This window comes from Pseudomonas sp. MS19 (assembly GCF_013277615.1).
Lineage (GTDB): Bacteria > Pseudomonadota > Gammaproteobacteria > Pseudomonadales > Pseudomonadaceae > Aquipseudomonas > Aquipseudomonas marincola.
Window position 1 is genome coordinate 115,343 of the sequence record NZ_VBTO01000018.1, and the last position, 57,671, is coordinate 173,013.

The window sequence follows — 57,671 nt, forward strand, 5'->3', positions numbered from 1 at the left end:
AGAAGCCGCAGTTCGACTGGGCCAGCTACCAGCCAACCGTGCCGACCTTCACCGGGGTGAAGGTACTTGAAGACATCGACCTGTCGGTGTTGGCTGAATTCATCGACTGGACGCCGTTCTTCATCTCGTGGGATCTGGCCGGAAAATACCCGCGCATCCTCACCGATGAAGTGGTGGGCGAAGCAGCGACTACGCTGTTTGCCGATGCCCAGGAAATGCTCAAGAAATTGATCGACGAGAAACTCATCAGCGCCCGCGCTGTGCTTGGCTTCTGGCCAGCCAATCAGGTGGCCGATGACGACCTCGAGTTGTATGGCGATGACGGCCAGCCGTTAGCCAAACTGCATCACCTGCGCCAGCAGACCATCAAGCCCGACGGCAAGCCAAACATGTCACTGGCCGACTTTGTCGCGCCAAAAGAATCTGGCGTTAACGACTACATTGGCGGGTTCATTACCACCGCCGGTATCGGCGCCGAAGAAGTGGCCAAGGCTTATCAGGAAGCAGGCGACGACTACAACTCGATCATGGTCAAGGCACTCGCAGACCGCCTCGCCGAGGCCTGCGCCGAGTGGCTGCACCAGCAAGTGCGCACGAACTACTGGGGCTATGACCCGGAAGAGCAGTTGAGCAACGAAGACCTGATCAAAGAAGCCTATAAAGGCATCCGCCCTGCTCCTGGCTATCCGGCGTGCCCGGATCACACCGAGAAAGGCACCCTGTTCGACCTGCTCAACGATAACCAGCAAAGCGGCGTGTTCCTCACCGAACACTATGCGATGTTCCCGGCCGCTTCGGTCAGTGGCTGGTACTTCGCCCACCCACAGGCGCAGTACTTTGCTGTCGGCAAAATCGACAAAGACCAAGTCGACAGCTACACCGCACGCAAGCAGCAGGATCTGGCCGTAACCGAGCGCTGGTTAGCGCCGAACCTTGGTTATGACAACTAAGACCCGCTGAGAAGTGATGCGCTGTCAGCCCGCAATATGGCCGACAGCGCAGGCTACGGCCGCTGTTCTGCAGCGGCCGTTTATCAACTTCAGATTGCAGTGATGCGCCGGGCCTGATATCTGTATATGCAAACAGTACCTGGCAATCTCATGCGCCCCACGCTCGACCCCGAATTCTATTACCTGTCGAACTTCCACCAAGCCCTGAACTGGCTGCAGACGCGCTACGCTGATCTGCTGCACACGGCTGAAAGCGAGTTCATAGACGACTTCTTTGATCAGCCACTGGCCGCACAAGCGCTGCTGGTGCGGATGATCATGCGCAAGGGCGAGCACTTTCGCGCCAGTAAACTTAACTACAACGAAATCGGCGACACGCTCACCGCCGCCCGCCCATTGCTGGCCAAAGGCTGGATCACTGATGCAGCCGAGATGGACATCGACACGCTGAGCAATCTGCTGCGCAAAGATGAAATCTTCCAACACCTCGATACCGGCCCCTGCCGCAAAACAGCCGCAAAAACCGAACTGCTCGAATATCTGCAGGCCAATTACTCGGATTCCAGCCCGTTCAAAAACTGGTGCCCGACACTTGCCGATGCCGTTTTCAGCCTGACCATAAGTGAGATGTGCGACCGCTTCCGGCTGATGTTCTTCGGCAATCTGCATCAGGACTGGACCGAGTTCGTGCTCGCCGATCTGGGCATTTTCCGCTACGAGCCCGTTGAGCTGACCCCTGACTCACGAGCGTTCCGTCAGCGCAGCGATGTCGATGCGTATCTGCACCTGAGCCATTGCCGCAAGCAGTTAGATGCCGGCCTGCCTGTGGCTGAAGTACTGGCGTTGATTGACCAGCATCCGTACGACAATGCCTTTTTGCTGGCCCGCCGCGACAAGCTCAGTTACCGGCTGGCGCAGCAACTGGAACGCGAAAGCGACTGGGCTGGCGCACTGGCTGTGTATCGCCAGTGCCACTACCCGGGTGCGCGGTTGCGCCATATCCGCGTACTTGAGCGCCTGGAACAAAGAGCGGCGGCGCATGAGCTAGCCCTGCTCGCCAGCGCCGCCCCGGAGTCCGCCGCCGAGGCGCAGAACGTCGAGCGCATTCTCACCCGCCTCAACCGCCAACTCGGCCTGCCCAAAGCCTGCAAGCCCACGACTGCGCCGGTCAACCGGATCGACCTGATACTGCCCAAACCTGACTCGGGCAGTGTCGAAACCGCTGTGCTTGAACACTTCAGCAGCGCGGATGCGCCAGTTTTCTATGTGGAGAACGGGCTCATCAGCAGCCTGTTCGGGCTGCTCTGCTGGGAAGCGGTGTTTGCGCCAGTCAGCGGCGCATTCTTTCATCCATTCCACAGCGCACCGGTTGATCTGCACAGCCCGGACTTCTATACACGGCGCCAGGCGCTGTTTGATGAGTCCATTGGCCTGCTGGACTCCGATGCTTACATCGAGAAAATTCAGCGCACCTTCGCCGATAAGCTCAACACCCAGTCGCCTTTCGTGTTCTGGGGGCTTCTCGATCAAGCACTGCTCACAAACGCTCTGCTGTGCCTGCCGACCGAACACCTTCGCGCGTGGTTCAGGCGCATGCTGCAAGACATTAAAGCCAATCGCGCCGGCATGCCTGATCTCATTCAGTTCTGGCCCAAGGAACGCCGTTACCGAATGATCGAAGTCAAAGGGCCGGGTGATCGCTTGCAGGACAACCAAATCCGCTGGCTGAGCTTTTGCAGTGAGCATGGCATGCCGGTGGATGTCTGTTATGTGCAATGGGCCGCTGCGTGACGTATCAGGTCGCCGTGCGCGCGCTGTGCGAGTTCACCGCCAAAGAAGGTGATCTAGACCTGCGTTTCACGCCCTCGCCCACCGCGCAGGAAGGCATGACCGGCCACGCCATCGTCGTTGCCCGCCGTGGGGCTTATTATCAGGCGGAATTGCCGCTGAGCGGCGAGTATCCCGGCCTGCGCGTGCGCGGCCGCGCTGATGGCTATGACCCGGAAGAACATCGCCTCGAAGAGATCAAGACGCACCGCGGCGACATCAGTCGCATACCGGAAAATCATCGCCTGCTGCACTGGGCGCAAGCCAAGGTTTATGCCTGGCTGTTGTGTCAGGAGCGCGGCTTCGAGTCGATCAATATCGCGGTGGTGTATTACAACGTGCTCACCCAGCACGAAACCGCGTTTCACCTGCATTGCAGCCGTGAGGAACTGCGCGACTTCTTTCAGTTGCAGTGCCGGCGCTTTATTGTCTGGGCCGAATACGAGGCGGCGCACCGCATTGAGCGCGACAAGGCCTTGCAGGAGCTGAAATTCCCGCATGCACAATTTCGCGCAGGCCAGCGCCAGCTTGCCGAGTCCGTGTATCGCGCCGCACGCGACGGCCACGCGCTCATGGCGCAAGCCACCACCGGCATCGGTAAAACCCTGGGCACGCTGTTCCCGCAGCTCAAGGCATTCGCCGAGAAAAATATCGACCGGCTGTTCTTTCTCACTGCGAAAACTCCGGGCCGCCGCCTGGCCCTTGATGCGCTGGAAACATTGCGCAGCCAACAGACCGACATGCCCTTGCGTGTGCTTGAGCATGTCGCCCGCGACAAGGCCTGCGAACATCCGGATAAATCCTGCCACGGTGAGTCCTGCCCGCTGGCCAAAGGCTTTTACGATCGCCTGCCTGCTGCGCGCAAGGCCGCTCTGGATGGGCAATGGCTCAATCAGCAGCGCGTGCGGGATGTGGCGCGAGCGCACCAGATATGCCCCTATTTCCTGAGCCAGGAGTTATGCCGCTGGGCGGACGTGGTGGTCGGAGACTACAACTATTACTTCGACATGGGCGGCCTGCTGCATCACCTGACGCTGCTCAATGAATGGCGGGTAACGCTGCTGATTGACGAGGCGCACAACCTGATTGAGCGCGCACGCGGCATGTACACCGCCGAGCTGGATCAGGGCCACTTCAACCTGCTGCGCCGTTCAGCGCCGCCGTCCTTAAAAGGCCCGTTGGCGCGGGTGGCGCGGCACTGGCAGCAACTGCATGATGATCAGGAGCAGGCCTATCAGGTGTATCCGCTGGCACCTGACTTATTCTTGATGGCTCTGCAAAAAGCCGTCAGTTCACTCACCGATCACCTCACCGCCAACCCCACCGGCAACGACGGCCAACTGCTCGAGTTCTACCTTGATGCGATGTTGTTCTGCCGCCTGGCCGAAGCATTCGGGCCGCACTCGCTGTTCGACATCAGCCGCGACGAAAGCAAGGGCGTATCGACCCTGTGCATTCGCAACATCGTCCCGGCGCCTTTCCTGGCGCCACGTTTTTCAGCCGCGCACAGCAGCACCCTGTTCTCGGCCACACTCAGCCCGGCCAATTACTATGCAGACCTGCTTGGTTTGCCCGCTGAAACACCTTGGATAGACGTTGAATCGCCGTTTCTTGCCGAGCAATTGCAGGTTCAGGCCATCAGTAACCTCAGCACCCGCTTCGCACACCGCCCCAGTTCATTGGCACCGATTGCCCAGCTGATCGCGACCCAGTTCAATCAGCGCCCCGGCAATTACATGGCGTTTTTCAGCAGCTACGACTACCTGCAACATGCCGTGCGCGCACTCAAGGCGGAGCACCCGGACATCCCCGTGTGGCAACAGTCGCGCAAGATGGACGAATTCGAACGACAAGGATTTCTCGACCGCTTCACCCACAGCAGTCAGGGCATTGGCTTTGCCGTATTGGGCGGCGCATTTGGCGAAGGGATTGATTTGCCAGGCGACCGGTTGATCGGGGCATTCATTGCCACACTTGGCCAACCGCAGATCAACCCGATCAATGAGCAGATTCGTGACCGCATGGAAACCATGTTCGGCCGGGGATTTGACTACACCTACCTGTACCCCGGTATGCAAAAGGTCGTGCAGGCCGCTGGCAGGGTGATTCGGACCCAACAAGACACCGGCGTGGTGTACTTGATCGATGACCGTTTCAATCAACCGGCCATTCGCAAACTGTTACCGACCTGGTGGCAGGTGCAACGTCATCGTCTGCCACCCAAGCCTCCCCCGCTGCTGCTGTTGCCTGTTACACCGCTATCTGCGGATGACTAGCACGGGCACTTAGCCCGCAACAGGCTGCAAGTCAGCCAGATACGGTTTGGCCAGCTCCAGGCCGCCAGCACCGTTGTGACGTAAACACGCCAAGACCTTGATCCACGGTACATCGGTAATACGCAACTCAGACGTCGGCATAACCCGCACCGCACCGGCCGAACAACCCGCCGGCCCGCCGTCCGGAATGAACACCGAAGACCAGTATTCGTCAGACTCCAGCACCAGACAAAACTGCCAGCCGTCCCCCTCAACCAGCAGTGCAACCTGCGCCGCGCCCGCATCTTCAATGCCGGCGAAACGCACCAACGTGTCCTGGATCAGCCGGTAGCCAGGGATTTTTTCCAGCAAGTGATCTTCAATCGATTGCAGCCAGTTTTTGGCCATGTCGGTTCTGGCCAGCAACCCTGCCAGAAAACAGATCAATACCAGCACCAAACACGCTGCAAGGGTGAACAGGGTGATACCGGCAACCGCGTGCTGCTCGAATACCGGCAGTAGCTTGTGAATCGGCCCCTGCAATAAATGAATGGCTTTCTCGATCAATAAGCCGATTAACAGCAGCGGCAGAATAAACAGCAAACCACCCAATGCTGTGGTCTTGATGAACTTCAGCATGACTTCCCCTTAGTCGCGTAAACGCTTCATTTGCGGGAAGATTAGACCAATCGCAGACTGCATGTAGGTTGGATTTTCGTAGAAATTGCTTGGGCAAAGGCGAGACTACTTGGGCGCGGCGGCGGACGTATGCAATCACCGGATAAAATTGTTCAGCCCACTCGGCTCAGGCGCTAATCGTGCTTCCAGTAAGTTTTAAACGTACCCTGATTAGCTAGACTACAACGCTATAACCTTGGCTCAGGATATTCAAATGGCAGCTTTTCGCGGTTTACTCGTGCTGATTTTCGTGTCCATTTTCGGCTACGCCGCAGTAGTCACGCAGAAACACGGTTCAGACTTTATGCCGATATTTTTCGGCGACATGGCAGCGCTGACCTGGCCCGGCCAGTTCAACTTCGATTTCATGTGCCTGCTGATCCTTTCCGCCCTTTGGGTGGCCTGGCGCAATAAGTTCTCGCCTGTGGGCCTGATGCTGGGGCTTTGCACATTTTTTGGCGGCGGATTGTTTTTATCCGCTTACCTTCTGACTATCAGTCTGCGCTGTAACGGCGACATGCGCGCCATGCTGCTGGGTAAACATCTGCACGCCAATTGAACCCGTTGCGGATTCAACTCAACCGCGCTTCGCATCGATCCAGCGTATAACTTGCTCGTTGAATTGCGCGGGCAACTTGCGCGATACCCGCCGCGACAGATCAAGCAGGGTTTGCTGGGCCAATGCATCTTCCATGCGCTTCTGCGCAGTGAGCATCACTGCATGGATCGAGCACGTCCCTTCTAACGCCCAGTCTGGCGTGTTGCCATCGAACACCGCGCAACGGCCTCTGACTTCGCGGCATTCAAAGATCGACTTAGCGCCGTCCACCGCCCTCACCACATCCAGCACGGTTATTTCATCTGCTGGTCGAGCCAGGCTGAATCCACCGCGCACCCCTTCTGTCGCCACGACCAGATTGGCTTTAGCGAGTTTGGTGAACACTTTGGCCAATAACTCCTGCGGCACGCCTTGCAGCTCGGCAAGCGTGCGCACGCTGGAGTCATGCGTATCGCCTTTGTCATCCACCAGAAATAACAGGCAATGCAACCCGTACTCAACACCTGCGCTGTATAAAGCCACGTTAATCTCCGACTATTTCAATCGTACTATTATCAATCCACAACCTTATATCTGCAACAAAACCGCATAAAAACTGACGAAATAGCCAGAAAAATCCTCATACCGCTCATCTGCAAAATATTTACATGAAATAACTACGACCGATATAGTCGTAGTTATTGGCAGCACAGCACGCGTTGGCCTATCAGCATTACCACCCATATGCATCGGGTTTATTACTTGGCGACAGCCCAATTTTTTCTGCAAAAGGAACATGACATGCAACAGACAATTCTCGTGGTCGGCACTGGTTTTTCCGGAATGTGGAGCGCGCTGAGCGCCGCTCGACTGCTGGATATTCACGGCAAGACAAACATTGATGTCGTGGTGCTTTCGCCCCAGCCAGAATTGCGAATCCGCCCGCGTTTCTACGAGCCGCAGGTGCACACGATGATGGCGCCGCTGGATGAATTGTTTTCTGCGGTCGGGGTCAAGTTCATCAAAGGCGTGGCGCAACAGATAGACCGCGACGCCAGGCAAGTGAACTATGTCGATGAAGCCGGCGAGGTTAAGTCACAAGCTTATGACCGGCTGATTCTGGCGACCGGCAGCAAGGTCGCGCGCCCCAACTTGCCCGGTATCGAACACGCCTTTGATGTCGACGAAATCGAGCATGCCAGCGCTCTGCAAGCGCACATCAAATCACTGGCCGAGCGCCCCGCTACACCGGCGCGCAATACTGTGGTAATCGCAGGCGGCGGATTCACCGGCATCGAAACGGCGGCCGAATTGCCGGCCATGCTGCGTGAGGCGCTCGGCAACGACACACCAGTGAATGTGGTGGTGGTTGATCGTGGCAACGAGATTGGCGGCGCAATGGGCGATGGGCCACGTCATCTGATCGCCGAAGCTTCTGCCGAGCTTGGTGTTGAGTGGCGCTTGAACAACAGTGTCGCAGCGATTGATGAAGACGGTGTCACCCTCACGGATGGCCAGCGCATAGAAGCCAATACGGTGGTCTGGACTGCCGGCGTTAAAGCCAGCTCGCTCACCGCGCAAATTCCGGCTGAGCAAGACCGTAACGGCCGCCTGCATGTTGAGCGGGACTTGCAAGTGATTGGCCACAACGAAATCTTTGCGACGGGCGATGTGGCGTACGCGCCGGTCGATGAGGCCGGTAATTACGCGCTGATGACCTGCCAACATGCTATTTCGCTGGGCCGTCATGCTGGCAACAATGCCGCAGCAAGCCTGCTCGGCATCGCCTCGGTAACGTATAGCCAGCCCAAGTACGTCACCTGCCTCGACCTTGGCGCGTGGGGCGCGGTTTACACCGAAGGCTGGGAGCGTGAAGTGAAGCTGGTAAAGGATGAGGCAAAAAGCCTGAAGAAAACCATCAACAGCGAGTGGATCTATCCGCCTGTTGCCAACCGTGCTGAAGCGCTGGCTGCCGCCGACCCGCTCATCCCGGTTGTGGCTTAAGCCGCCACCAGGCTAATCAGGGTGATTTCCGCCGGAGCGCCCAAGCGTTTCGGCGGCCCCCAATAACCTGTGCCGCGACTGGTATACACCCATAAATTGCCGAGCTTGTTGAGGCCGGCGGTAAAGGGTTGTTGCAGCGGCACAAACCAGTTCCAAGGTAAGAACTGGCCGCCATGGGTATGACCGGAGAGCTGCAAGTCGAAGCCAGCCTTCTGTGCGGCAACGGCCGAGCGCGGTTGATGGGCCAGCAAGACTTTCGGCAAATGCACAGGCGCACCAATCAGTGCAGCGTGCGGGTCACTGCGATGATGCTCGCCGAAGTGATGCCCTGAATAGTCGCTGACACCCGCCAACAACAGCCGCGAATTGTCGTGTTGGATGACACAGTGCTGATTGTGCAGAACGTTCACACCCAAACGGCGCAGCTCAGCAATCCAGGCATCCGCACCGGAATAATATTCGTGGTTGCCGGTCACAAAATAACTGCCATAGACCGAGCGCAAATCCCTGAGTCCTTCGGTATGTTCGGCCAACTCGGTTACAGAGCCATCGACCAGATCGCCGGTAATCGCCACGACATGCGCATCGAGGGAGTTGACGCGGTCGATGATGCGCTGCAAAAACTCGCGCTTGATGGTTGGGCCAACGTGAATATCACTGATCTGCGCGATGCGAAAACCGACCAACGCGGGCGGCAGATTGCTGATTGGTATCTGCACATGAACCGTGCGCGGTGTGCGCCGCGCATTGTAATAACCCACCAGCGTGAGCAGCAGACTTACCCCAACCACCAACACGGCGGTGGTGTGAAATAGCCATAGGTAAGTATCAACACCCACAAACCACCACAGACTCAGCAACAGCGCATCGCGCAGCAGCGTCAGAATCAGCATGGACGAGAAGCACCCCATCGCCAGCAGCCCGGCCCAGGCCAAAACCGAAGCGGTGCGTTTGGAGAGTTTGCCGGCCAGAAATGGCACCAGCAAAGACAATGGAATCAGCAAGGTTGAGAGCGCAAGCAGCACAATCAGCGCTGCATTGCAGGCAAGGCTCAATTGCAAACCCGGAATCAATCGCCAGCCCATATACGCATGTAGCAGGCCGACAATGCTGAAGACCACAACAACGCTGATAACTGGAGGACGTTTACGCGAAACCGGCGCAGCCTTGGCTGCTCGTGACACTTCGCCGGGTGACTCTGTTGTTGTGGTCATTGATTTACCTTGAAACGACGCAACTCAACATTGGGTCCTGGACTGCGCGATAGCCAAGCACTGTTTACCGGGCGGGAATGATTAGCTCGCGCAGGCCACTGGCATGTTCAACGATTTCACCGGGCAGCTGTAGCCGCCGCGCATCGAGATAGCGATAGTCGCGCAGCGCCTCCAACCGCTGACTCATATCAATATCCACCGTCAGCCGACACTCATCACGCCCCGCTTCGCAGAGCATAGTGCCGAACGGGCTGACGCAGGAACTGCCCCCGGCAAATACCAGCCCGCCAGCGCCCGTGCCAACTCGATTGACCATCACCGCGAATGCCTGGTTCTCCTGCGCGCGGGCCATGATTGCAGTGCGGTGCACCGGCCCATAAGGGTCCATATTGCCATCGCAGACAATCAACAAATCTGCGCCAAGCTGGCCGAGCGCGCGGGCGGACTCGGGAAATTCAATGTCGTAGCAGATCAACAGGCCAATCCTCACGCCCTGCCATTCGCAGGTTGCGAAGCGATCACCCGGACTGAAAACACCCACGTCCGTCGCCCACATATGGGTTTTGCGATAACGCAACGCCACGCCTTCAGGCGTCATCAGCACGACGGTGTTGTAGAAACGCCCGGCGTCGGCCTCAGCCAGGCCAATCACCACGGCGACCCCGCGCTCGCGAACGGCCTGTTGCACGGCGCTCATTGCCGGACCGTCGAGCGGCTCGGAAACGGTCCCGACACTGCTAGCAGAAGGAAAACCCATCAGATAGGTTTCCGGGAAGACGATGAGTTGGGTGTCGGCGCTGCATGTGGCGATCACCTCAAGAGCACGCTGCAGATTGACTGCGGTGTCGCCGTCTCGGCCCGCGAGTTGCGCAAGTTCGACCTTCATTCCATTACCTTCAAAGCCTGTTGATGTGAGTCGTTCCTTGCAGCATGGCGCATCTGCAGGGCAAATCACCAGCCAGCTGTGCAACGAATCGCGCGCAAAATTTCAGGCCTGTGCTGTTGCCCTAGCGTCGACCCTGCTCCCAAGCCGCTGCCAGACCACTCAGACAAATCACCACAATCCCGATCAAGGTGCTGAGGTCTGGCGTGTGTGCAAACACCACGAAACCGAGCAAACCGGCGAAAACGATCTGACAGTAGCCGAACGGCGCCAGCAAAGCCGGTGGCGCGCTGCGAAACGCCTGTGTCAGGAACAGATGCGCCGTCATCCCGCAGGTGCCCAAGGCCAGCATCAACAAGCCGTGGGTCAGGCTGGGAACCTGCCAGAAGAACGGCACGATCGAACTCACCAGCAAGGTATTGAACAGGCCAGCAAAGAAGTTGCTGGTGGTCGGGGAATCGTATTTGCTGAGGATGCGCGTGAGGATCTGGTAGCAACTGAAACACATCGCCGAACAGAACGGCAGCAGGATGGCTGGCTTAAACAGCTCGCCGCCCGGGTGCACGATAATCAGCACCCCGACAAAACCGACCAAAACCGCGATCCACTGCCGCCGACTGACTGACTCACCCAGCAGCGGCACCGACAGTGCAGTCACCAGCAGCGGTGCCAGAAAGTTAACGGCGGTGGCTTCAGCCAGGGGAATAAACAGCAGGCTGCTGGTAAAGAAAAAGCTGGTGCCCAACAAGCAACCCGCACGCAACGCCTGCAAGCCGGGGCGATTACTGCGTAATACACGCAAACCAGACTGGGGCAGGAAGATTCCGGCCATCAACAGGGTGTGCACCACATAGCGCGCCCAAACCACCATCACCACCGGATAAAAGCCGGAAAGATATTTCGATAACGCGTCGTGGCTGGCGAACAAAAATGTGGCCAGCAGGATCAGTAAAATCCCTTTAAACGGTTGGCTTGGATTAGAAAGCGCGGCCCTGCTGGCAGTCATTAACGTCTCGATAAAAGTCGCAGAAGCAAATCTGCTAGGGAGGCAATAAATAGTCTGCTAACTATAGGATAGCCGCCATGCCCGACCAATACCCTCTGGCGAATTTATTGCGCAAAAATGAATAGCCGTACATCAGTCCCGATCAGGCGCGCCCAGTGGGAACAACTGCCTGAACGGTCGCGCCTCATCAACCGCACGGGCAAATGATGGCCGAGCCAGCAGCCGCGAACGATAGGCGCGCAATACGGGGTACTTCGCGGCGGTCGGATAGGTCCAGTCGGCATAAAATAGCGACGGTGCAGCGGCGCAATCGGCCAGGGTAAAGTCATCACCCGCCGCCCACTGCCTGCCTTGCAGTGCCCCTTCCAACCACGCGTAAGCCAGCTCCAGCTTGTCCACCGCAGCCGCCATGCCCTCCTTGCGCTTTTGCGCATCGCCGCTCAGCGCCCCGTCGACCGCCAGTTGCATCTGGCTCATGACATGCAAGTCGAAGAACCGGTCGAGAAAGCGTACATCCAGTGCCGCCAGAGGCTCTTGCGGAATCAACTGCACCGGTCCCGGGTGGGCAATTTGCAGGTATTCGATGATGATGCTGGTCTCGCTGACGCTACGCTGGCCATCAAGCAACACCGGGAATTTGCGCAGCGTCCACAACCGCAGCCATTCGGCAGTGAACTCCGGTTTATCGGGGCCTACACAGCGGAACTCGAACCCAATGTTGTTCTCATACAGCGCGATCAAGGCTTTTTGCGTGTAGGACGAAAAGGGATGACCAAACAGAACCAGTGACATACACCACCGCCCATTATTGAGAAGACTAAATCCAGCAATTAAGGCTTTCACTCGCGTCAAAGACCCAGCGTCGTGATCACCTTTCCCATGAGGCTAATTGAGTCTAGCCTGCGCCGTTTAGCCGACAAGCTCGCCTGATTAACCTCAAGGTTTAACTGCAGGTCGCATTGGCCGATTACTCTGACGCCCGCATGGTGTTTAATAGCGTTACAGGCGCGCAGGCCAATTCAGATCAGCCCGGGCCTCGCCATACAAAGCAATAAAACGAGAACACAAATGAGTATTGAAGTTACCGAAGTGTCCATTGCCGAACTTCGTGCAGCCCTCGAATCCGGTAAAACCACCGCTGTCGAACTGGTACAGGCCTACCTTAATCGCATCGATGCCTACGACACGCCAGACACCGCCACCGCACTGAATGCCGTCGTGGTGCGTAACCCGGATGCGCTGAGCGAGGCGCAAGCCTCCGATGCCCGTCGCGCCCGAGGCGAGACCCTCGGCCCGCTTGACGGAATCCCCTACACCGCCAAAGACAGCTATCTGGTCAAAGGCCTCACTGCTGCTTCCGGCAGCCCGGCGTTTGCTGATCTGGTGGCTCACCGCGATGCATTCACCGTTGAACGCCTGCGCGGCGCGGGTGCGATTTGCCTGGGTAAAACCAACATGCCGCCGATGGCCAATGGCGGTATGCAGCGCGGCGTGTATGGCCGTGCCGAAAGCCCGTACAACGCCGACTACCTGACTGCGCCCTTCGCATCCGGCTCATCCAACGGCGCCGGCACCGCCACGGCGGCAAGCTTCGCTGCGTTTGGCCTGGCAGAAGAGACCTGGTCGAGTGGACGCGGCCCTGCTTCCAACAACGGCTTGTGCGCTTACACCCCGTCACGCGGGGTTATCTCAGTGCGTGGCAACTGGCCGCTAACACCGACCATGGATGTCGTCGTGCCTTACGCACGGACCATGGCCGATTTGCTCGAAGTGCTCGACATCGTCGTAGCCGATGATCCGGATACCCGCGGCGACCTGTGGCGCATGCAGCCGTGGGTGCCGATTCCTAAAGCCAGTGAAGTTCGCCCCGAGTCCTATCTTAAACTTGCAGCGGGCAGCGAAGTCCTTGCCGGCAAGCGCTTTGGCGTGCCGCGCATGTTCATCAACGCCGATCCCGAAGCCGGCACCAGCGAAGCGCCGGGCATTGGCGGCCCTACCGGCCAGCGCATCAACACCCGCGACACGGTTATCGAGCTTTGGCAGCAAGCGCGTAAAGCCCTCGAGGCCGCGGGCGCCGAAGTGATTGAGGTGGACTTTCCGCTCGTATCCAACTGCGAAGGGGATCGACCCGGCGCACCTACCGTGGTCACGCGCGGACTGGTCTCAAAGGAATTTTTGCACCACGAATTATGGGACTTGTCGGGCTGGGCGTTTGATGACTTCCTGCAAGCCAACGGCGACCCAAAACTCAATCGCCTGGCTGACGTCGACGGGCCAAAGATTTTCCCGCACGATCCCGGCACCCTGCCCAACCGTGAAGGCGATCTGGCCGCGGGCATGGATGAATACGTCAACATGGCCAAGCGCGGCCTGACGCCATGGGATCAGATCCCGACTCTGCCCGACGGCTTGCGCGGGCTGGAAGAAATTCGCCGCGTCGATCTCGAGCAGTGGATGGACACCCAAAAGCTCGACGCTGTGTTGTTCCCGACCGTAGCCGATGTTGGCCCGGCCGATGCCGATGTTAATCCGCAGTCCGCTGATATCGCCTGGAGCAATGGTGTATGGGTCGCCAATGGCAACCTCGCCATTCGCCATCAAGGCGTGCCAACGGTCACCGTGCCGATGGGCATCATGCAGGACATCGGCATGCCCGTCGGCCTGACATTCGCCGGCCGCGCATACGACGACTCAGCACTGCTGCGCTTTGCCGCGGCTTTCGAGTCCACCGGCAACAAACGCAAAATCCCGCCCCGCACGCCGCCACTGAAGCAGGCATAAGCGTACGCAAAAGGCCCGGCACCGCATCGGTGTCAGGCCTTTTTTATTAGCTGCTCAGTTACGATAGTGGCGTCAATCCGCGTTGTGTAAACGTCCCGATCAGCGCTGCCTATGGCACGTCATATCAACCGTACACAATCCTTTTGGCTGCCAGATACGCTGACTACAGTGGCATTGCACACTGCCAACTTAACCGTAGGAACAGCGCATGCCATTCGCCTCGATAAATCAGCAGGACATCCACTTCACTGATCATGGTGGCGACGGCCTGCCGATCATTCTCAGTCACGGCTTTTTGATGGACGAGCAGATGTTTGCTCATCAGGTTGCCGCCTTGAGCCCCGAGTTTCGTGTGATCACCTGGGATGAGCGCGGCTTCGGCCAGACCCGCTACGATGGAGAACCTTTCACCTATTGGGACTCTGCCCGCGATTGCCTCGCCCTGCTCGACCATCTTGATATTCAACACGCCGTCTTCGGCGGCATGTCGCAAGGTGGCTTCTTATCCCTGCGTGCCGCGCTGCTGGCACCGGAACGGGTGCTGGGTCTGGTGCTGATTGACACTCAGGCAGGGCCGGAGCCGGCCGAGCTGGTTGAAGGCCACAAACAATTGATGCAGGCATGGATCGAGAATGGCCTGAGTGATGAAGTGGCCGACTATATTGCCAATCTGATCATTGCTGACCCCAGCGAAAACGCCAAGTGGATTGCCAAGTGGCAGGCGATGGATTCGCAGCAACTTGTCGGCCCCAGCACTTGTTTGCTGCAACGCGAAGACATCAGCGACCGACTCGCTGAAATCAGCGCGCCCGCATTGGTCATACATGGCAGTGAAGACAGCGCCATTGCTCCGGAACTGGCCCATGCACTGTGCCGTGGGCTAAAGAACAGCGAACCATTGGTACTGGTCGACGGCGCCGCCCATGCCGCCAACCTGAGCCATCCGGAGGCAGTCAATCCGGCAATGCTGGGCTTTTTGCGCAGGTTAGCGGCACGTCGTGATTAACCCTTGCTGTAGCGCCGCGAAACGGAAAGTGGCGGCCCACACCTGCGAAACCGTGAGGCAAATACCGGCCCGACTTGCAGAGGAATCTGCTCTAATAATCGGGCCGCTTCCTTTCAGCCACCACACGCACAGCAGACACCATGAATCGCCGTAAAAAAATTAAGCAATTACTCGAGGCACACGCCAAAAAGGCCAATGCCAAGAAGGCGCCACGTAAAAAGTCTACCTACATCTGTAAGGCTGACCGGCTAAAAATGGCTGCCGAAGCTGCCCAGGCGTTGGACGCTGCGACTCCCGCGACAGCTACCCCCGAGAGCTGAGTTTCCGGCCGATCTACAGGCGGTTGTCGACTTCCACCAAGGCATCGACCATCGCCTGCGCCGCTGGTGTTAACGGGTAACCCGCCCGGCTGACCACGCCATAATGCACATGCAGCCCGGAATCGTTGGCGTCTATGTCAGCGAAATCCAGCAGGCTGATCACACCTTGTGCCTCAAGCTCGCCCAATGCTTCCATGGTCGCGATACCGATAGCGTTTGAACGTGTAACCACACGGCAAACGGTATCGAACTGAGCGCACTCCACACTAACGGAAAACTCTTCAACCCCCTGCAGGCCGGCAAGCAGTTTGCCGATGCGTGCGGGCATGGGCGTAGCGGCCAGCGGGAAGTCGAGTAAGTCGCTGGGTTTGAGCTTCTTGCGCGAAGCCAGTGGATGCTCCCGACGGCAAAAGAACCAGCCTCTGCGGGGCCTCAACAGTTGCACCTGAAACGTTGGATCACTCATGAAATCGCGCGAATCAGCCACCAGAAACTCGATTTGTTGCTCTTTGAGCAATGTCCCCAGATGCTGCCAGTCTGCCTGCTGCAAGCGCAGGCGAATCGCCGGATAGGCATTGATGAACTGCGCCACTGCTTCGGGTACGAGCAACTGCGCCGGATACGGGCCGCTGCCGAAGTGCAGCTCGCCATGCTTGAGCCCGTTGAACTGCTGCAGCTCGTTATGCAGCGCCTGACTCCCCGCCAGCAGACGCCGCGCGTGCGTCAGCACTAACTGGCCTTGCACAGTCAGGCGAAATTCACGGCTGCTGCGTTCAATCAGCGTGCAGCCGAGGTCGCGTTCCAGCGTCTGGATACTTCGACTCAGTGCTGGCTGGCTGAGATTGACAGCCGCCGCTGCCCGGACAAAGTTGCGGTGATCGCTCAGTGCAATCAAGTGGCCCAGCTGACGTAAATCCAATATGCACCCCTCGCATTGCAACCATACATTTAATGCATTTGATTGATATTACAAGGATTGGCATAACTGCAGGCGTATTCATGCCAACTATTCTGGCCAGCCCTGAAACGGCGAAGCCTAAACGCCATGATTACTCACGCAGGCGCCTACACGCAGGCAGCCATGTGCAAAAAACCGGTGCGACCGGATAAAAAACAATAAGAGTAGGTTCAGGAAATCATCATGCGAGTGCCGTTTGTTTTGCCGCTGTTGTGTGTTTCATTGCTGGCCGCCTGTGATCAGCAAGCCCCACGTACTGCCGATGCCGATTCCGATGCGGCCGGTTTCAGTGCCCCCACTAGCGCGACGCTGGCCGTACAGGCCGAGACTGGCAAAAGCTTGCCTGCGGATGACGGGCTCGACTTTGAGGAATCCGCGCGTGGCCTGATCGCCAGAGAAGACTCACTCAGCATTACCGGAGCCGACGGCCATGTCGTGTTCGATCAGGATGGCTATGGTTTTATTCAGGGCGCTGCGCCCGGCAGCGTCAACCCCAGCCTCTGGCGTCAGGCTCAGCTGAATAACCATCACGGTTTATACAAGGTTACCGACGGCGTGTATCAATTACGCGGCTACGACCTCGCCGTGATGAGCCTGATCGAAAGCAAGAACGGCTGGATCGTGGTCGACCCGCTCACCACCGTCGAAACGGCCAACCGTGCGATGGCCTTTGCCCGCAAGAACCTGGGCGACAAACCCGTGGTAGCGGTGATTTTCACTCACAGCCATGTTGATCACTTCGGCGGCGCACTCGCCGTCGCTGATCCAGATGACGTCGCCAGCGGCAAGATTCGGGTGTATGCACCCAAAGGATTCATGGAGGAAGCCACCAGCGAGAACGTGTTGGCAGGCCCGGCGATGGGCCGGCGCGCCATTTACATGTATGGCCGCGATTTGCCGCGCAGTGAGCGTGGCAAGGTCGACAACGGACTGGGCAAGGAACCGGCTATGGGCACGGTGGGCATTCTCCAGCCAACCGACCTGATCGACAGCGAGACTCAGGACGTGGCAATCGACGGGGTCGACTTCGTTTTTCACTACACGCCAGGCGCTGAAGCACCCGCAGAGATGACATTCTATCTGCCGGCGCAAAAAGCCTTTTGCGGGGCGGAAATTCTCAGTCGCACCCAGCACAATCTGTATACCTTGCGCGGCGCCAAAGTGCGTGATGCCAGACGTTGGGCCGACTATATCGACGCCAGCCTCAGCGACAATCAGCAAGCCGAAGTGATGTTTTTCAGTCACCATTGGCCGGTCTGGGGCAAGGCACGCATTGAGGCGTTAATGCGCGAACAGCGCGACACCTACAGCTATATCCACGACCAAACCCTGCGCTTGGCCAATCAGGGTTATGGCCCGCGTGAAATTGCCGAACAACTGACGCTGCCCAAGTCGTTGCAGAGCCACTACTGGAACCGTGGCTACTACGGCACGCTCAAGCACAACGTCAAAGCGGTGTACCAAATGTACTTTGGCTGGTACGACGCCAACCCGGCTAACCTCGATCCACTGCCACGCATTGAGGGCGCTAAACATTACGTTGAGTACATGGGCGGTAGCGCCGCGATTATGGCCAAGGCGCAGGCTTCATTCGACAACGGCGAATACCGCTGGTTGGCCGAAGTGCTCAACCAGTTGGTGTCTGCCGAACCTGACAACGCCGAAGCTAAAGCCCTGTTGGCGCGCAGCTATGACCAACTGGGCTATCGAGCCGAATCAACGGCCTGGCGCAATGCCTACCTCTCGGCCGCATACGAATTGCGCCACGGCGCACCGGAACACGGAATTGATGTTGCAGCGGCCAGTGACTTGCTTGAGCAAACCAGCGGCGCGCAATTTATGCAGATGTTCCAGGTTGCCCTCAACGGCCCCAAAGCCGACGGCGTCGATCTGCGCGTAAACATTACCTTCAGCGACCTGCAGGAAAACTATGTGCTTAACATCGAAAACGCTGTGCTCCAGGCCCGCAAAGCGCCGGCCGATCCTGACGCCAGCGTGACGCTGACCCTGACCCGTCCGCTGCTGGTGAAAATCATCACCAAACAAGCCGGGATCAAGGAACTGCTGACCTCTGATGACATGCACGTTGATGGCAGCGTACTCGACCTTGCGCGCTTCTTTTCACTGATGGACAAACCGGCACCGGCCTTCCCTATCGTCACCGCCAATCAGTAGCGGCTGGTGGCTGAATCTCAGCGTGCATGTTGCTGTACCTGCATGCACGCCGAGATAGGTTTAGCGCAAGCACCCATCGCACTCAGTCATACCGGCCCATAACGCCTGGCCATATGAAGACAATCACTTAACTGACATTGCTAGCATGCACAGGCTCAGCCTGAAAGACTGAAATCGCCGGAAGCGAGAACGATTGGATGATGTTGAGTTTCTCCAGATCACAATAAGACTGTTCAAACAGGCGCTGAAACAAAGTGCTCGCAGTGGGACGCGAAGTTGCGTACATCACATCTGAGCTACACAGGTGAATCAGGGGCTCAACTCGCCCGCAGCGATCGCTAGAGCGCCGAATTAAAACTGCCAAAGGGAAGCCTGTATGAGTTTTAAACGCAATACGTTGCTGTTGGCGCTAATGGGGGGATTGCTGGTGAATCAAAGTGTAACTGCCGCTCCCGCAGCGGCACCGCTGGATGCAAAAGCCAGTGACCCACACCTGATGGGCTTGATGCAGGGGATTCCGCCTGCTGCAGATAAAGTCGTGAATTTCTCCAACTTTCTGCGCTTTCCGTTCACGCGCTGGTCGTTCTCGCATATCCGTGAAGTGGTGCCCACCGTGCAGGTATCGCGCGGCGATGGCCCGGTAAGCGCACTCCCCCGGGCTGAGCGAGACGATATCGACAGCCTCAGCTTCAAACCCATAGGCAGCGACAGCAGCATGACGTGGGAACAGTCGCTGGCCGCTAATTACACTGATGGCATCGTCGTGCTGCATCGCGGAAAGCTAGTGTACGAACGCTACTTTGGCGCCCTTAAGCCTGAGGGGCAGCACATTGCTTTCTCCGTGACCAAGTCGTTTATCGGCACGCTAGCAGCAATGCTGGCTGCAGAGGGCACGCTCGACGAGAACGCGCTGGTGACACGCTACGTACCGGAACTTAAAGACAGCGCCTACGGCAATGCCACCGTGCGCCAAGTAATGGACATGACCACCAGCATTGAGTACTCCGAAGATTATGCTGATCCCACAGCAGGCGTTTGGGAATATGGCCGCGCCGGGCATCTGATTCCGCGCCCGGCGGGCTACAGCGGTGCTACGTCGCTCTATGCGTACCTGCAAAAACTCAAAGCAGAAGGCGAGCACGGCCAGACCTTTGCCTACAAAACCGTCAATTCCGATGCGCTGGCCTGGGTCGTACAACGGGCGACGGGCAAGACGTTCCCCGAGCTGGTTCAAGAGCGCATCTGGAGCAAGCTCGGTGCCGAGCAGGACGCTTACGTCATGATTGATGAGGTCGGCACTGGCTTTGCCGGTGGCGGTTTCAATGCCGGCTTGCGCGATATGGCCCGGTTCGGCGAGGCCATGCGCCTCAATGGCCGCTTCAATGGCCAGCAGATAATCCCTGAAACGGTGGTGGCTGATATTCGTAAAGGGGGCGATCAGAGCAAGTTTGCCAAAGCCGGCTACAACACCCTGCCTGGCTGGAGTTACCGCAATATGTGGTGGGTGGCCAACAATGATCACCAGGTGTTCACGGCACGCGGCATTCATGGCCAAACCATCTATGTCGACCCAAAAGCCGAGATGGTCATTGCCCGCTTTGCATCCTATCCGGTGGCGTCGAACGCCCAGATCGACCCGACTTCACTGCCCGCCTACACCGCGCTGGCCAACTTGCTGATGACCAAGGAGCAATAAATCCTTCGCCGATAATTGATCAGCGGGCTCAACGCCGCTGATCAATCATCTCGCGCCACAGGGCCGTGATAGTCAGCGCCCCATCGCAGCATTCTCTCGGCGCACACAAGGCAATTACTACGACTCATCCGCTGCATGCGCTGCATGCGCTGCATGCGCTGCAACAGTGTTTAGCGAACTCAGCGTTCAGTAACCAATGCGTCAGCCGCTATCCCCATGATCTTTTCGTATTCGTTATGGAACCAGATCAGCGCTGATTCAAACCGGCCGAAATGCACTTCATCGACCACTCCACTGGCCATGTTGGCTTGGATTGTTTCTCCCAAAGCCCAGTCCTCATTGAGCACCTTGTTAACCAGATTGAAATTGGTCTCATGCGTTCGCAGCTCTTCCTGCGACCATTGTGCAGCGCCCTTTACAGGCGGCTCGACCAGCAGAACCTCGTCGATCCGGGTCTCACCAACGGACAACGGAACCATGCGAATCAACGACAGATTGTCGGGCTGAGCCAGCAGCGTGATTGTTGGGCTCAGCGAATAGATCAGATTGGCCATCGCCCTTATGTCCCAGGCCGACTCTGGCAGTGTGGCAGCCTCGAGCATCGGTTTTTTTGGCAAAACCATACGTAAATTCATGTCTCCCCAGCTTTGCCACGTCGACAGGTTGCCAAGGAAAAATGGTGCTAGCGTGTTCTTGTGCGCAACATTGAAGTGGTAGGCCTCAGTGCCACCCTCGAGCAGAACTTTCCAGTTCGCCTTGATTACATAACTGCGACGCTTGTAGACCTTCTGCCGTTGCAGATTCAAGTAGGCTAAGCCAGAAACCATTTCATCCGCCAGCAGGTTTTCCGGCACATCCTTGTCGCGATCGGGATGAAAGTAGACCATGCCGCCTATTTCCCGGCTGTTGAACTCTACAAGGCCTAATTTGCGCTTATCGAGCCCTTCAAACCCTCGTTCGAAATCCGGTGCGCCGAGCAAGCTGCCCTCGGTCGAATAGCTCCAGGCGTGATAAGGACATACCAAGCGCTTGCGGCAGCCGGTGTCTCCAATCGGTAACAGCCGCGCATTGCGATGACGGCATGCATTGGCAAATACCCGAATGCGATTGTCATCGCCACGGATCAGCAATAAAGGTACGCCATTGACCCAGTCGAGCGTCAGGTAGTCACCGGGCAGAGGCAGTTCGCAGGCCGCCGCGAGTGCTATTGGCCGGTTTTGGAAGATCGCCTGATTTTCACGCTCGAACCAGTCAGCAGAAATGTACCGTTGCGTTGAGTGAGAGTGAGTTGACTCATGGTACTGAGTCTCGCCGCAAGCCTTCAGCGCTAGCGCTTGCTTGATCAATTCGATTTCCGTCTGCCGATCCATCGTCAACTCCTCACTGATTTATCTGCGTTCTGCGCTACTGATCATTGCGTTCGTGCCTGCTACTCTAGCAACAGAAAATCGCCGCAAAACAACTCATAGAGACTAATAATCAACGATTAACGACAAAATAAGCGGCAGAGCCCTGTCGTCTCCACGACCAATCTTCAATATTTGCCGCGTAAACGGGAAACCCATGCTGAGCACTACAAGCACACCCCATCAGCGAGCCGTCAAGGTGGCCTGCCTGATTCCGGATCAGTTCTGGAGTAGCACCATCAGCAGCATGACGGAGGTCTTTCACGGTATGGAGTTGAATTCAAAGCTGTTTCAAAACAGCGTCTTCAAGGGATTCAGCATTAGCTACCTGCGCTGCACCAAGCAGCCCGTGACTGGCTTTTCGGGCTTGCGCTTTGACACCCACTACTTTGCTGAGAATGACGAGCGCTTTGATGTAGTCGTGCTGCCATCGGTCTGGGGGCTGTCGATGGACAACCTGGAACGCGCGCGCCCCGCTCTTCAATGGCTCAGCGAGCAACATGCTCAAGGCAGTATCGTAGTAGGTCTGGTGACTGGGGTGTTTTACCTGGCCGAAGCGGGCCTGTTGAATGGCCGGGAAACCACGATTCACTGGGCATCGGAAAATATTTTTCGTCAGCGCTACCCTGGCATCAGGGTAAATCCGAAAATGCAGATGATCGAAGCAGACAGAATCATCACCACTTCAACCACTCCAGCGACTTTCGACGTTACGCTGCTCTTGATTCAACGATTTTTAGGCGACCGTTCAGCAGAGCTTGCCTCGCATTACTTCACGATCAGAGATAAAGACGCCCCGCTCCCCGTGTTTCTTGAACCCAGTTGCAATGACACGCTGGTCGATGCAGCCAGGGACAGAATACGCCTTGGCTTCACTGAAGAAATCTCACTGGAAAAACTGGCCAAGCAGTTCAATGTCACCCCACGTACATTGTCCCGGCGATTCCTCAGCGCCACCGGCATGACGCCCATGCGCTACCTGACACGCTATCGCTTACTGGTCGCACGCCGCCTGTTGCAATCAACTGACCTGCAGATACAGCGAATCGCCGAACAGGCAGGCTTCGCCTCCTCGACGGTGTTCTGCAGAAACTTCAGTCATGTTTACGCGCAAACGCCAAGGGAATACCGCAAGTCTTTGCCGAGTTCAAAGTGAGGGCAGAGTCGCCATAAAGAGATGTTGTTGAGTGAAGCGGCGAAGCGGAAGATGACCGAGCATTATCAGGCGGGCCGCGATCAGAAGGGAGTGGAATATTTAAGGGTTGGTGCCGACCTGAAACTTTAGGCCGCCACATTCGTTTGCCCAAAATATTCCCAAAGTTTGCCCAAACAAAAAAGGGTGACCCTTTCGGATCACCCTCTATGCCCCGTACTAGACGGGTTCGAATTGGTAGGCACAATTGGATTCGAACCAACGACCCCCACCATGTCAAGGTGGTGCTCTAACCAACTGAGCTATGTGCCTTCGATGGGTGCGCATTCTACTGGCGCGAGAAAATGTGTCAACTGTTTTTTCGCTAACTGTCTGAATAAATGCAATTTTTCCATTTATAGCGGCGTTTAATATTTTGCACAGCCACTAGCCGCCATATTCCAACTCGGGTAGCATTTGCATATTCGTAAAAAATAAAGAACAGAGGTTCCAAAATGGCGCACACGTCATATCCACAATCCTACTACGCCGCATCAGCGAATCCGGTTCCCGATCGCCCAGAGCTTAATGGTGAAGTCGAAACCGATGTGTGCATCGTAGGTGCCGGTTACACCGGTCTCTCTACTGCCCTGTTTCTGTTGGAGAGCGGCTTCAAGGTAAGCATCGTTGAAGCTGCCAAGGTTGGCTTCGGCGCATCGGGCCGTAACGGCGGCCAGATCGTTAACAGCTACAGCCGCGACATCGATGTTATCGAGCGCACTGTTGGCCCCAAGCAGGCTCAATTGCTCGGCCAGATGGCGTTTGAAGGTGGCCGCATCATTCGTGAGCGCGTAGCCAAGTACAACATTCAGTGCGACCTTAAAGACGGTGGCGTGTTTGCGGCTAACACCGACAAGCACATGAAGCACCTTGAGTCGCAGAAGAAACTGTGGGAGCGCTTCGGCCACACCCAACTCGAATTGATGGACGCCAAGCGTATCCGCGAAGTTGTCGGCACTGACAACTATGTGGGCGGCATGCTCGACATGAGCGGCGGCCATATCCACCCGCTGAACCTAGCGCTGGGCGAAGCAGCGGCCGTTGAGTCGCTGGGCGGCATCATTTATGAGCAGTCCCCAGCCATCCGTATCGACCGCGGCGCCAACCCGGTTGTGCACACGCCAAAAGGCCGGATCAAGGCCAAGTTTGTGGTGGTTGCCGGTAATGCGTATCTGGGCGACCTGATTCCTGAGCTGTCTGCCAAGTCGATGCCGTGCGGCACGCAGGTTATTACCACCGAGCCGCTGTCTGCCGAACTGGCGAAAAGCCTGCTGCCGACTGACTATTGCGTTGAAGACTGTAACTACCTGCTCGACTACTACCGCTTGAGCGGCGACAACCGTCTGATCTTCGGTGGCGGCGTGGTGTATGGCGCACGTGATCCGGCTGACATCGAGTCGATCATTCGCCCGAACATGCTCAAAACCTTCCCGCAGCTCAAAGACGTCAAGATCGATTACGCTTGGACCGGTAACTTCTTGCTGACCCTGTCGCGCCTGCCGCAGGTTGGCCGTCTGGGTGACAACATTTACTACTCACAGGGTTGCAGTGGCCACGGCGTCACCTACACCCACCTTGCCGGTAAAGTGCTTGCCGAAGCACTGCGCGGTCAGGCCGAGCGCTTTGACGCATTCGCCGAACTGCCGCACTACCCGTTCCCGGGGGGCCGCCTGTTCCGCGTACCGTTCACCGCAATGGGCGCCTGGTACTACAGCATGCGTGACAAGCTGGGCTTCTGATTTGCCCCCGGCTGAATAAAAAACGGCGCTCGATAGCGCCGTTTTTTATTGCCTCTTTACCAGCAGATTAGTGCGTTGGGCATGCAGGTAACGCCGCGCATTGCGCAGGTTTAGCCGACACCGAAGCCGCTGGTTTGGCCATGAAGCGTTTGTCTGCCGGCGCTAACTGGCGTGCGCATGCCGCCGCTTGCTCAGCGGCTGGCGCACAGTTTTGCTCGGCCAGCACTTGCGAGAGGTTAAACCAACCTTCAGCAAATGCCGGATCATGCTTGATACTGGTGCGCAGCGCCGTTTCAGCGCCATGCTTATCGCCGGCCGCGTAACGGCTGTTGGCCAGAGCAAACCAGGCCAGTGGCTCATCGGGCCAGTGCTGAGTTGCAGTTCGATAGGCCGTTGCAGCGCTTTGCGCACGGTCTGTCTGCTCAAGCTCGTTGGCGGCCTTGATCCACGCATGCGCCTCGGCAGTTGCAGGTACTTTATTCACCGGCATGGTCACAACGGCCCAGCGCTCGGCCTTCGTCCAACTCTGATCAAAACCGGCAAAGTCGGTAATCAGGCGTCGCGTCGTGCCGGAACGCAGAATGATGTGTTTCTCACGCAAATCGAAGCCAACCACCACCGCGAAGTGCCACTGCGGATACCAGTCAAAACCCAGATTTTGCAACACCAGCACCGGATTTCCCGCCGCGACCTCAGTCAGCAGCGTATCCAGTTGCGGCTTAAGCGGGTACACCAGCAAATCATGCGAGCGCGCAGCAGCGACCATCTCGACCTGCAAGCTGCCTTCCCTGCCCGGGATATAGACTTTGTCTTTGAGCAGCCCCGGACTGGTGATCTGACCACGCTGGTTGAGCATGGTGGCCAACGCAGCTGGGCCGCATTGATACGCATTCTGCGCAAAGAATGGCACCGCGGTGAGTTCTACCCGCTCAGGCAACTTTTGAGTGGCTGGTGATAATGTCGGCGAGCTCGCGCAACCGGCGAGCACGACGACAGAGAACACGGCTAGCGCGCGCAGCAGCATTAGCGATTGATACATTTTACGAAGCTGAAGATGTCCGTTGCACAAAGCATGTCCGTGACGATGAAGATCACGAAGAACAGCACAATAATGCCAACCACTCCGGAGCCCGCCGGCGCTTCCTGCAGGCGCTGGTTGAACTGCGCCAGTTCAGCATTGCTCAGGCTGTTGATGCGCGCCGCGACCTGATCTTGCGGGACGCCCAGTGACTGTAATTTTTCCTGCACGCCCTGATCGCTGAGCATGTTCAGCAACTGTTGGCGATCGACCTGTTGCTGCTGGCCGGCAAGCACTTCAGCGGTTCCAATCATGGAGGCATTTGCCATTGGCACCTGCGCGGCAAACAGCACCTGAGATACCGCTAAACAGGCCGCCAGACGACGGAAGGATGTGTACTTCGACATTGCAGCAATCTCCACTTTTATAATTCGAGTTATAGACCGAATTGTAATATATGGGTTCAACCATGGCCGACAAATTTTGCTATGTATTACAGTCCCTTGAGAAAGCATCGCATTAATTGAACAGCGAAGCAGCGGCGCTTCTCAGGCACAAAAAAACCCGCCGAAGCGGGTCTTTTCGATAGCACGACTGATCAGGCAGAAAGCTCGACCAGCAGCTTGTTCAAGCGCTGCACATACGCCGCCGGATCTTTCAGGCTATCGCCCGCTGCCAGCGCAGCTTGATCGAACAGGATGTGCGTGAGATCGCCAAAACGGTCTTCATCTGCTTCAGCATCCAGACGCTCAATCAGCGGATGGCTCGGGTTGAACTCGAAGATCGGCTTCGACTCAGGCACTTTCTGACCGCTGGCCTCGAGAATCTGGCGCATCTGCAAGCCAAGGTCCTGCTCACCAATTGCCAGAATCGCCGGTGAGTCGGTCAGACGGTGAGAAACACGCACCTCTGCTACGTGCTCACCCAGTGCGGTCTTCAAGCGCTCAGTCAGGCCTTCTTTGGCTTTGGCGACTTCTTCCTGAGCTTTCTTGTCTTCTTCCGAATCAAGCTTGCCCAGGTCGAGATCACCACGTGCGACGTCGATGAACGACTTGCCGTCGAACTCGGTCAGGTAGCTCATCAGCCACTCGTCAATGCGGTCGGTGAGCAACAGCACTTCGATGCCTTTCTTGCGGAAGACCTCAAGGTGCGGGCTGTTCTTGACCTGCGCGTACGACTCGCCGGTGAGGTAGTAGATTTTGTCCTGACCGTCTTTCATGCGGCCAATGTAGTCTGCCAACGAGACCACCTGCTCGCCCTCGCCTTCTGCCGTTGAGGCAAAGCGCAGCAAACCGGCGATTTTCTCTTTATTGGCGAAATCCTCTGCCGGGCCTTCCTTGAGTACCTGACCGAAGTTTTTCCAGAACGCCTTGTATTGCTCAGGCTCGTTCTTCGCCAGTTTCTCGATCATGTCGAGCGAACGCTTGGTCAGCGCCGACTTCATGGAGTCGATCACCGGATCCTTCTGCAGGATTTCGCGCGAGACGTTCAGTGACAGGTCATTGGAGTCGACCACGCCTTTGATGAAGCGCAGGTACAGCGGCAGGAACTCGTCTGCCTGATCCATGATGAACACGCGCTGAACATACAACTTGAGACCACGCGGCGCTTCACGCTGATACAGATCGAACGGCGCGCGACCAGGCACGTAAAGCAGTGAGGTGTACTCAAGCTTGCCTTCAACCTTGTTGTGGCTCCAGCTCAGCGGGTTCTCGAAGTCATGGCCTACATGCTTGTAGAACTCCTGGTATTCCTCGTCCTTGATCTCGGTGCGTGGACGTGTCCACAGTGCGCTGGCACGGTTAACGGTTTCCCACTCAAGCTCTGCCGGCGCCTCTTCCTCACCAGTAGCCTCTTTCGGCAACTCGATTGGCAGGGCGATGTGATCGGAATACTTTTTGATGACGTTGCGCAGGCGCCAGCCATCCGCGAACTCTGCTTCACCTTCCTTGAGGTGCAGCACGATGCGCGAACCACGCTCGGCCTTGTCGATGGTGGCGACTTCAAATTCGCCCTCACCGCGTGAAGACCAATGCACGCCTTCTGCCGCTGGCAGACCGGCGCGACGGCTGAACACTTCAACCTTGTCGGCAACGATGAAGGCTGAGTAGAAGCCGACGCCGAACTGGCCGATCAGGTGAGAATCTTTTTTCTGGTCGCCCGTGAGGTTCTTCATGAACTCGGACGTGCCCGACTTGGCGATTGTGCCCAAGTGGGTGATGGCATCTTCGCGGCTCATGCCGATGCCGTTGTCTTCGATGGTCACGGTCTTGGCTTCTTTGTCGAAGCTCACGCGGATCTTCAGGTCCGCACCGCCTTCAAGCAGCTCTGGTTTGGCAAGCGCCTCAAAACGCAGCTTGTCTGTGGCGTCGGACGCGTTGGAAATCAACTCACGAAGGAAGATTTCCTTGTTCGAGTAAAGCGAATGGATCATGAGGTGCAGCAGCTGCTTTACCTCTGTCTGGAAGCCCAGGGTTTCTTTTTGAGTTTCCACACTCATGGTCATTTAACTCCACATTGATGACTAGGCCGCAACGTTGGCGGATGTCATTGAAATGGGGCCATTCACAAGCATTTCAAGTGTTTAGCTTCAACAGCGGGCAAACTTTTACGCAAAAGCGTTCAGCCTGCCCCAATTGCGCCCTCAAGGCTCGAGAAGCACGATCTCGGCGATTTCTGTCGGGCTAAAGGTGAAGGTTGCCTCACCAGCGCCATTCAGACGACGCTTGAGCTGCAAATTACCTTCGCCATCAATGCCGATAAACCTGCCCTTCGCCGTGTTGCCCTGAAGATTGGTCACACGCAGATTGAGGTTGCGATAGCGGTCTGGACTGCGCAAAAGCCCTTTGAGAGAGAAATTCTCGCGACGATCAATACGCGGCGCATCCGCAATGCTTTGCAGCGCAGCGGGTAACGGTTGAGTAGTGGCAGGCTCAGGTGCTGTGGCCTCAGGTTGTGCAAGCGCCGGGTAATGGTCATCACTCACAGCCCAGCCGCGCGTAGGGAATTTACGCAGGGTAACCGGCAACTGCCGCGCTACACCGTTGATAGTCGCCGAGGCGTCGAGCGCCAGAGTGTTTTGGCTAAAGCTCACAACCGGCAAGGGATCAAGCTGAACGTCGGCTGTGGCGAAGCGGCGTCGCAGATAATCGTTAAGCACATAAGCCACGGTGTCGTTTGAGTCGAACTGGCGGTCGACACGGCCGTCCACATAACGCAAGCCATTGCGATAAAGCTCTACATGACCATCGAGCGAGGTCTTGTAGCCCGGCGGCAACACCAGATGCAGCTCGCCCTCAAACTTGTTCGGCGCCAAGGGCTTCAAATCGGCGTGCAATGTGTAGCCATTGCGCAGCAGCCTCGCCTCGGGCAAGTCCTGCTCAGGCAGCAGCCAGTTGAGCTCGATTTCAGGCAATGGGCCTGTATCGGTGGGCAGAACATCTATCCGCGTGGCGTTGCGCATCGATTCCGGCAGGCGAATGATCAATTCGCGGCGCGCATAAAAATCATGGCCTTCACGCAAAGTCAGCACGCCACCGATCAATTCGCCTTGTTGCGGGCTGAATGGCTGACCGTTGAGCGTGCCGTGCAATTTGATCGACAGCTCGGACGGCCCTTGCTGTTCGGATTGCAGCCACTTGAGACTGAGGATTTCATTGATGCGCTGCGGGTCCTGATGCCCGAGCATCGCCAATCCCACGATAAGGGGGATAAACCCCAGCGCGCCCAGGCCGATCGGCTGACGCGCAGCGCGCCATTTAAGGAGTACAAAGAGCAGTGTCAGCGGCGGCAACAGGCTCGCCCAGCCCCACAACAAACTCGTACTGAACGCTCTGATAACCAGCCAGACCAAGCCTGCCAGAATCAGCAGCAAGCCTGCGAGTATTAGCAAAGCATCCATTCATACATCCTTAACCATTGTCTGCATGCACTGCGGAAAAATTTCAGGCTTCATCCACTTTGAAATGCGCCCGCGCCGTTGCAATCGGCTCTGCCCGATTGGTCTGCCAGGCGGTGATCGCCACGTTGGCCACACGCTTGCCCTGACGCCAAACCTGGCACTGCGCGTAGGTGTCACGGTAATGCCCGGCACGCAGATAATCTATCGAGAAGTCGATGATTTTGGGAAAGTGTGTGGTGCCCATTATCATCAGCAAATGCAGCATTGCAGAGTGTTCCATAAATCCCGCAATGACCCCGCCGTGCAGCGCCGGGAGTACCGGATTGCCGATGTTATCTTTGTTCGCAGGCAGGCGGAACACCACCTCATCTCCGAGTGGCAGCCCTTCGATACCCAGCAGTTTGGCGTAGGGAAAAAGACTGATCAACGCGCCATAGTCGTTCGACTCATGTGCTTGTGTAACATTGGCGGCCAAGTCGAAATCACTCATTGCCCTGCCCCTTTTGCCAGCGCGCCAGGACCGCTCTTGACGGCGCCGCTGCCGAGGCGCATGAACGTACCGACGACATGCGCAATGGGGTGCGCAGGATCATCCTGATAGGCGTAGCCGCGGGTGAAAATAATGGTCGGTGTAACGCGGTAGCACTCGGCAAAACCGAATACATCCTTGTGCGGTTCCGCCGGGTGCATGTAGTCCACGCGCAGATCCAGCGTTGGGCAGATCTCGAAGTCCGGCAATACGCAAACAGTCGCGATACCACAGGTTGTGTCCATCAGAGTGGTAATCGCGCCGCCGTGAATCACACCGGTTTGCGGATTGCCGACGATATCCGAGCTGTAAGGCAGGCGCATGGTGAGCCCCTGCGGATCGGCGCTGCAGACTTGCAAGCCGAGTACCTGACAATGGCGCAACGCACTCAGGAAGCGCTGCGCGCGCTCAAATATAAGCGTATCGCTCATCTGGAAAGCCTTGTGGGTGCAAAAAACAGGGCGCCGATAATAACGCCATGACAGGCGCTTGTGCGACATGAGCGCTGATCTCTAGCCATCTTTTGCACGGCAGCGCACGGAACTTCGACAGGCAGATTGCGTTCAAACGGCTAAGCTGAAGCTGTAACCGGCTAACTTGATACTTATAAGGAGTACTAACCGTGCAAAAACCTTTTAGCTATGCCCTGCTGCTCGCCGCAACTCTAGCGATGGCTGCTTGCGAAAAAACTCCCGAAGACAAGATGGAAGATGCCAAGGAGTCTGCCGCTGCAGCTGCCGAGAAAATGTCTGACGCTGCTAAAGAAAGTGGCGAAGCTATTAGCGATGCAGCCAAAGAAACCGGCGATGCGATGAAAGACAAAGCCAATGCCGCCATGGACAGCGCCGATGAAGCCGGTGAAAAAATGGGTGACGCAATGGATGATGCCGCCGACTCAATGAACGAAGCGAGCGAAGAAGCCAAGGACGCGGTCAAGGAATAACGTCCTTAAGTACTAAAAGGCCCGCATTGTGCGGGCCTTTTAGTTTGCGCCGGTTAAAGCGCTGGCGTGAGCATCAACAGCAGGCTGCTGATTAAGCCGACGGCCCAAACCACACTGCGCTGCCAGTGCCAGTCACACCAGTAACAAATCAGATACAGAACCCGGCTGACAACGAAAACAATCGCTAGAGTGTCTACCAGATAACCCTGAGTTTGCGTCACGTGCGCCATGAGTACAGCCACAGCGAAAATCGGGAACGCCTCAAAACTGTTCATGTGAGCAGCCAGCGCCCGTGCACCAAAGCCTGTAAGGCGTGCCTGCTGCGCACGCGGATGATGATTGTCGTAAGTCCCACTCTCGGCTTGCATGGCCTTGGCTACAGGCGCCTTGGCTATATAAATCAACAACGCACTGATAAACACGCACCAAAATGGCAGGCTCATTCGGTTTTTTCCTTGTTGGCAGGTTCGAAAGACGGGGTTTGGGTGTAAACCATGACCTCTAACACATCAGAGTGGAACTCACGGCGATACAAGATCATGACCACACCTGTAGTCACGATCATGAAAAACCAGGGGTTAATAAACCAGGACAAAGTTGCCATGCCGAAGTAATAGGCGCGCAAGCCATAGTTGAACTGGTTGGCGGCCATTGAAATCACCCGGGCAGCACGATCAGCGAAAGCTTTGCGCTCTTGCTCGGTTACATGGCGCTCTCCCAGCATTGGCGCCGAACCAACCAATACCGCCGCAAAGTTGTATTGGCGCATGCACCAACTGAAGGTGAAGAAGGCATAGACAAAGACCACGCCAAGGCAGAGCAACTTGATCTCGGACATCTCACGACTTGCCGCCTCAACAAATGGCAAGTCGGCCAACAGCGACAATGCCCGGTCTGATGAACCGAGCACAGTGAGGATACCGGCGAGAATAATCAGGGTGCTGGAGGCAAAGAACGAGGCGTTGCGCTCAAGGTTGCCAATTACGCTGGCGTCGGCAATCCGGTTATCGCGCAGCAGCATGCGGCGCATCCAGTCTTCCCGATAGAGATGCAACACGCTGGCAAGACATGGTGTGGTAGCGGCCTTTGCGTGCGAATAACGGGTGTAGCCCACCCAGCAGAACACAAACCAGACAACGGCGAGCAAATGAACCCATTCAATACTGCTAATCGGCATGGAAACTCCTTCTAAACCTGCGCCGATTATAGCCAGCCCTGAAAAAACTGTGTCCAACAAAAAGGCCGCTACTAAGAGCGGCCTTGATGCTTGCGACAATTACTTGGCTAATGCGCCAGCGGGTTGCCCGGCAAAGCGGTCATAAGCAACCGCAGCCAGCAGGGTTACCAATACCGGAATCAGCCAACCCAGGCTTTGCTCGGCCAACGGCAAGCGAGTGAACAGCTCTGGCACCAACTGGGTGAAGCCTGCGGCCGCGAAGCCATCAACCAGACCAAACACCAGGGTAACCAACATCACCGGCACGAACACCCGGCGCGAGCTGAGCCAGAGTTTGTCGAGCAGACTCAGGGCAATCAACACGATAGCCAATGGATACAGGCCTACCAGCACCGGCACCGAAACGCTGATCAGTTGCGTGAGGCCCTGATTGGCAACCAGCAAGCTGAACACGCCGAGCAACAGCACTACGTTGCGGTACGAAACCGGCAGCAACTCACTGAAAAATTCGCCACAGGCTGTGATCAAGCCTACTGCGGTGGTCAGACACGCCAGCGTGATAACCACAGCCAGCAACAGGCTGCCGTAAAGACCGAAGGTGTGCTGCACATACGCGGTGAGGATCTGCCCACCATTTTGAGCGTCGGCGGCAATACCTTGGCTGGTAGCGCCGAGATAAAAGAACGCCAGATAAACCAGCGACAAGCCTACAGCAGCAATTAAACCGGCGATGATCGAGTAGCGGGTGATCAACTTGCTGTCAGTCACACCACGATCGCGGATAGCGGTCGCAATCACGATGCCGAACACCAGGGCGCCAAGCGTATCCATGGTCAGGTAACCCTGAAGGAAGCCCTGCACCATCGGCGTCGACTGGTAAGCCGGCGAAACACTGCCGACGCTGCCGGCAGGCACGAACACCGCCGCTGCGCCCAACACCAACAACGCGGCAAGCAGGATCGGGGTGATGAACTTACCGATGCGGTCGACCAACTGGCCGGGGTTTAGCGACAGGAAGATCACTGCGGCAAAGAAGGCCGCGGTGTAGGCAAACAGCGCCATGCTGCTCTCGCCAATGAACGGCGCGAGGCCGATTTCAAACGAGGTCACCGCCGTGCGGGGCGTGGCAAACAATGGGCCGATGGTCAGATAAACCGCCACAGCAAAGGCCAGCCCTGCCGTTTTGCCCAGCGGCGCAGTAAGCAGCGCCATACCGCCACCCACACGTGCCAGCGCGACGATGGTCAGCAAAGGCAAGCCAACACCTGTGAGGAGGAAGCCAAAGGCTGCCAATCCCATGTTGCTACCCGCAGCCATACCGGCGCTGGGTGGGAAGATAATGTTGCCTGCGCCAAGGAACAACGCAAAAGTCATGAAGCCGAGGGCCAGAAGGTCCGAGCCTTTCAAACGAGTCATAGAGGGGAATACCACATGCAGAAAATAATGAGTTCCGAGGGTTTCCCGAGGGATCGGGGAAACGTCGTCGAGCCGAATAGGCAAGACCACTAAAACGCCGAGTCACTCTTGTGAAGGGACTGACGGGTTGATAGTTGCAATACTAACGAAATTAGCGATTTGACGGCAGTTAGACTGGTCGGACTGTCGAATTACTGCAGCCGCTTGTCGCATGGCCGACATTAATCGCGCAAACGCCCACAAAAAAGGCCACCCGAAGGTGGCCTCTTTCTAATCAACAAAGCAATTAAGCTTTTTTGACTTCCCAGCCAGTCAGCTCAGCCAGGGCTTTGCCGATGTCAGCCAGGGAACGCACGGTTTTAACACCGGCGTCTTGCAGAGCAGCAAACTTCTCGTCTGCAGTGCCCTTGCCGCCAGAGATGATTGCACCGGCGTGGCCCATACGCTTGCCCGCAGGAGCGGTAACACCAGCGATGTAGGACACAACAGGCTTGGTCACATTGGCTTTGATGAACGCTGCAGCTTCTTCTTCAGCCGAACCGCCGATCTCACCGATCATTACGATCGCTTCGGTCTTCGGGTCTTCCTGGAACAGCTTCAGGATGTCGATGAAGTTAGAACCTGGGATCGGGTCACCACCGATACCAACGCAAGTCGACTGACCGAAACCAGCATCAGTTGTCTGCTTAACAGCTTCGTAAGTCAGGGTGCCGGAACGCGACACGATGCCTACTTTGCCTGGCAAGTGGATGTGGCCTGGCATGATGCCGATCTTGCACTCGCCCGGAGTGATAACACCTGGGCAGTTAGGACCGATCAGGACAACGCCCAGTTCGTCACACTTAACTTTGGCTTCAAGCATGTCGATGGTTGCAATACCTTCGGTAATGCAAACGATCAGCTTGATACCGCCCATTGCTGCTTCCAGGATCGAGTCCTTGCAGAATGGAGCCGGTACGTAGATAACGCTGGCAGTTGCGCCAGTGGTTTCTACAGCTTCTTTAACAGTGTTGAACACTGGCAGGCCCAGGTGAGTAGTACCACCCTTGCCCGGTGTTACGCCGCCAACCATCTGAGTGCCGTAAGCAATGGCTTGTTCAGAGTGGAAAGTACCCTGCGAGCCGGTGAAGCCCTGGCAGATTACTTTGGTATCTTTATTGATCAGGACGCTCATTATTTGCCCTCCGCAGCTTTGACGACTTGCTGAGCAGCGTCGGTCAAGCTGGTTGCCGCGATGATGTTCAGGCCACTTTCAGCCAGGACTTTAGCGCCCAGCTCAGCGTTGTTACCTTCAAGGCGAACAACAACCGGAATTTTAACGCCGACTTCTTTCACTGCGCCGATGATGCCTTCAGCAATCATGTCGCAACGAACGATACCGCCGAAAATGTTAACCAGTACGGCTTTAACATTGTCATCGGACAGGATGATCTTGAACGCTTCGGTAACGCGCTCTTTGGTAGCACCGCCGCCAACGTCAAGGAAGTTAGCCGGCTGGCCGCCGTGCAGGTTAACGATGTCCATGGTGCCCATGGCCAGACCAGCGCCGTTGACCATGCAGCCGATGTTGCCTTCAAGGGCAACGTAGTTCAGTTCGAACTTGGCAGCGTGAGCTTCGCGCGGATCGTCCTGCGACGGGTCATGCATAGCGCGCAGCTTAGGCTGGCGGTACATGGCGTTGCTGTCGATGTTGATCTTGGCGTCCAGGCAGTGCAGATTGCCGTCAGCCTTGATTACCAGCGGGTTCACTTCCAGCAGAGCCAGGTCGTAGTCCTGGAACAGCTTGGCCAGACCAACGAAGATCTGAGTGAACTGCTTGATCTGGTCGCCTTTCAGGCCCAGCTGGAAAGCCAGCTCGCGGCCCTGGAACGGCTGAGCGCCAACCAGCGGATCGATAGTCGCCTTGAGGATTTTCTCAGGGGTATCGTGAGCCACTTTCTCGATGTCCACGCCGCCTTCAGTCGAGGCCATGAACACGATGCGACGGCTGGAGCGATCTACTACCGCGCCCAGATACAGTTCTTTGTCGATATCAGTGCACGATTCAACCAGAATCTTGCTAACCGGCTGACCGTTGGCGTCTGTCTGATAAGTTACCAGACGCTTGCCCAGCCAGTTGGCTGCGAAAGCCTTGGCGTCTTCTTTGCTCTTGACCAGCTTTACGCCGCCCGCTTTACCGCGACCACCAGCGTGGACCTGGGCTTTAACAACCCACTCAGTGCCGCCGATTTTTTCGCAAGCTGCTGCTGCTTCTTCTGGGGTGTCTACTGCGAAGCCCTTGGATACGGGCAGGCCGTATTCAGCGAACAGCTGCTTACCCTGATATTCGTGGAGATTCATGCTTGTCTACCGTCTTCGTTTGGGTATTGCGCATTCGATGCTGCACTTATGATGCCGCACCACCTGTGGCTGCTTCGAGGAGCAGCCCGACATGCATTCCGCGCCTGACTTGAGCCGACGCGGGCCGATGCCGTGGTTCTTTTTGTTCCAAACTCGCCTTTGTTGCACCGCGCGGACAGATGATGATCTTTACCTGCGCAAGCGAGGCCCGGATTTTACGCATGTTTCTGCATATTTCCGAGCCCGCTTGTACGATCAGCACGCGTGTCCGCGCGATTCGGCGAATTATTTAGCGCTTTTTGCGGTTGGCAATGTGAATGGCGCCGCCATTTACAGCCAACGCCGCTTCATGCAGCGCTTCGGACAATGTTGGGTGCGAGAACACCATCATGCCCAAATCTTCAGCACTGGTGCCGAATTCCATGCCGATTGCACCCTGCTGAACCAGTTCAGCAGCGCTTGGGCCAATAACGTGAACGCCGAGAACGCGGTCAGTCTTGGCATCAGCAATCACTTTAACCATACCGCCGGTGTCGTTGGCAGCCATTGCACGGCCGCTGGCCGCGAACGGGAAGGTACCGACGTTGACAGCAACGCCCTCACCTTTCAGCTGCTGCTCGGTCTTGCCGACCCATGCGATTTCCGGGTGAGTGTAAATAACCGAAGGAATCAGGTCGTAGTTCATCTGAGCTTTGTGGCCGGCAATACGCTCGGCAACCATTACGCCCTCTTCCGACGCTTTGTGAGCCAGCATAGCGCCGCGTACCACGTCACCGATGGCGTAAACGCCCGGAACGCTGGTTTCGCACTGATCGTTAACGAAGATGAAGCCACGCTCATCCATGTCAACGCCGCTGTCTGCAGCCAGCAGATCGGTGGTAACCGGACGACGGCCGACCGCTACGATCAGCTTGTCGAAAGTCATCTGCTGCTCGCCGTCAGCGTCAGTGAAGGTCACAGTGACCTGCTTCTTCTTCACTTCCGAACCGGTCAGGCGTGCGCCCAGACGAATTTTCAGGCCTTGCTTGGTCAGGGTCTTCATGGCTTCTTTGGCGATCTGCTCATCAGCAGCAGGCAGGAACTTGTCCTGTGCTTCGATAACAGTCACTTCCGAACCCAGACGCGACCAGACAGAACCCAGTTCCAGACCGATTACGCCAGCACCGATAACGCCAAGGCTCTTCGGTACGCTCTGGAAGTCCAGGGCGCCGGTCGAGTCGACGATAACGTCCTGATCAACAGGCGCTGGTGGAATGTCGATTGGCTTGGAGCCAGACGCGATGATCACGTTACCGGCTTCAACGATCTGCGTGGTGCCGTCTTGTGCAGTCACTTCTACTTGCTTGCCAGCCAGCAGTTTGCCGTGGCCTTCAAGCAGGGTTACGCCGTTAGCCTTGAACAGAGTGGCAACACCGCCAGTCAGGTTCTTGACGATGGTGTTCTTGCGGCCAACCATCGCCGGCACGTCCATGCTCACGCCTTTGGCAGTGATACCGTGAACAGCAAAGCCTTCCTGCGCTTCATGGTACTTCCACGAGCTGTCGAGCAGTGCTTTAGACGGAATGCAACCGACGTTCAGGCAAGTACCGCCCAAGGCGATCTTGCCGTCTTTGTCTTGGTATTTTTCAATACAAGCAGTCTTCAAACCCAGTTGAGCGGCCTTGATGGCTGCTACGTAACCGCCAGGGCCGGCACCGATGACTACCACGTCGAATTTCTGAGACATAACTTACTTCCTTCTCAAAGAGACCGGACGGCTCCTTGTGAGAGCCGCCGAGGGAGAAACTGGGATTAGATGTCCAGCAGCAGACGCGCTGGGTCTTCCAGCAAGTTTTTGATGGTTACCAGGAAGGTCACGGCTTCCTTACCATCGATCAGGCGATGATCGTAAGACAGCGCCAGGTACATCATTGGGCGGATAACGACCTGGCCATTGATGGCCATAGGACGCTGGATGATGTTGTGCATGCCGAGGATTGCAGCTTGCGGCGGGTTAACGATCGGCGTCGACATCATCGAACCAAAAGTACCACCGTTAGTAATGGTGAAGGTACCACCGGTCATCTCGTCGATAGACAGCTTACCGTCACGCGCCTTCTTTCCGAAAGTGGCAATGCCGTTTTCGATTTCAGCCAGGCTCATCGACTCAGCGTTACGCAGAACCGGAACCACCAGACCGCGGTCGCTGGAAACAGCAACACCGATGTCCGCATAGCCGTGGTAAACGATGTCCGAACCGTCGATCGAGGCGTTAACCGCAGGGAAACGCTTCAGCGCTTCGGTTGCCGCTTTAACGAAGAACGACATGAAGCCCAGACGCACGCCATTGTGCGACTTCTCGAACAGGTCTTTGTACTTCGAACGCAGCGCCATGACTTCAGTCATGTCGACTTCGTTGAACGTGGTCAGCATGGCCATGTTCGACTGAGCTTCAACCAGACGCTTGGCAACGGTGGCGCGAACACGCGTCATCGGTACGCGCTTCTCAACGCGGTCACCAGCAGGCATGACTGGAGCAGCGGCAGCCGGAGCAGCAGCCTTGGCAGGTGCAGCAGCCGGTGCTTTCTTCTTGGCTTCAACAGCAGCAACTACGTCTTCTTTAGTAACGCGACCGCCTTTGCCAGTACCCGAAATGCTGTTCGGGTCGATGCCGTTCTCTTCAGCCAGCTTGCGTGCAGCAGGCGAAAGAATCTGGTCATCACCTTCAGCAGCAGCCGGTGCTGCAGCGGCAGGCGCGGCAGCTGCCTGAGCAGGAGCAGCAGCCGGAGCGGCAGTAGCGCCGTCATTCAGACGGCCCAGCAGTTCGTTGCTGAGTACGGTATCGCCTTCGTTCTTGACGATTTCAGCGATCACGCCGTCAGCTTCAGCCAACACTTCGATAACGACTTTGTCAGTCTCGATGTCAACGATCAGTTCGTCGCGCTTGACTGCGTCGCCCGGCTTCTTGTGCCAGGTAGCAACGGTGCCGTCAGCAACCGATTCCGGGAAAGTTGGGGCATTAATATCGATAGCCATTGTGTATGTCCTTAAATTCGGTTTTAACGAGGCGGCCCTCTAAGGCCGCCTCTTGCGCGAAGGCGTTAAACAGTAAATGCGTCCTGCAGCAGTTTTTCCTGCTGCTCGGCGTGCAACGATGCATAACCACATGCTGGAGATGCAGAGCCTTCACGGCCGGCATACTCAAGAACCAGAGTCTTCTTATGCGCAGCAACCACACGGCGCATGTGATGCTGGCTGCAATACCAGGCACCTTGGTTCATCGGCTCTTCCTGACACCAGACGATGTGTTTGACGTTCTTATAAGGAGCAAGAATTTCCGCCAAATCATCTTCCGGGAACGGATAAAGCTGTTCCAGTCGCACGATTGCAATGTTGTTCAAGCCTTCAGCGCGACGCTTCTCAAGCAAGTCGTAGTAAACCTTGCCGCTGCACAGGATCACCCGGTCAACTTTCTTCGGATCGATAGCATCGATCTCCGGAATGACCGTCTGGAACGAACCGTCGGCCAGATCTTCCAGCGTCGAGATCGCCAATTTATGGCGCAGCAGCGACTTAGGCGTCAACACGACCAATGGCTTACGCAGCGGACGAATCACCTGACGGCGGAGCAAGTGGTAGATCTGCGCCGGCGTAGTCGGTACGCACACCTGCATGTTGTGCTCAGCGCACAGCTGCAGATAACGCTCCAGACGTGCCGATGAGTGCTCCGGACCCTGCCCTTCATAGCCGTGCGGCAGAAGCATGGTCAGGCCGCACAGACGACCCCACTTGGTTTCACCGCTGGAGATGAACTGGTCAAACACCACCTGAGCGCCGTTGGCGAAGTCGCCGAACTGAGCTTCCCAGATCACCAGACCGTTAGGCGTGGTGGTGGAGTAACCGTATTCAAATGCCAGTACAGCTTCTTCCGACAGGAACGAGTCGTAGAGATCAAACTTCGGTTGATCATCATACAGACGCTGCAGCGGTACATAGGTTGAGCCGTCTTTCTGGTTGTGCAGAACGGCGTGACGGTGCGAGAACGTACCGCGACCCACATCCTGACCGGTAATACGGATCGGGTGACCTTCGAACAACAGGGTTGCGTATGCCATAGTTTCGGCAAAGCCCCAGTTAATCGACAACGCGCCGGCCGTCATCTTCTGACGGTCTTCGTAAATCTTCGAGACCTGACGCTGAACCACAAAACCGTCCGGGGTTTCGAGCAACTTGGCCGAAAGCTCCTGCAGGGTTTTCAGGTCGAAGCGCGTGTCGTGACGTGCAGTCCAGGCGTGGCCCAGATACGGACGCCAGTCTACGAACAATTCTTTGTTCGGTTCTTTGACCAGGCTTTTCACTACGTGCTGGCCGTTGTCCAGCGCAGTGCGGTACTCGTCGATCTTGCTCTGAACTTCATCAGCAGACTGACGCGAAGCGTTGACCAGCATCTCGGCATACAGCTCACGTGTGGTGCGCTGCTTGGAGATCTGCTGATACATCAGCGGCTGGGTACCGTTCGGCTCGTCCGCTTCGTTGTGACCGCGACGACGGTAGCAAACGAGGTCGATAACGACGTCACGCTTGTACTGCATGCGGTAATCAACAGCCATCTGAGTCACAAACAGTACAGCTTCCGGATCATCACCATTCACATGGAAGATCGGCGCCTGGATCATCTTCGCCACGTCGGTGCAGTACTCGGTCGAACGAGCATCGTCTGCACGGCTGATGGTGAAGCCAACCTGGTTGTTGATGACGATGTGGATCGTGCCGCCCGTCTTGAAGCCGCGAGTCTGCGACATCTGGAAGGTTTCCATGACCACGCCCTGACCTGCGAATGCAGCGTCACCGTGGATGGAAATTGGCAGAACCTTGTCGCCGATGGCATCGCTACGACGGTCTTGACGCGCACGTACCGAGCCTTCAACTACTGGGGAGACGATTTCAAGGTGCGAAGGGTTGAATGCCAGGGCCAGGTGAACTTCGCCACCGGCGGTCATGACGTTCGAAGAGAAACCCTGGTGATACTTAACGTCACCCGAGCTCAGGCCTTCGGTTTTCTTGCCTTCGAATTCGTCGAACAGGTCACGTGGGTTCTTGCCAAAGGTGTTGACCAGAACGTTGAGACGACCACGGTGAGCCATGCCGATGACGATTTCTTTGGTGCCGTACGAACCGCTGCGCTGAATGATTTCATCCAGCAACGGGATCAGGCTCTCGCCACCTTCCAGACCGAAACGCTTGGTGCCCGGATATTTGGTACCCAGGTACTTCTCCAAACCTTCAGCGGCAGTCAGGCGCTCAAGCAGATGGCTTTGTACTTCACCGGAAAAATCAGGGCGCCCACGTACGCTCTCAAGACGCTGCTGGAACCAGCTGCGTTGCTCGGAGTCGACGATGTGAGTGAATTCGGCGCCGATGGTGCGACAATATGTCTGCTCCAACGCGTCGCGAATTTCACGCAAAGTAGCCTCTTCCTTGCCAATTACCAGACCACCGGTACGGAAATTGGTGTCCAGATCAGCATCGGTCAAGCCGTAGTGATTGATACCCAGATCAGCGGGCACAGGGCGTTCCCACAAGCCAAGCGGATCAAGCTTGGCAGCCTGATGTCCACGCATGCGGTAAGCCTGAATTAAACGCAGTACCTCAACCTGTTTCTTCTCATGCTCCGAGCTTACGCTGGAAGCCGAAACTGGCTGGGAACGGCGTTGATTTTTCGCAAGCAAAACGAAATGGTCGCGTATCGTTGAATGCGACACATCCGTAGCTGCGTTACCCTCCGCCGGCAACTTTTGAAAGTATGTGCGCCACTCCTCTGGCACAGCGTTGGGATCGTGCAGGTAAAGCTCGTAGAGCTCTTCCACATAGGCCGCGTTACCACCGGATAGGTGGGCGCTGTCCCACATGCGCTGCATCACGCTTTCTTGCATGCTTGGTCACCCTCGGTAAGGGGACACCACCGGCGTAGAAACCGCAGGGCCACCCAAACCTGTCTCAAGGTTTGGGTCAAACCACCACGGATCCCGCAGATAGTCCGGGCACCAGCCCGGATGCCCCTGCTGGTCGTCAAATTTTCCAAAAAGAATCACGGCTTTTTGGGCTGTGACTCTGGCTATAGCTGCGGCGGTGAACCATTTCAGCGCCGCAGTGTTACAGGTGTTGCATCAACGATAAATCAGGTACCGCTCTGAAGCAGCATCTGACGGATGTGACCAATTGCCTTAGTCGGGTTCAACCCTTTAGGACAAACGCTCACACAGTTCATGATGCTACGGCAGCGGAACACACTGAATGGGTCGTCCAAAGCAGCCAGACGCTCTTCAGTTTTGTTGTCACGGCTGTCAGCCAGGAAACGATAAGCCTGCAGCAAAGCTGCCGGGCCCAGGAACTTGTCTGGGTTCCACCAGAACGACGGACAGCTGGTCGAGCAGCAAGCGCACAGAATGCACTCGTACAGACCATCAAGCTTTTCACGTTCTTCAGGCGACTGCGTGCGCTCGATAGCCGGCGCAGGTGTGTCGTTCTGCAGGAACGGTTGCACCTTCTCGTACTGCTTGTAGAAGATGCTCATATCGACGACGAGGTCACGAATTACTGGCAGACCCGGCAACGGGCGCACAACCAGTTTGTTGCCTTTGACCACAGCCGACAGCGGCGTGATGCAGGCCAGACCGTTTTTGCCGTTGATGTTCATGCCGTCAGAGCCACAAACACCTTCACGGCAAGAGCGACGGTAAGAGAAACCTTCGTCTTGTTCTTTGATCAGGGCCAGCACGTCAAGAACCATGATGTCCTTGCCGCCGGTATCAACCTGAAACTCCTGCATGAACGGCGCTGCGTCCTGATCAGGGTTATAGCGATAAACGCTTACTTGCAACATATCTATCACCCTTAATAAGTACGAATCTTGGGTTCAAAGGCAGGCACTGTTTTCGGTGCAAAGTTGACGGCACGCTTGGTCACGCGCTTCTCGCCTGGGAAGTACAGGGAGTGGCACAGCCAGTTTTCGTCGTCACGATCTTCAAAGTCTTCACGCGCATGCGCACCGCGAGATTCCTTACGGACCTCGGCAGCAATCGCAGTCGCTTCAGCAACTTCAAGAAGGTTTTGCAGTTCGAGTGCCTCGATACGCGCAGTGTTAAACGCTTGGCTCTTGTCCGCGATCTTGACGTTCGCGATGCGCTCACGCAGGTCGGCCAATTGTGTGATGCCCTTCTGCATGTATTCACCCGTACGGAATACACCGAAGTAGTTCTGCATGCAGCTCTGCAGCTCTTTACGCAGCGGAGCAACATCTTCACCGGTCGTGCGCTGGTTGACGCCAGCCAGACGAGCCAGTGACTGATCGATATCAGTTTCGCTGGCGTTGCGGTATTCAACACCTTCACGCAGCGATTTTTCGAGGTGCAGGCCAGCCGCACGACCGAATACAACCAGGTCGAGCAGCGAGTTGCCGCCCAGACGGTTGGCACCGTGTACCGATACGCAAGCCACTTCACCTACAGCGAACAGGCCTTCGACGACTTTGTCGTTGCCGTTGGCATCTTGAGTGATGGCCTGGCCATGAATGTTGGTGGCAACGCCGCCCATCATATAGTGGCAAGTCGGAACAACCGGGATCGGGGTAACAGCCGGATCAACGTGAGCGAAGGTCTTCGACAGCTCAACGATGCCTGGCAGACGGCTCAGCAGGACTTCTTCGCCCAGGTGATCCATCTTCAGCATTACGTGATCGCCATCAGGGCCACAGCCGTTACCGGCAATGATCTCTTTAACCATCGAACGTGCAACAACGTCACGACCAGCAAGGTCTTTGGCGTTTGGTGCATAACGCTCCATGAAACGCTCGCCATGCTTGTTGATCAGGTAACCACCTTCACCACGGCAACCTTCGGTAACCAGTACACCCGCGCCGGCAATACCGGTTGGGTGGAACTGCCACATTTCGATGTCCTGAACCGGTACACCTGCACGCAGCGCCATGCCGATACCGTCGCCGGTATTGATCAGTGCGTTGGTGGTCGAGGAGTAGATACGGCCAGCACCACCAGTCGCCAGCACTACAGCCTTGGCGCGGATGTGAACAGTCTCGCCTGTTTCCAGACAGATGGCGATGATACCGACAACAACGCCGTCCTGGTTCTTCACCAAGTCTACGGCGTACCACTCGTTAAGGAACGAGGTGCCGGCTTTCAGGTTGCCCTGATAAAGGGTGTGCAGCAGAGCGTGACCGGTACGGTCAGCAGCCGCGCAAGTACGTGCAGCCTGACCGCCTTTACCGAAGTCTTTCGACTGGCCGCCGAATGGGCGCTGGTAAATACGACCGGTTTCGGTACGCGAGAACGGCAGACCCATGTGCTCAAGTTCAAAAACAGCTTCCGGACCTACGGAACACATGTATTCGATAGCGTCCTGGTCACCGATATAGTCGGAACCCTTGACGGTATCGTACATATGCCAACGCCAATCATCGTTTGGATCAGCAGAGGCGATTGCGCAGGTGATGCCACCCTGAGCCGATACAGTGTGCGAACGAGTCGGGAATACCTTGGTGACCACAGCAGTCTTGTGACCGCCCTGAGCGAGTTGCAGTGCTGCACGCATGCCTGCGCCGCCGCCACCAATAATGATGGCGTCATAAGAAAGAGTGCGAATGCTAGTCATGAATCAGATACCCCAAAGAATCTGCACGCCCCAGACGAAATACGCGAACATGGCAATGCCACACGCCGCCTGGAACAGAAAACGTACCGCTGTAGCGCATTTGCCCAACGCCATGTTGGTCAGGTAGTCAGTGGAGATTGTCCACATACCAACCCAGGCGTGCACACTTAGAGAAACCAGTGTGAGCAAACTGAAAATACGCATTGCAGTATGGGAGAACAGTCCATGCCAGCCGGCATAGTCCATACCCGGGTTTACGATGACGTAACCCAGCAAGAACAGTACATAAGCCGCGAGAACGACCGCTGATACACGCTGAGCCATCCAGTCATAGAGGCCCGAACGCGAGAAGTTCGTAACGTTAGTTACCATATCCACACCCCCAGAAGCAGGATCACGACCGCCGCAACGGCGATTACGATTTTTGAGCCCAATGCTCCGCCTTCCAGCGTCTCACCGATGCCCATATCCATGATGATGTGGCGCACACCGGCCACCAGGTGGTATAGCAATGCAGACAGTAGGCCCCAAATCACGAACTTGGCCAGCGGGCTGGTCAGGCATTCTTTCACTTGGGCAAAGCCCTCTTCGGAGGCCAGCGATTTGTCGAGACCGAACAGCAGAACGGCAATACCAACAAAAAGGATGACACCGGAGATACGGTGAAGAATGGACGTGTAAGCGGTGATTGGGAGCTTAATAGTCCTAAGGTCTAGGTTTACAGGTCGTTGGCTATTCACGGCTTTTTTTATCACACTGAGAGCCCTTAACTAGCAGGGCAAAGTTGTCGGGAAGTGCACTTGCAGAAACGCATCACCCAAGGAGTGACGACCACTTGGACGCAGGCTAAAGCACTAGTGGTCGGTCGCAGAGTATAGACAGTTAGGACGCTAATGACAACGCAGTAGCCTGTACCTAAGTGCTGATTAAAGTGCTTTAAAAATTGCGCTGACTGTGTACAACTATTTGCCTGCATTTGTGCTGCAAACCCTTCTCCCGTATGGGTTTACCTAAATTGACATTCCGATTTATAACACTATAGTGGTGCGGGCCCTGCGTGGGGGGCTAGCTGATGATTTCAAGCATAACTAGGAGGCCAAACATGGCTGACAAAAAAGCGCAGTTGATCATCGAGGGCGTAGCCCCCGTCGAACTGCCTATTTTAAGCGGCACCGTTGGGCCAGATGTGATTGATGTAAGGGGCTTAACAGCCACGGGCCGTTTCACATTCGACCCAGGTTTCATGTCGACCGCCTCTTGCGAGTCGCAGATCACCTACATCGATGGCGATCAGGGTATTTTGCTGCACCGCGGCTACCCGATCGAGCAACTCGCAGAGCAAGCTGACTACCTCGAGACTTGCTACCTGTTGCTCAACGGCGAATTGCCTGATGCAGCGCAAAAGGCTCAATTTGTCAGCACTATCAAGAACCACACCATGGTTCATGAGCAGTTGAAGACCTTCTTCAACGGCTTCCGCCGCGATGCCCACCCAATGGCAATCATGTGCGGTGTAGTTGGCGCCCTCTCCGCCTTCTATCACGACTCGCTGGACATCAAGAACCCGCATCACCGCGAAGTTTCGGCCATGCGCCTGATTTCGAAGATGCCAACACTTGCAGCAATGACTTACAAGTACTCCATGGGTCAACCCATGATGTACCCGCGTAATGACCTTAATTACGCCGAGAACTTCCTGCACATGATGTTCAACACGCCGTGCGAGATCAAACCGATCAGCCCGGTACTGGCCAAGGCAATGGATAAGATCTTTATCCTGCACGCTGACCACGAACAGAACGCTTCGACCTCAACAGTGCGTCTGGCTGGCTCTTCTGGCGCCAACCCGTTTGCCTGTATCGCTGCCGGTATTGCAGCGCTTTGGGGCCCGGCTCATGGCGGCGCGAACGAAGCCGTACTGAGCATGCTTGATGAAATCGGCGATGTTTCGAATATCGACGCCTTCATCGCCAAAGCCAAGGACAAGAACGATCCGTTCAAGCTCATGGGCTTCGGTCACCGCGTTTACAAAAACCGCGACCCGCGCGCCACTGTGATGAAGCAGACGTGCGACGAAGTACTCAAGGAGCTGGGCATCACCAATGATCCACAGCTTGAGCTGGCCATGCGTCTCGAAGAGATCGCCCTGACCGACCCGTACTTCATCGAGCGCTCGCTGTACCCGAACGTAGACTTCTACTCGGGCATCATCCTCAAGGCAATCGGTATCCCAACCAGCATGTTCACGGTGATTTTCGCCCTGGCACGTACTGTTGGCTGGATTTCGCACTGGAAAGAAATGCTTTCGCATCCGTACAAGATTGGCCGTCCGCGTCAGCTGTACACCGGTTACGAGAAACGCGACATGCCTAAGTAAGCGCTGCTTTGCGGCTTAATCGCTGCAACACTGCCGCTTAAACTAAACGCCCGATGCCATCGCATCGGGCGTTTTTATTTGCCTCGACAAACACATTCAACTCAACTTGCGCGCTCACAGGCTAAGCGCAATGAAATCAGAAGCGCCAAGTTACGCCGCCACCCAATACATGCAACATTGCATCCGAATACTCACCTGACAACTTCTGGCCGGTACGCTCCTTGGTTTGATCGATATCCATATCGCCCATGTAAATCAGGGTGTAGCTCATGTGCATATCAACATCATCGGCAAGCGCGTAATTAAAGCCAGCAGCCAGGCGCCAGGCTTCATTCATTGGGTTATCAACGGTGCGATCTTCATCCTCCACGGCAGAGCTGTCGTAACCAACCCCCATGTTCAGCCGTAACTTATCGTTTACTTGTTTCTGCGCGCCGACCGACAAGTGCCAGGTGTCCTTATACTTGCGATCCGCCAATACCGTTGTGCTGGCGCCTGTAGCGCCACCATCCACTGCAATACCCAACTTGCCGAACTCGCTCCAGTCTTGCCAGCCCGCACTGCCAAGCAGAGTCCAACCGCCGTCTAACTGCTGAGAAACACTCAACAGAACTGTTTGCGGCACTTCCATGTCGATATTCAAACCGTCGGCATCAAGACGATTGAGGGCAAGGTTCAATATTGGATTGCTGACGTTCTTGATTTCAGGCCGGTCTTCGAACTCGAGCTTTATCTTACTGGTGTATGCCAGACCGACTTTAGTGGTTGGCGTCAGGTTATAAAGCGCACCAATGCTCATGCCCATTGCCCAGTCCGTGTCCTTGTAACGCAACTGGCCGTCATCGGCATTATTGACGCCCAGCACGTTGTTATTGATACCCGTCTCGGACCGGTAGTAGCCGTACATGATTCTCGGCCCAATACCCACAGACAGGTCATCATTGACCCGGTATGAAAAAGTCGGCTGGAAGGTCACGCCAACAACCGCCGATTCCTGACTGAAGTAGCGCCCTGCCCAGTCATCGTCGTAATCAAGCATTAAGCCGAACGTACCAAACATTCCAAAGCCTATGCTGGCCCGGTCGTTGATCTCATGGCTGATAAACAAGCTGCTACCAGGGAAATATTTCAACGGCTGGCCGCCTTCACTGCCGCTGAATGTATTGTCTGCATCACGCGAGAACCGCATATCGCCGGCAATTATCTGGGCGTTAGCGGTGAACTGCGTGCCTTTCAGCTCACTGATTCCAGCGGGGTTATTCATCATCACACTGGGGTCCGTAGCCAGTACCGCAGCACCAGCATTCGCCAGCCCTGCGCCTTCCTGGCCCGCCTCGTAAACCATGATTCCCCCAGCCCAGGCATTCCCCGCAGCGCCGAGGATTGAGAGCGCCATAAGTGACTTGCGAAGCTGCATAAGTGGTCGTCCTTCTTACTTAATTCTTTAAGGGTCAGCCCCGGCCTTCTGGCCGCAGACCAATACAGCGCACCAACGTTGGCGCGCAATTTATTACCCAGCGCAATGTCGTAACTGATTAACGAATTACAGAGTAGATTCAAAATCGCCAGCAAGCCATTGAGTCATATCCACAACCTCATCGTGCGGTGCATCCAAAACAGCTAAAATCTACTCAGCTTGGTGCTTAGCACGCCGCCCACCGATACAGAGTAATAGATGAAGATTCACCGACTTGCCCCCGCAGAAGCTGGCCGCTATCGCGCATTGATGCTTGAAGCCTATCGCTCGCACCCGCAGTCATTCACCACTACGGCAACTGAGCGCAAGCCTTTACCGCTAAGCTGGTGGCAGGCGCGCGTAAGCGATGCAGAGGATGCGACAACCCAGGTCTATGGCATTTTCGATGCTCAGGGCGAGCTTCACGGCGTTGTTGGGCTTTCGCGCAATAAACAATTGAAGACCCGGCACAAGGTCACGCTATTCGGGCTTTATGTCGTACCTCCATTTCGTAAACAAGGTTTCGCGCGTCAGCTGGTTGAACACGCGCTGACTGAAGCACGATTGATCAACCACGCACGGCTGATACAACTCAGCGTCAGCGAAACCAACACGGCCGCTGTTGCGCTGTATCAACACTATGGATTTGAACAATATGCCCGTGAGCCGTTTGCGATTGCACTTGAAGGTGAATATTTAACCAAACTGCACATGTGGCGCATGCTCGACTGAGTACCGTTACAGGTTCTCAAGGCGCCTCAAGCGCGCTGTAAACCAGGCGGAAACCGACATTGGCAGGCGGCTGACCACCCCCGCAACCGGTATTGCCCGGCGAGCGCAATTGCTCTGAGAGGCCAACTTCGCGCTCGCCCATTGCCACCCGCCCGTTCATGCAGCCAAACACCTCTATGGGCAACCCAAGCTGGGGGTAATAGCAGGCTGCGACCCATTCCCAGACATTGCCCTTGATGTCATAGATTCCCAGCGAGTTGGCCCCGAATGCAGTGACTTCACGGGTTTTGCGCTCTAACGGCAAGGCGGTTAGATCATAATCTGCGGCCCATGCCATACGGGGGTCAGTAAAAAGCGGTTTGCGCTTGGTCGCCGCCTGCTCTGCCGCCAACACCAGCCATTCCGCTTTAGTCGGTACGCGCAGCGGCAGACTTTGACGCGCTGCTGACCACCGAATAAACACCCTTACATCCGCCCAACTCATATTGACCATCGGGCTGGAACCTCTCTGCCCTTCTGACAGCAAGGGGCAAACCTGCGCTTGCTCGCAGATCCGCCACTGATCCACAGTCACCTCAGTGGCGCCGACCATCAACGTTTCACCCGATGGTTGCTGCACAGCAATGAACGGCGGCAGTTCACCAACACTGCCGCCCTCCTCACCTTTGGACATATACAGGTTTCCAGCCAGCAACAGCGCCAAAACCAGCATCAGGCCCCAGCAAATCACCAGGGCCAGTTTTTGGTCGTCAAGCAGGCGCCGCAAACTATCAGGGTTGCCTTTACTCACTCACAGGACCCTGACTGACCTTTTTCAGCAGATCATCGTCCCACTTACCCTTCACAACCACGTGCGCCGCCGCGCCAAACTCAACAGCCTCGATCAAATTGTGATTCAGGTAGGCATAAACGCCAGGCTGCTTGAAGCGATAGAGCATCGCGCCAACCGACCCTCCGCGCACAAACCAGGTTTGCACGTCTTTCAACGGCGGCGAAGCGAACGAGCCCGTTTCCCAGACATAATCACCATGGCCGCCGATCAGGTGCGGGCGCGTGTCCCGATTAGCCTGCATGTGCAGAAACAGCACGTTTTCCCCGACATTGGCCGTCATTGCGCCCTTGCCTGTCAGCGCGCCAACCCGGCCATTGAACACCACGTGAGTTGGCGTCAGCGTACGCATCGACTTGATCCAGTCAGTCAGATCCTCGCCCGGACGTGAATACTGCTTGTAGTCACCCTTGTCGTCGCGCGGCACATAAAAATCGTTCTCGCCGATGTAAAACGCCTTGTCGTAAACCAGCGGCTGGCCCTTGTCGTCGGTGAGGCCTTCACGCGGCAGCACCAGAATCATCCCGGTCATACCGTGCGTCACGTGATAGGGCGTCATCGAGCCTTCTGGCGCGCAGTGATAAAGGAAGCTGCCAGACTTGGTTGCCTTGAAGCGAATGGTCACCTGATTGCCGGGGCTGATCGTGGTGATCGCAGCGCCGCCCAGAGCGCCGGTTACCGCATGCAGATCGATGTTGTGCACCAGCAAGTTGGTCGACGGGTTTTTCAGGGTCAACTCAACGTAATCACCCTGATGCACCACCATCGCCGGCGCCGGAATTGAGCCGTTGTAGGTCAGCGCCCATATTTCGGTACCATCACCATCCAATACCCACTGCTTCTCTTCGACAGTCAGCTCAATCTCAACCACCTTGGGCTCGCCCGTGGCCTTCTGGCTATGCATTGGCAGCATCGGCGGTGCGACCAACTTTTGGCGCACATGCTGGAGTTTGTCTACGGGGTCGGGACGGGCATCATGGTTAGGCATCAATTTGGCGTCGAAAGGCGTCTCGCCATGCGACATCAAAACGCCGTCGTCTTTGGTATCCGCCTCCGTTTGCGTGGCCAGATAGGCGATCACATCTTCACGGCGTTGCTTGTCCGGAAAGGTCACGGGCATGTTCGAGGCAGCGTTGTTATCACCCAGATAACTCTTGAGGAAAATGCTCGGGTCATCGAGCCACTCAAATAACAGGTCCGGTGTCCAGACCAGACCCTTCTCGCCCGCTTTGCTCAAATCGCCGCTGTAGCTGTAGCCGGGATAACTGCCGGCCTTGCGCCCGACGATGTTGTTAAGCACAGGTCCAAACGCATTCTGCGCACCCTCGCCTGCCTGATGACACGCCGAGCATTCTTTGAACACTCGCTTGCCGTTTTCTACATCTGCGCCATGACTGCTCCCGGCGCAAACCATACCAGCCACCACCAAAACTGCAGCCAGGCGGCTGGAGACATTACTTTTTTTATAAAACATAGATTCAACCTTCCCTGGATCGCCATCTGACGCTAATAGGTCATGCCTTCCCTGCATGAGTCCTGCAGACCTGATTTTAGCGACCTGACACAGGCGCGCAGCCAGACCAACGATCAGTGAACGCTGCGCTCGGAAATCATTCATCACACTGTGTTGGCCATCCAACCGGGCATCAGACACAGTGACAACGCGTAAGGAAACGCCGCCCTTGTCTCTCGTCGAATCAGCAAAGGAACTTGCGATGACACTAATGGACCCCCGCGCCAACGAATTGGCGACCGCCAAGCTGTATAGCGCTACCGTAATCGGCCATACCAACGCGACAACCGCGCGTATCTGGGCACGTCTTTATCAGCCAGGGAAATGGACATTGGTGCTATCGACGGCACCCTTCACCGGTGACCTGACCCGGCTCAATGAGCAGACCATCCGCGGCTTTCTAAAGGCATCAGGGATTACGCCTGCGTTTATCGGAGAGCATGACTTCGATTATTCAAGCAACCTCACCCATACCTTCGATGTGGACGGGCTCGAGCCATTCACGCGCTATTACTACGCATTGATGTGCGAAGACAAAAGCATCAGCCGTCGCACTGAGCTGGGTTACAGCCTTGATCGCTATTTCCGCACTCAAGCCGAGAATGCCCGCGAACTGGTTTTCGGTTTTTACAGCTGCCACGACCCCATCAATGCCGATAACAGCGTCGGCGCCTGGCCGCATATGCTCGAACAGTTGTGTACCCACAGCGCCGACTTTGTCATCGGCGGCGGTGATCAGGTGTATGTCGATACCAATGCCAAGCAGGACTTCCCGGATGTCTGGGTCTGGCTTAAAGACAATAAGGATGAACTGCTGCAGACCTACCGCAAAGGCCGTGGCTATGACGAAGACGGCATCTATCAATACCTGCTCAACCTCTACCGCTGGTTCTATCGGGTTTACTGGCAAGTCGCGCCACTGCAAGCGGTGTACCGGCAATTCCCGCAATACATGATGTGGGACGATCACGAAATCATGGATGGCTGGGGCTCATACACCGAAAAGGAAAGGCTCCACCGCCTCTCACGGTTATTCAAGGCGGATGACAAAAAGGTCGATGGCATGCTCATTGACCTGATGTGGCGCGCCGCGTGCCGGGCCTATTACGAATTTGAGCACAGCCACAACCCTCCCACCCCTTACGATGAGCAGAACCCGGACAATTGTCAGTGGGATTATTCATTCAGCCAGGGGCCCGCCGCGTTCTACGTGCTGGACATGCGCGGTCAGCACGATGTCGAGAAAGACCCCAGGCAAGACCCGTTCAAGATTCTCGGCCGTGCGCAAATGGACCGCTTCCTTAAATGGTTACCCGACCAGGCCGAAAATCCCGCGTGCAAAGTTCTGTTTGTGGTTTCACCCGTTCCGATGCTGCATTGGGTCGATACGCTGGTGAACTATGCTGATCTTGGCAGCATCAAGGACGACTTGATGGATGAGTGGGATCACGACTCTAACTGGGCCGAGCGCGCGGTGATTCTCAATAACGTATTCGCCCAACTGGACAAGCACGGCAAGCTGCTGGTTTTTCTCAGCGGTGATGTGCATTGCGCCTCGGTTTACCAGCTGACTCACAACAAATACCTCAAGGCACGCGTCTACCAGCTAACCTCCAGCGCAATCTCACGCAAGCCTGCGCCAGCGGCCAGCCTTATCGGCATCAGCTCTGGTGGCGCACTAAAAGGTTGCAAAGGCATTGTCAGCGAGCGCTTGTTCGCCCTCACCGGCCACAAGAACTTTTCGCTGCTGCATGTCTTCGAAGATGCCAGCGGCACCCTGCAAACCGAGGCGCAGATCTGCTGGCCCGGCGAAAACGCGGGCGAAACCATCAGCAAACGTATCCGTTTCAAATAACCCGCACCGGGAGGCGTCAGAACATCGTGCAGATCATTGAAGAGTTCCCACAACTGGAAGCGATATTGGCTGACTGGAAAAGCACCATTGGCAAGGATTACAACGGTTACCGCCATCACCTGTACCGCATGATCAACATCTGCTTCGCCCTGCACCCCTGCGATGAGGAGCAGCAACGCAAGGTATTCATCGCCGCCGCGTTCCATGATATCGGCATATGGACCGATCACACCGTCGACTACATTCCACCGTCAATCCCGCCGGCTTTGCATTACCTGCAAGAGCATGGGCTGCAAGCGTGGGCTGAGGAAATCAGCCTGATGATCAGCGAGCACCATAAAGTGCGCGCCTACACCGATCCGCGCTACCCGCTGGTAGAGCAGTTTCGACAGGCTGATCTGGTCGATTTCTCACTCGGTGCGGTGCGCTTTGGGCTTGATAAACACTTTATCAGCGAATTGAAACGGCGCTTCCCCAACGCGGGCTTTCACAAGAACCTGGCGCAACTGGGCGGCAAATGGTTTCTCAAGCACCCGCTCAATCCACTGCCGATGATGAAGTGGTAGCGGCTGTTTCGCCGCACTCAGCCGAGTGCGGTATCTAGGAACATCATCACTGCATAGCCGCCCATCAAGCCAAGCGTTGCTGAGGTCTGATGACCGTTGCGGTGGGTTTCCGGGATGATTTCGTGAGATACCACAAATATCATGGCGCCAGCCGCCAGCCCCAGACTCATCGGATACGCCAGCGCATAGCCGCTGGAAATCCCCACCCCGACCAGCGCCCCCAGTGGCTCCATCAAGCCGCTCGCAGCGGCAATCAGCGCCGCTGCCAATGCCGATAAGCCCGTGGTGCGCAAGGCCAGTGCTACTGCCAACCCTTCAGGAATGTCCTGAATCGAGATCGCGCTCGCCAGGGGAATACCTACACCCAAATCACCGCCGGAAAAACCAACGCCGATCGCCATGCCTTCCGGCAGGTTGTGCAAGGTAATCGCAAACACAAACAACCACACGCGGTTGATACGCTCGCAGTCCGGGCCACAGGGGCCGGTGCTCTCATGTTCGTGCGGGGTGAAACGATCCAGCCCGAGCATCAATACCGCACCCAGCGCAAGCCCCACGACTACCGTGCCGGCTGCGCCAAAACTGCTGCCGGTAATCGCTTTAGCCGCATCGAGGCCCGGAAGAATCAGCGAGAACGAACTGGCGGCGAGCATCATGCCCGCGGCAAATCCGAGCATGGTGTCTTGGGTGCGGCTGCTGATAGTGCCGAGCCCGATTGCCAGCAACGCGCCAAATGCAGTCGCTGCAAATCCGGCGCCGCCACCGTACATGGCATAGCGCAGACGCTCGCTGATGCCGCCGTCGAACGCATTGACGATACTTCCAGCCAACAACCAGACAATCGCCAATAACGCCACTGCAAGCCCGGCGGTTATCCACGGATTGGCCTGCGCCTGCGCCACCCATGCGGCTCTGAAATTGGCGTATTGCTGCTGTGTGCTTTCCATATGGCTCACTCGACGGTCAATAGCATTACTATTAACCGACTGATTGTATGGATCAAGCCAACACTGCCTATCGCCTTGATAGGCAGGTGCTGATCCGCTGAGCACATGGGAGTGGCAATGGCCAAACATACTGCGCAAATCGAATGGCTCTGCGGCGATCAGCCGTTTCTGAGTAATCAATACAGCCGTGCGCATACCTGGACGTTTGATGGCGGGCTGAGCATACCTGCGTCCTCATCCCCGCACGTGGTACCGCTGCCCTGGTCGGATGCCAGCGCTGTCGACCCGGAAGAGGCGTTTGTCGCTGCCCTTTCCAGCTGCCACATGCTTTGGTTTCTGTCCGTTGCGCTGGAGCACGGATTCGCGGTGGCCAGCTATAAAGATCTGGCCGAGGGCATGATGGGCAAAAGTGAGCAGGGGCGGCTTGCTGTGACCCGCGTAACCTTGCGCCCGCATGTGCAATTCAGCGGACCCAATCACCCTGACTCAACCGAGCTTGAAGCCATGCATCACCAGGCCCATGAAAAATGCTTTATTGCCAACTCGGTCACTACCGCCATTATCTGCGAGCCGAGCATGAGTTGAGTAAGCACCGATCCTTCAAGCACAAACTTTCAGCCATACTGAAGATTGGTTGAGTAAGCAGCTGCAAGCCGGTTTACGGATTCAGGAGGTGCACATGGATGATGAAGAACAACGCCCGCTGACACTCTGGGAAATGCTGCAGAGCATTATTGCCGCCGCATTTGGAGTGCAGAGCGGTAAAAACCGATCGCGCGACTTCTCACGCGGCAAGCCCAGTCACTTCATTATTCTGGGCCTGCTGGTCACCTTGGTATTTGTATTGGTGCTTTATGCGCTGGTGCGCACGGTGCTGTATTTCGCCGGGGTATAAACCACCTTGCAGGCGGGCACCTGCAGTGCAGGCAAGAAAAAGCCGGAGCAGTCAACTGTCTCCGGCTTTTTGTTTTCCCTGAATTTACTGGTGGCTGACCCAGTAAACGGCAGTCAGGACGGCAATAACGATCAAGGCAAAAATCGCCGTGGCGTCTACCGCGCTGTCGTTGTTCTCGTGCTCAGTATGATCGGACATTGGCATACCCCCTGTTATTTTGATTGTCTGCGCCACACATCGAGAAATAAGGCTGTGTACGCCCGCCAACTCAGCAAGCTACTAGCATTTAAGACCAGCCAAGGCGCTTCTACCACCGCGAAGGTTATGTTTTAGCGCGCTCTTAGCACATTAAGTTCTGTTGATATGCTTAAACTTCACTTTTGCGCATAACCCTTAGCTGGTATCTTGCCTGCGCTCTCGCTTGAGGCGCGGCCGTGCGCGCAGATTTGCTGTAAGCAGCCTGATAACAGGACCTTTCATGTACGTATATGACCAGTACGATCAAAACATCGTCGATGACCGCGTAAAGCAGTTTCGTGATCAAACTCGCCGTTATCTCGCAGGAGAACTCGGTGAAGCAGAATTTCGCCCTTTGCGCTTGCAAAACGGCCTCTACATCCAGCGCTTCGCACCCATGCTGCGCATCGCTGTGCCTTATGGCCTGATGTCATCCAGACAAGTGCGGATGCTGGCCAAGATTGCCCGCGACTATGACAAGGGCTACGCCCACATCAGTACGCGCCAGAACGTCCAGTTCAACTGGCCGGACCTGGAAAACGTGCCGCAGATTCTGGCCGAGTTGGCAACCGTGCAGATGCACGCGATCCAGACCAGCGGCAACTGCATCCGCAACACCACCACCGACCAGTTCGCCGGTGTTGCCAAAGATGAAGTCGTTGACCCGCGTCCGTGGTGCGAAATCATCCGTCAGTGGTCGACCTTCCACCCGGAATTCTCGCACCTGCCGCGTAAGTTCAAGATTGCCGTGAATGGCGCTGTCAGCGACCGCGCGGCCATCGAAGTCCACGACATTGGCCTTGAAGCCGTGAAGAACGCAGCCGGAGAGCTGGGCTTTCGCGTGTCGGTCGGTGGCGGCCTTGGCCGTACGCCCGTGGTTGGCAGCTTCATCAATGAATTCTTGCCGTGGCAGCACCTGATTACTTATCTCGATGCGATCCTGCGCGTTTATAACCGCTATGGCCGCCGTGACAACAAGTACAAGGCGCGCATCAAGATTCTGGTCAAGGCACTCACTCCAGAGGTTTTCTCTGAGCGTGTAAATGCCGAATGGGCCCACCTCAAGGATGGCCCGAGCACACTGACCGAAGCAGAAGTTCAGCGCGTGGCCGCTCACTTCACCGACCCGGCCTACCGTGAGCTGAATGATTTCAGCGGCGAGCTTGCCGAACTGGATGCGCAGCACCCGGGCTTTGCCCGCTGGCGTCAGCGCAACACCTTCGCGCACAAGAAGCCGGGCTATGTGGCCGTCACCCTGTCGCTCAAACCTACCGGTGTAGCGCCTGGGGACGTGACCGACAAGCAGCTGGATGTGATTGCCGATCTGGCCGACCGTTACAGCTTCAATGAAGTGCGCAACAGCCATAACCAGAACATCATTCTGGCGGACGTTGAACAAAGCCGTCTGTTCGAACTGTGGGGCGAGCTACGCGATAACGGCTTTGCAACGCCGAACATCGGCCTGCTGACCGACATCATCTGCTGCCCGGGTGGCGACTTCTGCTCGCTGGCCAACGCCAAGTCGTTGCCGATTGCCGAAGCCATCCAGCGTCGCTTCGACGACCTCGATTACCTGTTTGATATCGGCAACCTCGATCTCAACATTTCCGGCTGCATGAACGCCTGTGGTCACCACCACGTTGGCCACATCGGCATCCTCGGCGTC

At 56.4% G+C, this 57,671-nt stretch carries 50 protein-coding genes and 1 tRNA gene (2 of these 51 running past the window's edge); 20 read left to right on the forward strand and 31 right to left on the reverse strand.

Going from position 1 to position 57,671, the window contains the following annotated elements:
• From metH to FEZ62_RS18985, 3 genes are all read left to right on the forward strand, one after another.
• Window positions 1–950 carry the final stretch of a methionine synthase gene (metH, locus tag FEZ62_RS18975; protein ID WP_172929429.1) on the forward strand. It extends 2,749 nt beyond the left edge of the window, so 950 of the gene's 3,699 nt are visible here — the last part of the coding sequence; the start codon falls outside the window, past its left edge; its stop codon occupies window positions 948–950.
• Between the two features lie 126 nt (window positions 951–1,076).
• Entirely contained in the window at window positions 1,077–2,741 is a 1,665-nt protein-coding gene (locus FEZ62_RS18980) for a VRR-NUC domain-containing protein (protein WP_242454995.1), read from the forward strand.
• Window positions 2,738–5,053, forward strand: coding sequence for an ATP-dependent DNA helicase (locus tag FEZ62_RS18985; RefSeq protein WP_172929430.1), 2,316 nt, complete (start codon window positions 2,738–2,740; stop codon window positions 5,051–5,053). The genes FEZ62_RS18980 and FEZ62_RS18985 overlap by 4 nt, the downstream gene beginning before the upstream one ends.
• Before the next feature lie 9 nt (window positions 5,054–5,062).
• Here FEZ62_RS18985 and FEZ62_RS18990 read toward each other — a convergent pair whose 3' ends face one another.
• Window positions 5,063–5,671 (reverse strand): hypothetical protein, encoded by a 609-nt coding sequence (locus FEZ62_RS18990; protein WP_172929431.1) that lies wholly within the window; start codon window positions 5,669–5,671, stop codon window positions 5,063–5,065.
• 253 nt (window positions 5,672–5,924) lie between these two features.
• On the opposite strand from FEZ62_RS18990, the gene FEZ62_RS18995 reads away from it, so the two are divergent.
• Window positions 5,925–6,269, forward strand: coding sequence for a hypothetical protein (locus tag FEZ62_RS18995; protein WP_172929432.1), 345 nt, complete (start codon window positions 5,925–5,927; stop codon window positions 6,267–6,269).
• 18 nt (window positions 6,270–6,287) lie between these two features.
• Here the strand turns inward: FEZ62_RS18995 and FEZ62_RS19000 are convergent, their stop codons facing one another.
• Entirely contained in the window at window positions 6,288–6,791 is a 504-nt protein-coding gene (locus FEZ62_RS19000) for an Rrf2 family transcriptional regulator (RefSeq protein ID WP_172929433.1), read from the reverse strand.
• 258 nt (window positions 6,792–7,049) lie between these two features.
• Here FEZ62_RS19000 and FEZ62_RS19005 point away from each other — a divergent pair, with 258 nt between their 5' ends.
• On the forward strand, window positions 7,050–8,252 hold the full coding sequence (locus FEZ62_RS19005; RefSeq protein WP_172929434.1) for an NAD(P)/FAD-dependent oxidoreductase: 1,203 nt from the start codon (window positions 7,050–7,052) through the stop codon (window positions 8,250–8,252).
• Here FEZ62_RS19005 and FEZ62_RS19010 read toward each other — a convergent pair.
• The 4 genes from FEZ62_RS19010 to FEZ62_RS19025 all read right to left on the reverse strand — a co-directional run bounded on the left by FEZ62_RS19010 (window position 8,249) and on the right by FEZ62_RS19025 (window position 12,147).
• Entirely contained in the window at window positions 8,249–9,466 is a 1,218-nt protein-coding gene (locus FEZ62_RS19010) for a metallophosphoesterase (RefSeq protein WP_172929435.1), read from the reverse strand. The two genes, FEZ62_RS19005 and FEZ62_RS19010, sit on opposite strands and share 4 nt — an antisense overlap.
• A gap of 64 nt (window positions 9,467–9,530) precedes the next feature.
• Window positions 9,531–10,352 carry a carbon-nitrogen hydrolase family protein gene (locus FEZ62_RS19015; protein WP_172929436.1) on the reverse strand — a complete coding sequence of 274 codons (822 nt, stop codon included), beginning with the start codon at window positions 10,350–10,352 and terminating at the stop codon, window positions 9,531–9,533.
• 121 nt (window positions 10,353–10,473) lie between these two features.
• Window positions 10,474–11,355 carry a DMT family transporter gene (locus FEZ62_RS19020; protein WP_069900227.1) on the reverse strand — a complete coding sequence of 294 codons (882 nt, stop codon included), beginning with the start codon at window positions 11,353–11,355 and terminating at the stop codon, window positions 10,474–10,476.
• Window positions 11,356–11,487: 132 nt separating this feature from the next.
• Window positions 11,488–12,147: a glutathione S-transferase family protein gene (locus FEZ62_RS19025; RefSeq protein ID WP_172929437.1), complete on the reverse strand. Its 660-nt coding sequence runs from the start codon at window positions 12,145–12,147 to the stop codon at window positions 11,488–11,490.
• A gap of 276 nt (window positions 12,148–12,423) precedes the next feature.
• On the opposite strand from FEZ62_RS19025, the gene FEZ62_RS19030 reads away from it, so the two are divergent.
• From FEZ62_RS19030 to FEZ62_RS19040, 3 genes are all read left to right on the forward strand, one after another.
• Window positions 12,424–14,136 carry an amidase gene (locus FEZ62_RS19030; protein ID WP_172929438.1) on the forward strand — a complete coding sequence of 571 codons (1,713 nt, stop codon included), beginning with the start codon at window positions 12,424–12,426 and terminating at the stop codon, window positions 14,134–14,136.
• A gap of 208 nt (window positions 14,137–14,344) precedes the next feature.
• Window positions 14,345–15,142: an alpha/beta hydrolase gene (locus tag FEZ62_RS19035; RefSeq protein ID WP_172929439.1), complete on the forward strand. Its 798-nt coding sequence runs from the start codon at window positions 14,345–14,347 to the stop codon at window positions 15,140–15,142.
• A 140-nt stretch (window positions 15,143–15,282) separates the two neighbouring features.
• Window positions 15,283–15,462 (forward strand): DUF2986 domain-containing protein, encoded by a 180-nt coding sequence (locus tag FEZ62_RS19040; RefSeq protein ID WP_069900223.1) that lies wholly within the window; start codon window positions 15,283–15,285, stop codon window positions 15,460–15,462.
• Window positions 15,463–15,475: 13 nt separating this feature from the next.
• Here the strand turns inward: FEZ62_RS19040 and FEZ62_RS19045 are convergent, their stop codons facing one another.
• Window positions 15,476–16,381 (reverse strand): LysR family transcriptional regulator, encoded by a 906-nt coding sequence (locus tag FEZ62_RS19045; RefSeq protein ID WP_172929440.1) that lies wholly within the window; start codon window positions 16,379–16,381, stop codon window positions 15,476–15,478.
• Between the two features lie 222 nt (window positions 16,382–16,603).
• On the opposite strand from FEZ62_RS19045, the gene FEZ62_RS19050 reads away from it, so the two are divergent.
• Window positions 16,604–18,595, forward strand: coding sequence for an alkyl sulfatase dimerization domain-containing protein (locus tag FEZ62_RS19050; RefSeq protein ID WP_172929441.1), 1,992 nt, complete (start codon window positions 16,604–16,606; stop codon window positions 18,593–18,595).
• A 376-nt stretch (window positions 18,596–18,971) separates the two neighbouring features.
• Entirely contained in the window at window positions 18,972–20,291 is a 1,320-nt protein-coding gene (locus tag FEZ62_RS19055) for a serine hydrolase (RefSeq protein WP_172929442.1), read from the forward strand.
• A gap of 179 nt (window positions 20,292–20,470) precedes the next feature.
• Here FEZ62_RS19055 and FEZ62_RS19060 read toward each other — a convergent pair whose 3' ends face one another.
• Complete coding sequence (locus FEZ62_RS19060; protein ID WP_172929443.1) at window positions 20,471–21,661, reverse strand: SRPBCC family protein; 1,191 nt, start codon at window positions 21,659–21,661, stop codon at window positions 20,471–20,473.
• 235 nt (window positions 21,662–21,896) lie between these two features.
• On the opposite strand from FEZ62_RS19060, the gene FEZ62_RS19065 reads away from it, so the two are divergent.
• Window positions 21,897–22,853, forward strand: coding sequence for a helix-turn-helix domain-containing protein (locus tag FEZ62_RS19065; protein ID WP_172929444.1), 957 nt, complete (start codon window positions 21,897–21,899; stop codon window positions 22,851–22,853).
• Between the two features lie 232 nt (window positions 22,854–23,085).
• On the opposite strand, the gene FEZ62_RS19070 is transcribed toward FEZ62_RS19065, so the two are convergent.
• A tRNA-Val gene (locus tag FEZ62_RS19070) sits at window positions 23,086–23,162 on the reverse strand.
• Window positions 23,163–23,344: 182 nt separating this feature from the next.
• On the opposite strand from FEZ62_RS19070, the gene FEZ62_RS19075 reads away from it, so the two are divergent.
• Entirely contained in the window at window positions 23,345–24,628 is a 1,284-nt protein-coding gene (locus FEZ62_RS19075; RefSeq protein WP_069900215.1) for an FAD-binding oxidoreductase, read from the forward strand.
• 67 nt (window positions 24,629–24,695) lie between these two features.
• On the opposite strand, the gene FEZ62_RS19080 is transcribed toward FEZ62_RS19075, so the two are convergent.
• The 6 genes from FEZ62_RS19080 to FEZ62_RS19105 form a co-directional block, all read right to left on the reverse strand.
• Window positions 24,696–25,667, reverse strand: coding sequence for a PA2778 family cysteine peptidase (locus FEZ62_RS19080; RefSeq protein ID WP_172929445.1), 972 nt, complete (start codon window positions 25,665–25,667; stop codon window positions 24,696–24,698).
• Window positions 25,652–26,053, reverse strand: coding sequence for a PA2779 family protein (locus tag FEZ62_RS19085; protein WP_069900213.1), 402 nt, complete (start codon window positions 26,051–26,053; stop codon window positions 25,652–25,654). Before FEZ62_RS19085 ends, FEZ62_RS19080 begins: the two co-directional genes overlap by 16 nt.
• A gap of 191 nt (window positions 26,054–26,244) precedes the next feature.
• Entirely contained in the window at window positions 26,245–28,146 is a 1,902-nt protein-coding gene (gene htpG / locus FEZ62_RS19090; protein ID WP_172929446.1) for a molecular chaperone HtpG, read from the reverse strand.
• Between the two features lie 144 nt (window positions 28,147–28,290).
• Complete coding sequence (locus FEZ62_RS19095) at window positions 28,291–29,547, reverse strand: MFS transporter (RefSeq protein WP_172929447.1); 1,257 nt, start codon at window positions 29,545–29,547, stop codon at window positions 28,291–28,293.
• A gap of 43 nt (window positions 29,548–29,590) precedes the next feature.
• Window positions 29,591–30,037 carry a PaaI family thioesterase gene (locus FEZ62_RS19100; RefSeq protein ID WP_069900211.1) on the reverse strand — a complete coding sequence of 149 codons (447 nt, stop codon included), beginning with the start codon at window positions 30,035–30,037 and terminating at the stop codon, window positions 29,591–29,593.
• On the reverse strand, window positions 30,034–30,507 hold the full coding sequence (locus tag FEZ62_RS19105) for a PaaI family thioesterase (protein ID WP_090512281.1): 474 nt from the start codon (window positions 30,505–30,507) through the stop codon (window positions 30,034–30,036). Before FEZ62_RS19105 ends, FEZ62_RS19100 begins: the two co-directional genes overlap by 4 nt.
• 191 nt (window positions 30,508–30,698) lie before the next feature.
• On the opposite strand from FEZ62_RS19105, the gene FEZ62_RS19110 reads away from it, so the two are divergent.
• Entirely contained in the window at window positions 30,699–31,019 is a 321-nt protein-coding gene (locus tag FEZ62_RS19110; protein WP_069900209.1) for a hypothetical protein, read from the forward strand.
• A 53-nt stretch (window positions 31,020–31,072) separates the two neighbouring features.
• Here FEZ62_RS19110 and FEZ62_RS19115 read toward each other — a convergent pair whose 3' ends face one another.
• The 12 genes from FEZ62_RS19115 to sdhC all read right to left on the reverse strand — a co-directional run bounded on the left by FEZ62_RS19115 (window position 31,073) and on the right by sdhC (window position 45,350).
• Window positions 31,073–31,462, reverse strand: a complete 390-nt coding sequence (locus FEZ62_RS19115; RefSeq protein WP_172929448.1) for an MAPEG family protein — start codon at window positions 31,460–31,462, stop codon at window positions 31,073–31,075.
• Window positions 31,459–32,196, reverse strand: a complete 738-nt coding sequence (locus FEZ62_RS19120) for a DUF599 family protein (RefSeq protein WP_172929449.1) — start codon at window positions 32,194–32,196, stop codon at window positions 31,459–31,461. The genes FEZ62_RS19115 and FEZ62_RS19120 overlap by 4 nt, the downstream gene beginning before the upstream one ends.
• A gap of 99 nt (window positions 32,197–32,295) precedes the next feature.
• Complete coding sequence (gene brnQ / locus FEZ62_RS19125; RefSeq protein ID WP_069900206.1) at window positions 32,296–33,612, reverse strand: branched-chain amino acid transport system II carrier protein; 1,317 nt, start codon at window positions 33,610–33,612, stop codon at window positions 32,296–32,298.
• Between the two features lie 286 nt (window positions 33,613–33,898).
• Window positions 33,899–34,786, reverse strand: coding sequence for a succinate--CoA ligase subunit alpha (gene sucD, locus FEZ62_RS19130; protein WP_069900205.1), 888 nt, complete (start codon window positions 34,784–34,786; stop codon window positions 33,899–33,901).
• Window positions 34,786–35,952: an ADP-forming succinate--CoA ligase subunit beta gene (sucC, locus tag FEZ62_RS19135; protein WP_069900204.1), complete on the reverse strand. Its 1,167-nt coding sequence runs from the start codon at window positions 35,950–35,952 to the stop codon at window positions 34,786–34,788. The genes sucD and sucC overlap by 1 nt, the downstream gene beginning before the upstream one ends.
• Window positions 35,953–36,241: 289 nt before the next feature.
• Complete coding sequence (lpdA, locus tag FEZ62_RS19140) at window positions 36,242–37,678, reverse strand: dihydrolipoyl dehydrogenase (protein ID WP_090512131.1); 1,437 nt, start codon at window positions 37,676–37,678, stop codon at window positions 36,242–36,244.
• 65 nt (window positions 37,679–37,743) lie between these two features.
• Window positions 37,744–38,967 (reverse strand): 2-oxoglutarate dehydrogenase complex dihydrolipoyllysine-residue succinyltransferase, encoded by a 1,224-nt coding sequence (odhB, locus tag FEZ62_RS19145; protein ID WP_172929450.1) that lies wholly within the window; start codon window positions 38,965–38,967, stop codon window positions 37,744–37,746.
• Between the two features lie 65 nt (window positions 38,968–39,032).
• Window positions 39,033–41,864 carry a 2-oxoglutarate dehydrogenase E1 component gene (locus FEZ62_RS19150; RefSeq protein WP_069900201.1) on the reverse strand — a complete coding sequence of 944 codons (2,832 nt, stop codon included), beginning with the start codon at window positions 41,862–41,864 and terminating at the stop codon, window positions 39,033–39,035.
• Window positions 41,865–42,109: 245 nt separating this feature from the next.
• A complete protein-coding gene (locus FEZ62_RS19155; RefSeq protein WP_172929451.1) occupies window positions 42,110–42,814 on the reverse strand; it encodes a succinate dehydrogenase iron-sulfur subunit in 705 nt (234 codons plus the stop codon).
• Between the two features lie 11 nt (window positions 42,815–42,825).
• Window positions 42,826–44,598 carry a succinate dehydrogenase flavoprotein subunit gene (gene sdhA, locus FEZ62_RS19160; protein WP_069900199.1) on the reverse strand — a complete coding sequence of 591 codons (1,773 nt, stop codon included), beginning with the start codon at window positions 44,596–44,598 and terminating at the stop codon, window positions 42,826–42,828.
• A gap of 3 nt (window positions 44,599–44,601) precedes the next feature.
• The gene (sdhD, locus tag FEZ62_RS19165; RefSeq protein WP_069900198.1) at window positions 44,602–44,970 is read right to left on the reverse strand and encodes a succinate dehydrogenase, hydrophobic membrane anchor protein; all 369 of its coding nucleotides are present in this window, start codon (window positions 44,968–44,970) and stop codon (window positions 44,602–44,604) included.
• On the reverse strand, window positions 44,964–45,350 hold the full coding sequence (gene sdhC, locus FEZ62_RS19170; protein WP_170827756.1) for a succinate dehydrogenase, cytochrome b556 subunit: 387 nt from the start codon (window positions 45,348–45,350) through the stop codon (window positions 44,964–44,966). Before sdhC ends, sdhD begins: the two co-directional genes overlap by 7 nt.
• A gap of 350 nt (window positions 45,351–45,700) precedes the next feature.
• Between sdhC and gltA the strand changes: the two genes are divergently transcribed.
• Window positions 45,701–46,975, forward strand: coding sequence for a citrate synthase (gltA, locus tag FEZ62_RS19175; protein ID WP_069900197.1), 1,275 nt, complete (start codon window positions 45,701–45,703; stop codon window positions 46,973–46,975).
• Between the two features lie 136 nt (window positions 46,976–47,111).
• Here gltA and FEZ62_RS19180 read toward each other — a convergent pair whose 3' ends face one another.
• On the reverse strand, window positions 47,112–48,392 hold the full coding sequence (locus FEZ62_RS19180; protein ID WP_172929452.1) for an outer membrane protein transport protein: 1,281 nt from the start codon (window positions 48,390–48,392) through the stop codon (window positions 47,112–47,114).
• A gap of 258 nt (window positions 48,393–48,650) precedes the next feature.
• Between FEZ62_RS19180 and FEZ62_RS19185 the strand changes: the two genes are divergently transcribed.
• A complete protein-coding gene (locus tag FEZ62_RS19185) occupies window positions 48,651–49,163 on the forward strand; it encodes an N-acetyltransferase (protein ID WP_172929453.1) in 513 nt (170 codons plus the stop codon).
• A 16-nt stretch (window positions 49,164–49,179) separates the two neighbouring features.
• Here FEZ62_RS19185 and FEZ62_RS19190 read toward each other — a convergent pair whose 3' ends face one another.
• On the reverse strand, window positions 49,180–49,953 hold the full coding sequence (locus FEZ62_RS19190) for an SUMF1/EgtB/PvdO family nonheme iron enzyme (protein WP_172929454.1): 774 nt from the start codon (window positions 49,951–49,953) through the stop codon (window positions 49,180–49,182).
• Complete coding sequence (gene nirK, locus FEZ62_RS19195) at window positions 49,946–51,466, reverse strand: copper-containing nitrite reductase (protein ID WP_172929455.1); 1,521 nt, start codon at window positions 51,464–51,466, stop codon at window positions 49,946–49,948. Before nirK ends, FEZ62_RS19190 begins: the two co-directional genes overlap by 8 nt.
• Window positions 51,467–51,707: 241 nt before the next feature.
• Here nirK and FEZ62_RS19200 point away from each other — a divergent pair, with 241 nt between their 5' ends.
• Window positions 51,708–53,360, forward strand: a complete 1,653-nt coding sequence (locus FEZ62_RS19200; RefSeq protein ID WP_172929456.1) for an alkaline phosphatase D family protein — start codon at window positions 51,708–51,710, stop codon at window positions 53,358–53,360.
• Window positions 53,361–53,386: 26 nt separating this feature from the next.
• Complete coding sequence (locus FEZ62_RS19205) at window positions 53,387–53,926, forward strand: hypothetical protein (RefSeq protein WP_172929457.1); 540 nt, start codon at window positions 53,387–53,389, stop codon at window positions 53,924–53,926.
• A gap of 17 nt (window positions 53,927–53,943) precedes the next feature.
• Here the strand turns inward: FEZ62_RS19205 and FEZ62_RS19210 are convergent, their stop codons facing one another.
• The gene (locus tag FEZ62_RS19210; protein WP_172929458.1) at window positions 53,944–54,873 is read right to left on the reverse strand and encodes a ZIP family metal transporter; all 930 of its coding nucleotides are present in this window, start codon (window positions 54,871–54,873) and stop codon (window positions 53,944–53,946) included.
• Between the two features lie 117 nt (window positions 54,874–54,990).
• On the opposite strand from FEZ62_RS19210, the gene FEZ62_RS19215 reads away from it, so the two are divergent.
• The 3 genes from FEZ62_RS19215 to FEZ62_RS19225 form a co-directional block, all read left to right on the forward strand.
• A complete protein-coding gene (locus FEZ62_RS19215; RefSeq protein WP_172929459.1) occupies window positions 54,991–55,458 on the forward strand; it encodes an OsmC family protein in 468 nt (155 codons plus the stop codon).
• A gap of 94 nt (window positions 55,459–55,552) precedes the next feature.
• Window positions 55,553–55,768 carry a DUF2970 domain-containing protein gene (locus tag FEZ62_RS19220; protein WP_172929460.1) on the forward strand — a complete coding sequence of 72 codons (216 nt, stop codon included), beginning with the start codon at window positions 55,553–55,555 and terminating at the stop codon, window positions 55,766–55,768.
• Between the two features lie 478 nt (window positions 55,769–56,246).
• Window positions 56,247–57,671 carry the 5' portion of a nitrite/sulfite reductase gene (locus FEZ62_RS19225; protein WP_172929461.1) on the forward strand. The gene runs 234 nt beyond the window's last position, so 1,425 of the gene's 1,659 nt are visible here — the first part of the coding sequence; the start codon lies at window positions 56,247–56,249; its stop codon lies off the right edge, out of view.

Excerpts from the sequence above, each read along its gene's own strand:
- FEZ62_RS19010 (WP_172929435.1), bottom strand. The coding sequence starts at position 9,466 with ATGACCACAACAACAGAGTCACCCGGCGAAGTGTCACGAGCAGCCAAG.
- FEZ62_RS19120 (WP_172929449.1), bottom strand. The coding sequence starts at position 32,196 with ATGCCGATTAGCAGTATTGAATGGGTTCATTTGCTCGCCGTTGTCTGG.
- FEZ62_RS19025 (WP_172929437.1), bottom strand. The coding sequence starts at position 12,147 with ATGTCACTGGTTCTGTTTGGTCATCCCTTTTCGTCCTACACGCAAAAA.
- FEZ62_RS19095 (WP_172929447.1), bottom strand. The coding sequence starts at position 29,547 with ATGGATGCTTTGCTAATACTCGCAGGCTTGCTGCTGATTCTGGCAGGC.
- sdhA (WP_069900199.1), bottom strand. The coding sequence starts at position 44,598 with ATGACTAGCATTCGCACTCTTTCTTATGACGCCATCATTATTGGTGGC.
- FEZ62_RS19100 (WP_069900211.1), bottom strand. The coding sequence starts at position 30,037 with ATGAGTGATTTCGACTTGGCCGCCAATGTTACACAAGCACATGAGTCG.
- FEZ62_RS19180 (WP_172929452.1), bottom strand. The coding sequence starts at position 48,392 with ATGCAGCTTCGCAAGTCACTTATGGCGCTCTCAATCCTCGGCGCTGCG.
- sucD (WP_069900205.1), bottom strand. The coding sequence starts at position 34,786 with ATGAGCGTCCTGATCAATAAAGATACCAAAGTAATCTGCCAGGGCTTC.
- FEZ62_RS19215 (WP_172929459.1), top strand. The coding sequence starts at position 54,991 with ATGGCCAAACATACTGCGCAAATCGAATGGCTCTGCGGCGATCAGCCG.
- FEZ62_RS19200 (WP_172929456.1), top strand. The coding sequence starts at position 51,708 with ATGACACTAATGGACCCCCGCGCCAACGAATTGGCGACCGCCAAGCTG.
- FEZ62_RS19060 (WP_172929443.1), bottom strand. The coding sequence starts at position 21,661 with ATGGATCGGCAGACGGAAATCGAATTGATCAAGCAAGCGCTAGCGCTG.
- FEZ62_RS18990 (WP_172929431.1), bottom strand. The coding sequence starts at position 5,671 with ATGCTGAAGTTCATCAAGACCACAGCATTGGGTGGTTTGCTGTTTATT.
- FEZ62_RS19150 (WP_069900201.1), bottom strand. The coding sequence starts at position 41,864 with ATGCAAGAAAGCGTGATGCAGCGCATGTGGGACAGCGCCCACCTATCC.
- sucC (WP_069900204.1), bottom strand. The coding sequence starts at position 35,952 with ATGAATCTCCACGAATATCAGGGTAAGCAGCTGTTCGCTGAATACGGC.
- FEZ62_RS19075 (WP_069900215.1), top strand. The coding sequence starts at position 23,345 with ATGGCGCACACGTCATATCCACAATCCTACTACGCCGCATCAGCGAAT.
- FEZ62_RS19030 (WP_172929438.1), top strand. The coding sequence starts at position 12,424 with ATGAGTATTGAAGTTACCGAAGTGTCCATTGCCGAACTTCGTGCAGCC.
- FEZ62_RS19015 (WP_172929436.1), bottom strand. The coding sequence starts at position 10,352 with ATGAAGGTCGAACTTGCGCAACTCGCGGGCCGAGACGGCGACACCGCA.
- FEZ62_RS19080 (WP_172929445.1), bottom strand. The coding sequence starts at position 25,667 with ATGTATCAATCGCTAATGCTGCTGCGCGCGCTAGCCGTGTTCTCTGTC.
- nirK (WP_172929455.1), bottom strand. The coding sequence starts at position 51,466 with ATGTTTTATAAAAAAAGTAATGTCTCCAGCCGCCTGGCTGCAGTTTTG.
- gltA (WP_069900197.1), top strand. The coding sequence starts at position 45,701 with ATGGCTGACAAAAAAGCGCAGTTGATCATCGAGGGCGTAGCCCCCGTC.
- FEZ62_RS18980 (WP_242454995.1), top strand. The coding sequence starts at position 1,077 with ATGCAAACAGTACCTGGCAATCTCATGCGCCCCACGCTCGACCCCGAA.
- FEZ62_RS19005 (WP_172929434.1), top strand. The coding sequence starts at position 7,050 with ATGCAACAGACAATTCTCGTGGTCGGCACTGGTTTTTCCGGAATGTGG.
- FEZ62_RS19055 (WP_172929442.1), top strand. The coding sequence starts at position 18,972 with ATGAGTTTTAAACGCAATACGTTGCTGTTGGCGCTAATGGGGGGATTG.
- sdhD (WP_069900198.1), bottom strand. The coding sequence starts at position 44,970 with ATGGTAACTAACGTTACGAACTTCTCGCGTTCGGGCCTCTATGACTGG.
- lpdA (WP_090512131.1), bottom strand. The coding sequence starts at position 37,678 with ATGTCTCAGAAATTCGACGTGGTAGTCATCGGTGCCGGCCCTGGCGGT.
- FEZ62_RS19105 (WP_090512281.1), bottom strand. The coding sequence starts at position 30,507 with ATGAGCGATACGCTTATATTTGAGCGCGCGCAGCGCTTCCTGAGTGCG.
- htpG (WP_172929446.1), bottom strand. The coding sequence starts at position 28,146 with ATGAGTGTGGAAACTCAAAAAGAAACCCTGGGCTTCCAGACAGAGGTA.
- FEZ62_RS19040 (WP_069900223.1), top strand. The coding sequence starts at position 15,283 with ATGAATCGCCGTAAAAAAATTAAGCAATTACTCGAGGCACACGCCAAA.
- FEZ62_RS19155 (WP_172929451.1), bottom strand. The coding sequence starts at position 42,814 with ATGTTGCAAGTAAGCGTTTATCGCTATAACCCTGATCAGGACGCAGCG.
- FEZ62_RS19220 (WP_172929460.1), top strand. The coding sequence starts at position 55,553 with ATGGATGATGAAGAACAACGCCCGCTGACACTCTGGGAAATGCTGCAG.
- FEZ62_RS19185 (WP_172929453.1), top strand. The coding sequence starts at position 48,651 with ATGAAGATTCACCGACTTGCCCCCGCAGAAGCTGGCCGCTATCGCGCA.
- FEZ62_RS19210 (WP_172929458.1), bottom strand. The coding sequence starts at position 54,873 with ATGGAAAGCACACAGCAGCAATACGCCAATTTCAGAGCCGCATGGGTG.
- FEZ62_RS19035 (WP_172929439.1), top strand. The coding sequence starts at position 14,345 with ATGCCATTCGCCTCGATAAATCAGCAGGACATCCACTTCACTGATCAT.
- FEZ62_RS19050 (WP_172929441.1), top strand. The coding sequence starts at position 16,604 with ATGCGAGTGCCGTTTGTTTTGCCGCTGTTGTGTGTTTCATTGCTGGCC.
- odhB (WP_172929450.1), bottom strand. The coding sequence starts at position 38,967 with ATGGCTATCGATATTAATGCCCCAACTTTCCCGGAATCGGTTGCTGAC.
- FEZ62_RS19085 (WP_069900213.1), bottom strand. The coding sequence starts at position 26,053 with ATGTCGAAGTACACATCCTTCCGTCGTCTGGCGGCCTGTTTAGCGGTA.
- FEZ62_RS19115 (WP_172929448.1), bottom strand. The coding sequence starts at position 31,462 with ATGAGCCTGCCATTTTGGTGCGTGTTTATCAGTGCGTTGTTGATTTAT.
- brnQ (WP_069900206.1), bottom strand. The coding sequence starts at position 33,612 with ATGACTCGTTTGAAAGGCTCGGACCTTCTGGCCCTCGGCTTCATGACT.
- FEZ62_RS19020 (WP_069900227.1), bottom strand. The coding sequence starts at position 11,355 with ATGACTGCCAGCAGGGCCGCGCTTTCTAATCCAAGCCAACCGTTTAAA.
- FEZ62_RS18995 (WP_172929432.1), top strand. The coding sequence starts at position 5,925 with ATGGCAGCTTTTCGCGGTTTACTCGTGCTGATTTTCGTGTCCATTTTC.